This window comes from Pseudomonas sp. SJZ103, from assembly GCF_007828335.1.
Lineage (GTDB): Bacteria > Pseudomonadota > Gammaproteobacteria > Pseudomonadales > Pseudomonadaceae > Aquipseudomonas.
Genome location: NZ_VIUN01000008.1, coordinates 57,672 through 113,666, shown reverse-complemented (window position 1 = coordinate 113,666; position 55,995 = coordinate 57,672). Strand labels below are relative to the sequence as shown.

At 60.9% G+C, this 55,995-nt stretch carries 52 protein-coding genes and 2 pseudogenes (1 of these 54 cut by a window edge); 18 read left to right on the top strand and 36 right to left on the bottom strand.

Going from position 1 to position 55,995, the window contains the following annotated elements:
- Positions 1-113 precede the first annotated feature (113 nt).
- On the top strand, positions 114-605 hold the full coding sequence (locus FBY10_RS18340; RefSeq protein WP_131696616.1) for a GNAT family N-acetyltransferase: 492 nt from the start codon (positions 114-116) through the stop codon (positions 603-605).
- A 103-nt stretch (positions 606-708) separates the two neighbouring features.
- Here FBY10_RS18340 and FBY10_RS18335 read toward each other — a convergent pair whose 3' ends face one another.
- The 4 genes from FBY10_RS18335 to FBY10_RS31520 form a co-directional block, all read right to left on the bottom strand.
- The gene (locus FBY10_RS18335; protein ID WP_131696615.1) at positions 709-918 is read right to left on the bottom strand and encodes a hypothetical protein; all 210 of its coding nucleotides are present in this window, start codon (positions 916-918) and stop codon (positions 709-711) included.
- A 142-nt stretch (positions 919-1,060) separates the two neighbouring features.
- Positions 1,061-3,286, bottom strand: a complete 2,226-nt coding sequence (locus tag FBY10_RS18330; protein ID WP_131696614.1) for a TonB-dependent siderophore receptor — start codon at positions 3,284-3,286, stop codon at positions 1,061-1,063.
- A gap of 129 nt (positions 3,287-3,415) precedes the next feature.
- A complete protein-coding gene (locus FBY10_RS18325) occupies positions 3,416-5,158 on the bottom strand; it encodes a phosphoethanolamine transferase CptA (protein WP_145337286.1) in 1,743 nt (580 codons plus the stop codon).
- A gap of 160 nt (positions 5,159-5,318) precedes the next feature.
- Complete coding sequence (locus tag FBY10_RS31520) at positions 5,319-5,498, bottom strand: DUF6026 family protein (protein ID WP_256663518.1); 180 nt, start codon at positions 5,496-5,498, stop codon at positions 5,319-5,321.
- Between the two features lie 270 nt (positions 5,499-5,768).
- Between FBY10_RS31520 and gnd the strand changes: the two genes are divergently transcribed.
- The 3 genes from gnd to FBY10_RS18310 are packed head-to-tail and all read left to right on the top strand — an operon-like array spanning position 5,769 to position 9,093.
- Complete coding sequence (gene gnd, locus FBY10_RS18320; RefSeq protein WP_131696612.1) at positions 5,769-6,752, top strand: phosphogluconate dehydrogenase (NAD(+)-dependent, decarboxylating); 984 nt, start codon at positions 5,769-5,771, stop codon at positions 6,750-6,752.
- Positions 6,749-8,272 (top strand): glucose-6-phosphate dehydrogenase, encoded by a 1,524-nt coding sequence (gene zwf / locus FBY10_RS18315; protein ID WP_131696611.1) that lies wholly within the window; start codon positions 6,749-6,751, stop codon positions 8,270-8,272. Before gnd ends, zwf begins: the two co-directional genes overlap by 4 nt.
- Positions 8,269-9,093 carry an HAD family hydrolase gene (locus FBY10_RS18310; protein ID WP_145337287.1) on the top strand — a complete coding sequence of 275 codons (825 nt, stop codon included), beginning with the start codon at positions 8,269-8,271 and terminating at the stop codon, positions 9,091-9,093. The genes zwf and FBY10_RS18310 overlap by 4 nt, the downstream gene beginning before the upstream one ends.
- Positions 9,094-9,158: 65 nt before the next feature.
- Here the strand turns inward: FBY10_RS18310 and FBY10_RS18305 are convergent, their stop codons facing one another.
- Entirely contained in the window at positions 9,159-9,419 is a 261-nt protein-coding gene (locus FBY10_RS18305; protein ID WP_032887053.1) for a hypothetical protein, read from the bottom strand.
- A 341-nt stretch (positions 9,420-9,760) separates the two neighbouring features.
- Here FBY10_RS18305 and FBY10_RS18300 point away from each other — a divergent pair, with 341 nt between their 5' ends.
- The gene (locus tag FBY10_RS18300; RefSeq protein WP_131696609.1) at positions 9,761-11,083 is read left to right on the top strand and encodes a sigma-54 dependent transcriptional regulator; all 1,323 of its coding nucleotides are present in this window, start codon (positions 9,761-9,763) and stop codon (positions 11,081-11,083) included.
- Between the two features lie 76 nt (positions 11,084-11,159).
- Here the strand turns inward: FBY10_RS18300 and FBY10_RS18295 are convergent, their stop codons facing one another.
- From FBY10_RS18295 to FBY10_RS18265, 7 genes are all read right to left on the bottom strand, one after another.
- Positions 11,160-12,467: a transporter gene (locus FBY10_RS18295; protein ID WP_145337288.1), complete on the bottom strand. Its 1,308-nt coding sequence runs from the start codon at positions 12,465-12,467 to the stop codon at positions 11,160-11,162.
- Positions 12,468-12,517: 50 nt separating this feature from the next.
- Positions 12,518-13,261 (bottom strand): hypothetical protein, encoded by a 744-nt coding sequence (locus tag FBY10_RS18290; protein WP_053135060.1) that lies wholly within the window; start codon positions 13,259-13,261, stop codon positions 12,518-12,520.
- A 38-nt stretch (positions 13,262-13,299) separates the two neighbouring features.
- Entirely contained in the window at positions 13,300-13,980 is a 681-nt protein-coding gene (locus tag FBY10_RS18285; RefSeq protein ID WP_131696606.1) for a C39 family peptidase, read from the bottom strand.
- A gap of 61 nt (positions 13,981-14,041) precedes the next feature.
- Positions 14,042-14,791 carry a hypothetical protein gene (locus tag FBY10_RS18280; RefSeq protein WP_145337289.1) on the bottom strand — a complete coding sequence of 250 codons (750 nt, stop codon included), beginning with the start codon at positions 14,789-14,791 and terminating at the stop codon, positions 14,042-14,044.
- A 67-nt stretch (positions 14,792-14,858) separates the two neighbouring features.
- Entirely contained in the window at positions 14,859-15,410 is a 552-nt protein-coding gene (locus tag FBY10_RS18275) for an adhesin (protein ID WP_145337290.1), read from the bottom strand.
- On the bottom strand, positions 15,410-15,835 hold the full coding sequence (locus tag FBY10_RS18270; protein WP_145337344.1) for a hypothetical protein: 426 nt from the start codon (positions 15,833-15,835) through the stop codon (positions 15,410-15,412). The genes FBY10_RS18275 and FBY10_RS18270 overlap by 1 nt, the downstream gene beginning before the upstream one ends.
- 351 nt (positions 15,836-16,186) lie before the next feature.
- A complete protein-coding gene (locus FBY10_RS18265) occupies positions 16,187-17,182 on the bottom strand; it encodes a FecR family protein (protein WP_145337291.1) in 996 nt (331 codons plus the stop codon).
- A 142-nt stretch (positions 17,183-17,324) separates the two neighbouring features.
- On the opposite strand from FBY10_RS18265, the gene FBY10_RS18260 reads away from it, so the two are divergent.
- The gene (locus FBY10_RS18260) at positions 17,325-17,594 is read left to right on the top strand and encodes a PepSY domain-containing protein (RefSeq protein WP_025857288.1); all 270 of its coding nucleotides are present in this window, start codon (positions 17,325-17,327) and stop codon (positions 17,592-17,594) included.
- Between the two features lie 20 nt (positions 17,595-17,614).
- On the opposite strand, the gene FBY10_RS18255 is transcribed toward FBY10_RS18260, so the two are convergent.
- Entirely contained in the window at positions 17,615-22,777 is a 5,163-nt protein-coding gene (locus tag FBY10_RS18255; protein ID WP_145337292.1) for a dermonecrotic toxin domain-containing protein, read from the bottom strand.
- Positions 22,778-22,956: 179 nt separating this feature from the next.
- Between FBY10_RS18255 and FBY10_RS18250 the strand changes: the two genes are divergently transcribed.
- Positions 22,957-23,991, top strand: a complete 1,035-nt coding sequence (locus tag FBY10_RS18250) for an Ldh family oxidoreductase (protein ID WP_145337293.1) — start codon at positions 22,957-22,959, stop codon at positions 23,989-23,991.
- Positions 23,992-24,077: 86 nt separating this feature from the next.
- Here the strand turns inward: FBY10_RS18250 and FBY10_RS18245 are convergent, their stop codons facing one another.
- Positions 24,078-24,398: a YqjD family protein gene (locus tag FBY10_RS18245; RefSeq protein ID WP_032887039.1), complete on the bottom strand. Its 321-nt coding sequence runs from the start codon at positions 24,396-24,398 to the stop codon at positions 24,078-24,080.
- A gap of 164 nt (positions 24,399-24,562) precedes the next feature.
- Between FBY10_RS18245 and FBY10_RS18240 the strand changes: the two genes are divergently transcribed.
- Positions 24,563-24,817: a hypothetical protein gene (locus FBY10_RS18240; protein ID WP_053135090.1), complete on the top strand. Its 255-nt coding sequence runs from the start codon at positions 24,563-24,565 to the stop codon at positions 24,815-24,817.
- Here FBY10_RS18240 and FBY10_RS18235 read toward each other — a convergent pair.
- Positions 24,789-25,718: a LysR family transcriptional regulator gene (locus tag FBY10_RS18235; protein WP_131696599.1), complete on the bottom strand. Its 930-nt coding sequence runs from the start codon at positions 25,716-25,718 to the stop codon at positions 24,789-24,791. The two genes, FBY10_RS18240 and FBY10_RS18235, sit on opposite strands and share 29 nt — an antisense overlap.
- Positions 25,719-25,800: 82 nt before the next feature.
- On the opposite strand from FBY10_RS18235, the gene FBY10_RS18230 reads away from it, so the two are divergent.
- Complete coding sequence (locus FBY10_RS18230; protein ID WP_145337294.1) at positions 25,801-26,727, top strand: carbon-nitrogen hydrolase family protein; 927 nt, start codon at positions 25,801-25,803, stop codon at positions 26,725-26,727.
- A gap of 28 nt (positions 26,728-26,755) precedes the next feature.
- Here the strand turns inward: FBY10_RS18230 and FBY10_RS18225 are convergent, their stop codons facing one another.
- Genes FBY10_RS18225 through FBY10_RS18215 form a run of 3 tightly spaced genes read right to left on the bottom strand, consistent with a single transcriptional unit; the run spans position 26,756 to position 29,217 of the window.
- A complete protein-coding gene (locus FBY10_RS18225; RefSeq protein ID WP_145337295.1) occupies positions 26,756-27,307 on the bottom strand; it encodes a GNAT family N-acetyltransferase in 552 nt (183 codons plus the stop codon).
- 7 nt (positions 27,308-27,314) lie between these two features.
- The gene (locus FBY10_RS18220; protein WP_145337296.1) at positions 27,315-27,776 is read right to left on the bottom strand and encodes an LEA type 2 family protein; all 462 of its coding nucleotides are present in this window, start codon (positions 27,774-27,776) and stop codon (positions 27,315-27,317) included.
- Positions 27,777-27,789: 13 nt separating this feature from the next.
- A complete protein-coding gene (locus FBY10_RS18215) occupies positions 27,790-29,217 on the bottom strand; it encodes a nucleobase:cation symporter-2 family protein (RefSeq protein ID WP_145337297.1) in 1,428 nt (475 codons plus the stop codon).
- A 233-nt stretch (positions 29,218-29,450) separates the two neighbouring features.
- On the opposite strand from FBY10_RS18215, the gene FBY10_RS18210 reads away from it, so the two are divergent.
- A complete protein-coding gene (locus FBY10_RS18210) occupies positions 29,451-31,076 on the top strand; it encodes a methyl-accepting chemotaxis protein (protein ID WP_145337298.1) in 1,626 nt (541 codons plus the stop codon).
- A 54-nt stretch (positions 31,077-31,130) separates the two neighbouring features.
- On the opposite strand, the gene FBY10_RS18205 is transcribed toward FBY10_RS18210, so the two are convergent.
- The 11 genes from FBY10_RS18205 to FBY10_RS18155 all read right to left on the bottom strand — a co-directional run bounded on the left by FBY10_RS18205 (position 31,131) and on the right by FBY10_RS18155 (position 43,566).
- A complete protein-coding gene (locus FBY10_RS18205; protein ID WP_145337299.1) occupies positions 31,131-32,108 on the bottom strand; it encodes an NAD(P)-dependent oxidoreductase in 978 nt (325 codons plus the stop codon).
- On the bottom strand, positions 32,105-33,403 hold the full coding sequence (locus FBY10_RS18200; RefSeq protein ID WP_145337300.1) for an MFS transporter: 1,299 nt from the start codon (positions 33,401-33,403) through the stop codon (positions 32,105-32,107). The genes FBY10_RS18205 and FBY10_RS18200 overlap by 4 nt, the downstream gene beginning before the upstream one ends.
- Positions 33,404-33,448: 45 nt before the next feature.
- The gene (locus FBY10_RS18195; protein WP_145337301.1) at positions 33,449-34,390 is read right to left on the bottom strand and encodes a sugar kinase; all 942 of its coding nucleotides are present in this window, start codon (positions 34,388-34,390) and stop codon (positions 33,449-33,451) included.
- Positions 34,383-35,165 carry a sugar phosphate isomerase/epimerase gene (locus FBY10_RS18190; protein ID WP_131696590.1) on the bottom strand — a complete coding sequence of 261 codons (783 nt, stop codon included), beginning with the start codon at positions 35,163-35,165 and terminating at the stop codon, positions 34,383-34,385. The genes FBY10_RS18195 and FBY10_RS18190 overlap by 8 nt, the downstream gene beginning before the upstream one ends.
- Positions 35,166-35,257: 92 nt before the next feature.
- Positions 35,258-36,277 carry a LacI family DNA-binding transcriptional regulator gene (locus FBY10_RS18185; protein WP_145337302.1) on the bottom strand — a complete coding sequence of 340 codons (1,020 nt, stop codon included), beginning with the start codon at positions 36,275-36,277 and terminating at the stop codon, positions 35,258-35,260.
- Positions 36,278-36,386: 109 nt separating this feature from the next.
- Positions 36,387-36,986: a LysE family translocator gene (locus tag FBY10_RS18180; protein WP_145337303.1), complete on the bottom strand. Its 600-nt coding sequence runs from the start codon at positions 36,984-36,986 to the stop codon at positions 36,387-36,389.
- Positions 36,987-37,040: 54 nt separating this feature from the next.
- Positions 37,041-37,880, bottom strand: coding sequence for an AraC family transcriptional regulator (locus FBY10_RS18175; protein ID WP_145337304.1), 840 nt, complete (start codon positions 37,878-37,880; stop codon positions 37,041-37,043).
- 72 nt (positions 37,881-37,952) lie between these two features.
- Positions 37,953-38,594, bottom strand: a complete 642-nt coding sequence (locus FBY10_RS18170; RefSeq protein WP_131696586.1) for a DUF1345 domain-containing protein — start codon at positions 38,592-38,594, stop codon at positions 37,953-37,955.
- A gap of 103 nt (positions 38,595-38,697) precedes the next feature.
- The gene (locus FBY10_RS18165; RefSeq protein ID WP_145337305.1) at positions 38,698-39,129 is read right to left on the bottom strand and encodes a hypothetical protein; all 432 of its coding nucleotides are present in this window, start codon (positions 39,127-39,129) and stop codon (positions 38,698-38,700) included.
- A gap of 162 nt (positions 39,130-39,291) precedes the next feature.
- On the bottom strand, positions 39,292-42,396 hold the full coding sequence (locus tag FBY10_RS18160) for an efflux RND transporter permease subunit (protein WP_145337306.1): 3,105 nt from the start codon (positions 42,394-42,396) through the stop codon (positions 39,292-39,294).
- A gap of 12 nt (positions 42,397-42,408) precedes the next feature.
- Positions 42,409-43,566: an efflux RND transporter periplasmic adaptor subunit gene (locus tag FBY10_RS18155; protein ID WP_145337307.1), complete on the bottom strand. Its 1,158-nt coding sequence runs from the start codon at positions 43,564-43,566 to the stop codon at positions 42,409-42,411.
- A gap of 171 nt (positions 43,567-43,737) precedes the next feature.
- Here FBY10_RS18155 and FBY10_RS18150 point away from each other — a divergent pair, with 171 nt between their 5' ends.
- Both FBY10_RS18150 and FBY10_RS18145 read left to right on the top strand, forming a co-directional pair.
- Complete coding sequence (locus FBY10_RS18150; protein ID WP_131696582.1) at positions 43,738-44,439, top strand: response regulator transcription factor; 702 nt, start codon at positions 43,738-43,740, stop codon at positions 44,437-44,439.
- Positions 44,440-44,442: 3 nt separating this feature from the next.
- Complete coding sequence (locus FBY10_RS18145) at positions 44,443-45,744, top strand: ATP-binding protein (RefSeq protein WP_145337308.1); 1,302 nt, start codon at positions 44,443-44,445, stop codon at positions 45,742-45,744.
- Here the strand turns inward: FBY10_RS18145 and FBY10_RS18140 are convergent, their stop codons facing one another.
- From FBY10_RS18140 to FBY10_RS18130, 3 genes are all read right to left on the bottom strand, one after another.
- Complete coding sequence (locus FBY10_RS18140) at positions 45,745-46,419, bottom strand: anti-sigma factor domain-containing protein (protein ID WP_131696580.1); 675 nt, start codon at positions 46,417-46,419, stop codon at positions 45,745-45,747.
- The gene (locus FBY10_RS18135; protein ID WP_145337309.1) at positions 46,416-46,946 is read right to left on the bottom strand and encodes a sigma-70 family RNA polymerase sigma factor; all 531 of its coding nucleotides are present in this window, start codon (positions 46,944-46,946) and stop codon (positions 46,416-46,418) included. Before FBY10_RS18135 ends, FBY10_RS18140 begins: the two co-directional genes overlap by 4 nt.
- A gap of 84 nt (positions 46,947-47,030) precedes the next feature.
- Positions 47,031-47,552: a DUF3455 domain-containing protein gene (locus FBY10_RS18130; RefSeq protein WP_145337310.1), complete on the bottom strand. Its 522-nt coding sequence runs from the start codon at positions 47,550-47,552 to the stop codon at positions 47,031-47,033.
- Between the two features lie 137 nt (positions 47,553-47,689).
- Between FBY10_RS18130 and FBY10_RS18125 the strand changes: the two genes are divergently transcribed.
- Together FBY10_RS18125 and FBY10_RS18120 are read left to right on the top strand one after the other, a co-directional pair.
- Positions 47,690-48,460 (top strand): class I SAM-dependent methyltransferase, encoded by a 771-nt coding sequence (locus FBY10_RS18125; RefSeq protein WP_131696578.1) that lies wholly within the window; start codon positions 47,690-47,692, stop codon positions 48,458-48,460.
- 91 nt (positions 48,461-48,551) lie between these two features.
- On the top strand, positions 48,552-49,337 hold the full coding sequence (locus tag FBY10_RS18120; protein WP_145337311.1) for a sulfite exporter TauE/SafE family protein: 786 nt from the start codon (positions 48,552-48,554) through the stop codon (positions 49,335-49,337).
- Positions 49,338-49,639: 302 nt separating this feature from the next.
- Here FBY10_RS18120 and FBY10_RS18115 read toward each other — a convergent pair whose 3' ends face one another.
- Positions 49,640-50,878: an acyl-CoA dehydrogenase family protein gene (locus tag FBY10_RS18115; RefSeq protein ID WP_145337312.1), complete on the bottom strand. Its 1,239-nt coding sequence runs from the start codon at positions 50,876-50,878 to the stop codon at positions 49,640-49,642.
- A gap of 268 nt (positions 50,879-51,146) precedes the next feature.
- Here FBY10_RS18115 and sfnG point away from each other — a divergent pair, with 268 nt between their 5' ends.
- Entirely contained in the window at positions 51,147-52,232 is a 1,086-nt protein-coding gene (gene sfnG, locus FBY10_RS18110; RefSeq protein WP_145337313.1) for a dimethylsulfone monooxygenase SfnG, read from the top strand.
- Here sfnG and FBY10_RS18105 read toward each other — a convergent pair.
- Positions 52,228-52,677 (bottom strand): annotated as a pseudogene (locus FBY10_RS18105) (N-acetyltransferase family protein); the annotation flags it as partial. The gene sfnG and the pseudogene FBY10_RS18105 overlap by 5 nt on opposite strands.
- 94 nt (positions 52,678-52,771) lie before the next feature.
- Here FBY10_RS18105 and FBY10_RS18100 point away from each other — a divergent pair.
- Complete coding sequence (locus FBY10_RS18100) at positions 52,772-54,358, top strand: RimK family protein (protein ID WP_131696574.1); 1,587 nt, start codon at positions 52,772-52,774, stop codon at positions 54,356-54,358.
- A gap of 35 nt (positions 54,359-54,393) precedes the next feature.
- Positions 54,394-54,519 (top strand): annotated as a pseudogene (locus FBY10_RS31800) (magnesium transporter CorA family protein); the annotation flags it as partial.
- Between the two features lie 47 nt (positions 54,520-54,566).
- Here FBY10_RS31800 and map read toward each other — a convergent pair.
- Together map and FBY10_RS18085 are read right to left on the bottom strand one after the other, a co-directional pair.
- Positions 54,567-55,328 carry a type I methionyl aminopeptidase gene (map, locus tag FBY10_RS18090; RefSeq protein ID WP_131696572.1) on the bottom strand — a complete coding sequence of 254 codons (762 nt, stop codon included), beginning with the start codon at positions 55,326-55,328 and terminating at the stop codon, positions 54,567-54,569.
- The gene (locus FBY10_RS18085) at positions 55,328-55,528 is read right to left on the bottom strand and encodes a ParD-like family protein (protein ID WP_027606410.1); all 201 of its coding nucleotides are present in this window, start codon (positions 55,526-55,528) and stop codon (positions 55,328-55,330) included. Before FBY10_RS18085 ends, map begins: the two co-directional genes overlap by 1 nt.
- A gap of 269 nt (positions 55,529-55,797) precedes the next feature.
- Here FBY10_RS18085 and ilvA point away from each other — a divergent pair, with 269 nt between their 5' ends.
- Positions 55,798-55,995 carry the beginning of a threonine ammonia-lyase, biosynthetic gene (ilvA, locus tag FBY10_RS18080; RefSeq protein WP_145337314.1) on the top strand. Its footprint extends 825 nt past the window's final position, so only the first 198 of its 1,023 coding nucleotides appear in the window; the start codon lies at positions 55,798-55,800; the stop codon falls past the right edge of the window.

The following is a 55,995-nucleotide window of genomic DNA, read 5'->3' as shown; positions in this document are numbered from 1 at the left end:
CGCTTTCGGGCGCACATTTGTAGTTAATCTCCTTCATCTGGTGCTGACTCCACGCTTACAATCGTGCCCCTCAAAGGGAGCAGATTCCCTTGTAGTCGTGATCGAGGACGGAAATGGACACCCCAGATATCCTGGTGCTGCAAGCCAGCTACACCAATCCTGTGCATGCCGAAGCCATTCGCCGCGTGCTTAACCATTACGCAGAAGACCCGATGGGTGGCGGCCACAGCCTGCCCGCCGATCTACTGGAGCAACTGCCGGCCGAGCTGGCCAAGCGCCCCCATGCCTTCAGTGTATTGGCGTTTGTCGGCGGTGAGCCGGCCGGTCTGGTGAATTGCTTTGAGGGGTTCTCCACCTTTGCAAGCCGACCTTTGGTCAACGTTCACGACGTGGTGGTGATGAATGAGTTTCGCGGCTTGGGGCTGAGCCAGAAAATGCTGCTGAAGGTCGAGGAAATTGCCCGCCAGCGTGGTTGCTGCAAGATCACCCTGGAGGTGCTGGAAGGTAATGCCGTCGCCCAGTCGGCGTATCGAAAGTTTGGTTTTGATGACTCGAAGTTTGATCCGGCCCATGGGCGCATGTTGTTCTGGAACAAACCGCTTTAATAAATAGCGGGCGAAAAAAAGGGCGCCTTTAGAGGGCGCCCAATAAACCGTTTGCCAACGGAGCGGAGTGGCCCCGGGTAGTGCGGATTAGCCAAAGATTAAATTAACTCTTGGGTTGTTCCTGTTCGGCAGTATTGGTTTTCGGTGTCTTGCCGTCGGCGGACGCCGTTTGTTCAGTCGTGCCGTGAAGTGTCTGCTGCGTGAAGGTGAAATCTTTGTAGAACTGCTTCGAACGCTCCGAGCCGCCTTCTGCAAACGCGGCAGCGGAGGTCAGGGTCATCAGGCTGGCAAGCATCAAGGTAGCAAGTTTCATCGCAGTGTTCCCATTAAGAATGATCGGTATCCGGTCGCTCCTTGATCAGAATCATGGAGCGACTATGGCGATATCTTATTAAGTGGGAGTTAACATGACGCTGATCGAAAGTTAACGATTTCGTTAACTTTGCAGACGCTGTTTATAGTCTCCAGTCCAGCGCAAGCGTGACGGCCCGTGGGTCACCCCAATACACGCCGTTATAAAAGCCGACGCGTTCGTAATATTTTTTATCAAATAGATTATTAATGTTAAGCGACGCCGAAAGATGCTCGTCGAATTGATAGCGGGACATCAGGTTGACCACGGTGTAGGCCTGTTGCGTGATCTTCGCCCGTTCGGTCACCCGTGTGTTGCCGACGAGAGCCCCTGTGGGTCGATCGCTCCAATCGTAAATGTCGCTCTGCCAGTTCACCGCGCCGCCGACCGTGAGGTTGCGCCACGCCCCCGGCAATCGGTAGGCGCTGGAGACCTTCAGCAGGTTCAGCGGCTGCCCGGTGTTGTTGCGTTTGCCTGAGCCGTTGACCGAATGGGTGTAGGTGTAGCCGGCCGTCAGGTTCCAATCGGGCATGATTTCCCCGGCAGCTTCCAATTCGAAGCCGTTGACCTTGTTACCTTTGCCGCCGGACTTGTAGTACTCCTCGCCAGTGGTCGGGTTCCGCGCTACCGAGTCGTCCCGCTCTGCGACGTTGTCCTGGGTGCTCCAGAAGTACGCAGCCGCCAGGTTCAAGCGTTCGCCCAGTACGCTCCCTTTAAGGCCGACCTCATAGTTGCTGCCCACCACGGGTTCCAGGTACTTCTTGCTGGCATCCTTGAGGCTTTGTGGCTTGAAGATGTCGGTGTAGCTCGCGTAGACGGTGTACTCCGGCGTCAGGTCGTAGAGTAGGCCGGCGTAGGGCGTCCACATATCATTGTGGGTCTGGCTGGTTTTGCCGGCTGCAGTAAGCTGGTCGTTGGCATCGTATTGTGGGGCCGCGCTTTTCAGTTCCCAACTGCCATAGCGGCTGCCCAGCACCGCATGCAAGCGCTCGGTAAGGCTCAGGCGCGTGGCCAGGTAGCCGGCCTTTTGTTGCTTGCTGCTGTGTTCGCCCTTGAGGTCGGTGACGGTGTCGCCGAACTTGGCGATCCCGCCCATGTATTTCCAGTCTTCGATGGTGTAGTAGCCGGCAGGTATGTTGCTGCGCATCACGGGGGAGACATCCCGCTGCGTGGCCTCGCCATAGCCCATCATCAATGCATGTTCGCGGCCCAGCAGCGCATAGCTGCCGGCGAGGTTGAGGTCGACGGCTTCCATTCTGGAGGTGCCGCGCATATGGCTCGCCCAGGCGGTCATGCCGCTGCGATCATCGTTGGGGAAGCCCGCGCCGCCGTAGTACACCTTGCCATCCGTGTCGCTCTGGCGATGGGTGTAGGCGGCCTTCACGTGCCAGTCGCCGCCCAGCCTATGGTCGAGGGTCGCGAAGGTGGTCTTGTCCGTCAGCGGCCAGGAACTCCAGTGCGCCGCCATATTGGTGGAGCGCGACAGCCCGGCCTTGCCGCCCTGGCTGTTCCAATACGGCACGGTGCCCCATGAGGTGCCTTGGACCTGCTTGTTCTGGTAATCGAAACCTACGGCCAGCACGGTATCGTCTGAAAGATCACCTTCCAGAATGCCGTAGCCGACCGCCCGCTGCAGGCCATAGTTGTCGCGGAACGATTGGCTGTCTCGGTAGGCCAGCACTGTGCGCCCGCGCAGCTTGCCGTCCAACGCCAGCGGGCCGCCCACGTCCAGGTAGCTGTAGTAGTTGTCATGGCTGCCGGCGCTGACGCCGGTTTTCGCCTGCCATTGGGCAGTCGGGCGCTTGCGCACCATATTGATGGTGGCCGAGGGGTCGCCGGCGCCGGTGGTCAATCCCGTGGCACCGCGTACCACCTCGATGTGGTCATAGATGATGGTGTCGGCGTCGGACTTCATGTAGCCGAAGGTATTGAGCATCCCGTCAATCTGGAAGTTGGTGATGCCGTAGCCGCGGGAGGAATAGGACACGCGGTCGGAGTCGTTATGCTGGACGTTGATCCCGGTGGTCTGGCGCAGCACGTCGGTCAATGTATTGAGATTGAAGTCATCCATCTGCTGGCGAGTGATCACCGAGATCGATTGTGGGGTTTCCTTGACCGACAGGTTCAGGCGGGTGGCGGTACTCATCGAGCCCGTGGTGTAGGCGCCGGTGTGTTCGGTGGTGGCACCCAGGCCTTCGGCAGAGATGTTGGTCGCGCCAAGTTCGAGCGGGGCATGTTCGGGGTCGGTTTCAGCCAGCAGGTCCGGGCTTAACGCGGCGCCGCACAGGCCGAGTGTGAGGGTCATGGAACGGGTAAAAGGCGCGAACATCGCGGAAGACTCCTTGTCGTCTTTGTGGCCACCCCGGAAAGGGAAGGCCTTGGCTCAAAGACGAAAGGAGCGGGGAAACTTTAGGCTTAAACGAGAATGATTGTTATCTATCTGGTGCAAAGCCTATTTTTACTGAAGGACCACATCGGCCGGATTAACCTTTTTTGGCTTGATCAGGCTGAAGTCAATCAAGGCCTTTTGCGGGCGCATGTAGGGGTTGCCGATCATCAGCGGGCGCGACGTGAAGCTGTCGCTCACGACGCTCTTGCTGCGGTCCAGTTCGTTGAAACTCAGCCCGGCTAGGTCGGCCCAGGTATGGATCAATTGCGAGCTGCTGTAAGGGCGTTGCAAGTCGCCTGCAAACTTCCAGTCGTGGGTTTCGCGCCATTTCGGCGAGGCATAGGCCATGAACGGAATGGTGTACATCGGCGCCGTCGGCTTGCCTTCGTTACGTCCCAGGGTGGCGTGGCCAGCCGAGTCGAATACATCCTCACCGTGGTCAGACAGGTATAGCAGGAAGCCGTTGGGATCGGTCTTGGCGTAGTCCTTGATCAGGCTCGACACCACGAAATCGTTGTACAGCACCGCATTGTCGTAGCTGTTGTAGGTGGGCAGTTGATCGTCACTGATCCCGGCAGGTACACCCTGGCGGTCGGTGAATTTGTCGAAGGTCGGCGGGTAGCGGTACTGGTAGCTCATGTGGGTACCGAGCAGGTGCACCACGATGAACTTGCGCTCGGCCGGATCGGCCAGGGCCTTGGAGAACGGTGCAAGGACGTCGCCGTCGTATTGGCGTGCGTTCTGGTTGCGGTTGTTGTTCAGGTACACCTGCTCGTCGGCCTGTTCGGAAAAGGTCGTGAGCATGGTGTTGCGCTTGGTCATGGTCTGCTGGTTGGTAATCCAGTAGGTCTTGTACCCGGCTTGTTTCATCACGCTGACGATCGACGGTGTCTTGAGGTAAAGATCGGGGTTCTCCTCGTCGGCGAACGTCAGTACCTGTTGCAGGGCTTCGATGGTATAGGGGCGCGGGGTGATGACGTTGTCGAACACCGCCAGTTGGTCGCGCAGCTTGTCCAGCTCCGGCGTGGTGTTGCGCGGATAGCCGTAGAGGCTCATGCGCTGACGGTTGGTGGACTCACCGATCACCAGCACCAGGGTCGAAGGCTGGCCGGCCATGGTGTCCTTGAGGTTGGTCAAGGGTGGGATCTGGCTGGCGCTGTCGAGCATGCCTTGCATGTTGTCCAGCTGTTCGGTGTAGCGGCGGTAGGCAACGATCATCTGCCAGGGCACAGCCGGTTCGATGCGCGATTCGAAGCGGTCGATGGCGTCGTCCAGGGTGTCGCTGCGGGCAATCTGCTTGACCAGCGGGTAACCGATAATGGCCACCAGGATCGCCGTCGCCGCCACCAGGGCCTGGCCGCGCGGCAAATACACCGGGCGTACCCGGGTCCACAGGAAAATAGCCACGGCGGTGTGGGCAATAAACGCCAGCACGATCCACCAGGCGAAGTATTGGGTGGCGTACTCGCCGGCTTCAGAGATGTTCGACTCGAACATGATGAAGATGACGCTTTGGGAAAATTCCTGCTGGTAGATGAAGAAGTAACCCAGGCTGGCCATGGAACAGGCCCACAACACCACGCCGATCAGGGCGGCAAGCACGCGCGTACGACGGGGGAATACCAGCAGTGGCGCGAGCCATATCGCGCTCATGAAGAAGGCTTGGCGAAAACCACTGAAGCCGGAAGTGCCGCTGAGTTGGATCAGCAGTTGGGTAATGCCGGAGAAGTACCAGAAAAACAGGAATAACCAGCCAAGGCCGGCCCAATCAAAGCCTTTCGCAGACTTGGTGCTGCGTTCGAACATCGCCATCCAGTGCTCCAACCCGGTAATTTTTCAGTTGGCGCGCAGGGCTGCGCGCAACAGAGGCCACCCTTGCATGGGGTGGCCCTTGGGGGCGGGAGTATCGGGAAGGGCATGTGAAAACTTTGTGAGATTTATGTAGCCGTAATCTTACAAATTAATGACGGGCTCAGCAGAGTGCAGGCTGCACACCGGAAGGCTGATCAAGCTGGGCTTGAATGATATGAGCACGCAGGCGCATGACTTCCTGCTGCAGCTGTTCGCGTTCGTCTTTCAGCTGGCGCAACTCATCACGACGGATAGTGACGTAGAGGGTCTGTGGAGGACGGGTCATCTGTGCTGTGCTCATTGCTTACCTCGCAAATAGCCGGTGTGTCGCGGTGTGCCAGAACGCTTGAGTCGAGGTTCTCGGCAACAGTCGGAAGCAATTCTGAATTCTTTTTCACTTCAATGGAACTTTTTTATTTTTGGTGGTCGTGTGACTTTCGGGGGCGTGATGGTGAAACGATGGCAATTTTTTCCCATGAAACTACACGGTTCTGCCCTGGACTAACCCTCATTAGCCTCATTGCGCTATAAACTATGTCACACATTTTTTAGCAGTTAGGAGCATCAGCACATGCAACTGGGGATTATCGGACTAGGCCGCATGGGCGGGAATATTGCACGGCGCCTGATGCTCAATGGGCATACCACCGTTGTTTACGACCGTAACGAAGCATTTGTCAAAGGTTTGAGCGAAGAGGGCGCCACCGGCGTTGCCGACCTGAAGGCCCTGGTGGCCGGGCTGCAGAAACCGCGTGCTGTCTGGGTGATGTTGCCGGCAGGTGACCCCACCGAAAACACCATCAATGAACTCAGTGAGCTGCTGGAAGACGGTGACGTGATCATCGACGGCGGCAACACCAACTATAAGGATGACGTGCGTCGCGGCAAGGCCCTGGCGCAAAAAGGCCTGCACTATGTCGATGTCGGTACCTCCGGCGGCGTCTGGGGCCTGGAACGTGGCTACTGCATGATGATCGGCGGCGACACCGAGACTGTGCAGCGCCTCGACCCGATCTTCGCCAGCCTGGCACCGGGCCTGGGCAATATCCCGCGCACCAAGGACCGTTCCGCTGCGGCTGACAAACGTGCCGAGCAGGGCTACATCCACGCCGGCCCGGCGGGCTCCGGGCATTTCGTCAAGATGATCCACAACGGCATCGAGTACGGAATGATGCAGGCGTTTGCCGAAGGTTTTGACATCCTCAAGACCAAGAACTCGGAAAACCTGCCCGAAGACCAGCGCTTCGATCTCAACGTTGCCGATATCGCCGAAGTCTGGCGCCGTGGCAGCGTGGTCTCGTCCTGGTTGCTGGACCTGACCGCCGACGCCCTGGCCACCGACCCCAAGCTGGACGGTTACTCCGGTTCCGTGGCCGACAGTGGCGAAGGCCGCTGGACCATCGAAGCCGCCATGGAACAAGCCGTGCCGGTGCCGGTATTGTCCACTTCGTTGTTCGCGCGGTTCCGCTCGCGCCAGCAGAGCACCTACGGTGACAAGATGCTGTCTGCCATGCGCTTTGGCTTTGGCGGCCACGTGGAGACTTCCAAAAAATGACCGCCAACGGCAAGAAACTCAAGGCCGAACCTGCTCCACCCACCACCCTGTTTCTGTTTGGCGCCCATGGCGACCTGGTCAAACGTCTGCTCATGCCGGCGCTGTACAACCTCCGTCGTGATGGCTTGCTGGGGGATGGCTTGCGCATCGTTGGCGTTGATCACAACGCCATCAGTGATGCCGACTTCGCCAAGAAACTCGAGGACTTTATCCGCACCGAGGCGGCGAGCAAGATCAAGGGCAATGCGGATAACGCCCTCGATCCGACATTGTGGGCGCAACTGGCCAAAGGCATCAGCTACGTCGAGGGCGATTTCCTCGATGACAGCACCTACGCCGACATCGGCAAGAAGATCGCTGACAGCGGCACCGGCAACGCGGTGTTCTACCTGGCCACCGCACCGCGCTTCTTCAGTGACGTGGTGCAGCGCCTGGGCAGTGCCGGCCTGCTGACGGAAACCGATGACAGTTTCCGTCGCGTGGTGATCGAGAAGCCCTTCGGCTCCGACCTGGCCACCGCCGAAGCGTTGAACGCCAGCCTGCTCAAGGTGATGAGCGAGAAGCAGATCTATCGCATCGACCATTACCTGGGGAAGGAAACGGTGCAGAACATCCTCATCAGCCGTTTCTCCAACGTGCTGTTCGAAGCGTTCTGGAACAACCATTACATCGACCACGTGCAAATCACCGCCGCCGAAACCGTCGGCGTGGAGACGCGAGGCAATTTCTTCGAAAAAACCGGCACCCTGCGCGACATGGTGCCCAACCACCTGTTCCAGCTGCTGGCGATGGTGGCCATGGAGCCCCCGGCCGCCTTTGGTGCCGATGCGGTGCGCGGTGAAAAGGCCAAGGTCATCGGTGCGGTACGCCCGTGGTCCCTGGAAGACGCGCGGGCCAACTCGGTGCGCGGGCAATACACCGCTGGCGAAATTGCCGGCAAGTCACTGCCCGGCTACCGCGAAGAAGCCAACGTCGCTCCCGACAGCAGCACCGAGACCTTCGTCGCCCTCAAGGTGATGATCGACAACTGGCGCTGGGTCGGGGTGCCGTTCTACCTGCGCACCGGCAAGCGCATGAGCGTGCGCGACACCGAGATCGTGATCTGCTTCAAGCCGGCGCCCTATGCGCAGTTCCGCGACACCGAGGTGGATGAAGTCAAGCCCACCTACCTGAAAATCCAGATCCAGCCCAATGAAGGCATGTGGTTCGACCTGCTGGCGAAAAAGCCCGGGCCAACCCTCGACATGGCTAGCATCCAGCTGGGTTTTGCCTACAAGGACTTCTTCGAGATGCAACCGTCGACCGGGTACGAAACCCTGATCTACGACTGCATGACCGGTGACCAGACCTTGTTCCAGCGTGCCGACAACATCGAGAACGGCTGGCGTGCAGTGCAACCGTTTCTGGATGCGTGGAAGGAGGACGACGGGATCCAGACCTATAAGGCCGGTGAAGACGGGCCGGCAGCGGCTGATGTGTTGCTGGCGCGCGATGGCCGCACCTGGCACTCGCTAGGATGAGTGATGCAGCGATTCATCCCATCCGTTTTATCCTCAGCGACGTGGACGGCACCTTGCTGCATCCGGATCACAGCCTGAGCCAGCGCACCGCCGATGCGGTGAGCGCCCTGCGCGAGGCCGGGGTGTTTTTCAGCCTGGCCAGCGGGCGACCGCCGAAGGCCATGCTGCATCTGATCGAGACATTCGGGATCGATATGCCGGTGGCGGGCTTCAACGGCGGCACCTTGATCAACCCGGATGGCAGCATCCTGGTTGCCCACCACCTGCCGGCGGAGGCGGCGCTGGTGACCCTGGCGCTATTCTCGGCCGAGCCGGATGTGGAGGCGTGGGTGTTTGCCGACGGTGACTGGCTGCGCCGCGGCCCGCCAGGGCCGGTGGAACCGCGCGAAGCCCATGGCCTGGGATATGGACCGGTGGTGGTGGAGAGTTTCGAGCCCTACCTGGATCGTATCGACAAGATCGTTGCAGCGAGCAACAACGCCCAATTGCTGGTGGCGTTGGAAGCGCAATTGCAGCCCAAGGTCCAGGGCTTGGCCCAAGTGTCGCGTTCGCAGCCGATTTATCTGGATGTGACGGCCATGTTGGCCAACAAGGGCGAGGCTTTGAAGACGCTGGCGGCGCACCTTGGGGTGCAGCTGGAACAGACGGCGGCCATCGGTGACGGGGGCAATGATCCGGCGATGTTTCAGGTGGCCGGGTTGTCGATTGCCATGGGGCAGGCGGAAGAGGTCGTCAAGCGCCAGGCCAGTGTCGTTACCGGCAGCAATGTCGAGGATGGCGCTGCCGAAGCAATCGAACGGTTTATTCTCGCGGCGCGATAAGCGTCTTAAGTTGTATTGCGCAACTTGCGATCACTGTTTTGCAGTGATCGCAAGTTGGTCGCGATTTACTTCGGCATGGCCCAGGACTGCAACTGGTAGCCATCCTTGTCGAGCTCGGCGCGGGCTTGCAACAGCAAGTCTTCCAATTGCGCCGGGTCGCTATAAGTGTTCGACGACAGTTGTTTGCTGCCGATACGGGTATTGGTGCGGTCGATGACACTCAGGCTCAGGGCGCCGTTGCCATCGTGCCAGGCCACGCATTGAAAGGGCTGGAAAGCACGGTCTGCGATCAAAAGAGCTTCGTTGATGCGGAGCGGGGCGTTCATGTGGGTCTCTCTCTAAATGCCCATTCAAGTGAGTACCGGCGGTTGGGCTGACCGTGCGGCGGGTTACTTGTACTGATGCGCGATGGCGGGGTACGGGTCACATGTTAGAGCAACAATTTTCAACTTTTCCTGACTAACGTCATGTAAGCGGCTGTTTTGAAAGCGGATTGAAAGCTTTGCGATGGCGCAACTTTCTGCCCTCTAACCCGAGCAGTGGCTTTTTGCCCGCTCTTATAGCAAAACGATACAAGCGGGCGTCAAGATCTTGCTAGGGTTATCGACAGCCAATACAAACTATTGTTTCTAAATAACTTTAATAATATTGACGCCAAGGATCAGTCATGGGTGTGCCCCTCGTCCAACGTCGTTTGCTCGTGGTTGACCCCTGTGACGACTGTCACGGCTTGCTGCCCGGTTTGCGTACGGCGGGGTGGGATGTGGACAGCTGTGCACTGCAATCGGTGGGAGAGCGCTCCTGCGATGTCGGCCTGTTGCGCCTGCAGCCCTATCACCTGGAGCGGCCCGAAGCCGTCAAGGAACTGATCAGCCGCAGTGGCACCGAGTGGATCGCCGTACTCAGCCAGGATGTGCTGCGCCTGCAAAATGTGGGCGACTTCGTCTGCGAGTGGTTTTTCGACTTCCATACCTTGCCATTCGACGTAGCGCGGGTGCAGGTGACTCTGGGCCGCGCGTTTGGCATGGCGCGCCTGCGCGGCAAGGGTCACACGCCGGTTGATGAAGGGCATGAACTGCTGGGTGACAGCCGACCCATTCGTGAGCTGCGCAAATTATTGTCGAAGCTGGCGCCCACGGAGTCCCCGGTGTTGATCCGTGGCGACAGCGGCACCGGCAAGGAGCTGGTGGCCAAGACCCTGCACCGTCAATCCCAGCGCCATGCCAAGCCCTTTGTCGCGATCAACTGCGGCGCCATTCCCGAACACCTGATCCAATCCGAACTGTTCGGCCATGAGAAGGGCGCGTTTACCGGTGCCCATCAGCGCAAGGTCGGGCGCATTGAAGCGGCCCATGGCGGCACACTGTTCCTCGATGAAATCGGCGATTTGCCCATGGAGCTGCAGGCCAACCTGCTGCGCTTTCTCCAGGAAAAGCAGGTCGAGCGGGTCGGCGGCAGCCAGCCCATTCCGGTCGATGTGCGAGTGCTGGCGGCCACCCACGTCGACCTCGAAGCGGCTGTCGCCAAGGGCTCTTTTCGTGAAGACTTGTACTACCGGCTCAATGTGCTGCAGGTGGTCACCGCGCCTTTGCGCGATCGCCATGGTGATGTGGCGATGTTGGCCAACCACTTTTCGCGCTTCTACAGCCAGGAAACCGGTCGACGCCCCCGCAGTTTCAGCGAAGACGCCTTGGTGGCCATGGGGCAGCACCTGTGGCCGGGCAATGTCCGCGAGTTGGCCAACCGCGTGCGCCGCGGCCTGGTACTCGCCGAAGGGCGCCAGATCGAAGCCGCCGATCTGGGATTGGTGGGCGAACAGGCAATTTCGCCCCCCATGGCTACACTGGAAGACTACAAGCACCGCGCCGAACGCCAGGCGCTGTGCGATGTGCTTAACCGGCACAGCGACAACCTGAGTGTCGCGGCCCGCGTGCTGGGCATTTCCCGGCCGACATTTTACCGGTTGTTGCACAAGCACCAGATCCGCTAGGGCGGGTAAACCGAAAAGCCCCGCAACGACCCTTATCGTTGCGGGGCTTTTCCTTATGGATGTTGCGTCAAGTTAATCAGAAGTAATACGGGAATTTCAGGCTGAACGTAAAGTCCGGCGCATCATCCGTCATGCCGATTGCAAGGTTCGGCACGATCGTCAGGTTATCCGACGCCGCAATGGTCATCCCCACGTTGAAATAGCCGGCGTTGGCATCGCTGGACACCACCGATTGCCAGTCGCCGCCGTTGGGCTTGAGCCTGCTCTTGCGCTGCACCAGGTCGGACACCGAGAAAGACATACTCATCTTCTCGTTGAGGGCGAAGGCCACGCCGACACCGAACTGGAAACTGTCGCCCAGGCTGACCTTGCCGCCGACCTTCTGGTTGACGTCACTGCTGATGTCATCAAACGATTCTTCGAAGTTATGGGTGTAGGACAACGAGCCAAACAACACGGCAGGGTCGAAGGTCTTGACCAGGGAAATCCCCGGTGTGACCGACCAGACCCCGTTGCCCGTAGGCAGGCTTTCCGGCACGAACAGGTTGTCGTTGCCGGGGGTATTGACCAGCTTGATACCAAACGGTTCTTTACCCGTCGGAGCCTTGACCCGCACCGACACCACGGCATCCGGCAGGGTGGGAGTTTCGTCGAGGAACTTGTAGGCCACGCCGAAGTTGACGTCGCCAATGGTCGGGTCGCGGGTGACCGACTGTTCCGACGTCGCGGTGCCGTTGTTGCCGGCGCCGGCAGACTGGTAAGTCGACTCGCGGTACACCACCGGCACGTTCACGTCGAACTGCCAGCGGTTATCGAGGTTGTAGCGCCCGGTCAGGTCCAGGGTCCAGTTATCGGACTTGATCCGGTCCAGGTTGATGTTGCCGAGGAAAATCGAGTCCAGCGCCAGGAACCCGTTGAGGGTCAACTGGCGGGCGTCGTAACGGGCATAGGTGACGCCGGTTTCGAAGCTGAACTTGCCATTGCCGAAAAAGCCGCTGGCTTCGTTATAGAGGTTACTGACGCTTTGCGCCGGCGCGGAGTCATCCTTGAGGGACTGGCCGTAGGAACTGCCGCCACCCCCTCCTGCGCCACCGGATGCTGCTGTGGCACCCGTGCCCGCGACGGTGGTGCCTTTGGCTTTTTGAAAGTCTGCCGGGGACTTGGCCAGGCGTTTGGGAGCCGGGGTGGCCGGTTGGTCTTCGACCTGACGCACACGCTGCTCCAGGACGGCCAGGGCTTTTTGCTGCACTTCGTATCGCTGCTTGAGTTCCAGAAGTTCCTGTTTGAGGGTTTCGATGTCGCTATCTGGCGCTGCATACAGAACAGATGCGGGCAAGAGCGTACTTAAACAGATCACAGCACGGAGCGATAACGATCGATGCATGAAATAAGCCGTCCTTTATCTAATGCGTAAGTGTCGACGGTCAGCGTAGTTCAATAACCGAGCGTGCGTAGGGCTTTGAGTTGATCCAAGTTGCAATTTAAGGCGCCGTTGTTCAAACCGTTGTTGTTCATCACTACGTTGAGTTGGGTCATGTTGTTGACGAAGTTAGTGTTGCCGGTCAGGACCGTGCCTTGCAGCACATTCCCGCCACCGATCTGCTGCAGGCTGTTGCCTTGGTTGTGGTTGGCCTGGATCGCCATCTGCAAGCCACCGTTGTTGGCCGACACGCTCACGCGGCCTGCCGCGCTGTCACCGGTCACCGTACCTCCGGCGACCAGCACTTGCCCCGATTGCACGATGTTGGAGGGTGCAAAACCGTTTTCGACGGTGATGCCCACATTGTTATAAGCGGTGTTGCCATCGCCGGCGGTACGCACGCTCTGCGTCACGCCCTGGCCGCTGCCCAGGCCGGCGCCACCGGTTACCGTGCCGGTGCCGGTGTTCGGGTTCGTGCCGTTGCCGGTTGAGCCAGTGGTTTGTACGTAGAATTGCGGGGTAATGGTCGACGAGTCGACCTGCATACTGGCCTTGCCGGTGATGCTGTCACCCACGGCATTGGTCCAGGTGCTGCTCATGACAATGCCGAAGCTGATGATTCGCCCGGGCATCACGTAACGGCCGCGCAGGTCGGCCATTTCCGAGTCCTTGAGTTCGATGGGTTTGAACCCCGACGAAGCATAAGCGGGCATTGAGGCTGCCAGACACAAGACCGTCAGCCAACGGGAAGTGTTCATCTGCTGCTCCTGGAGCGTCCTGCCCCTTATTGCGCTTCTTAGAAGAAGTCGCTCTGGATAAAACCGAAATCCATCAGCTCGGCATCGCCTACGGGCCTGAATTCATTCATCTGGTTTTTGGCGGTCAGCGGTGTGGGCGGGTCGAGCAGGGCATTGGCCTTGTCATAACCTTCACCCAGCACGGCGAAGACGATGCCGTTCCAGCCCTTGACGAAGTCGTCATGCGAATAGCGCTTATGGCCCAGTACAGGGTCGCCGATATAGACCCAGTCCTTGTCGGCGCGCTGCATCACCACGAAGTGCTTGTAGCCACGAATTTCCAGCAGGACCACCACGGGGATCTTTACGGTGACCAGTGTTTCTGGCGCGATTTTGTAGCCCCGGGCACGCATGCCGATGCTTTCGAGGTAGCGCTTCATGTCCAGCATGGAAAACCCCTGGGTACGTACCAGGTCCTGGTCTGCATTGACCAGCATGCCTTTGATGACGTGATCTTCGTCTACGTCCAGCCAATAACCCTGGCGCAGGATGGTGGCGAGTGCCGCAGCACCGCAGCTGAAATCGGTTTTCTGTTCCACCAGGTTGGCGAACCGGCGCTCACGAATACTCTCGACCTTCTTGTAGATTACTGTACCGCCAGGCAGGGCGGAGATCGCCATGGTGCCTGCCCAGGTCGGGCCGGTGAGCAGCATCAGGAGGGTGAGGGTCGCGAGGCGCATGATCATGTGACCTGCTGGACACTGGAATAAAAAAGGGCCTTGTTGCCAAGGCCCCGTTGGATCAGAAGCGCACGCCGCTGGCGCAGACGCTGCAACCTTGACCGATCGACAGGCTGTTGCTGCCTTGGTTGCCCGAGCCGGACTGCAGGTTCACACCTACGTTGCCGGAGTTGCGGTTAACCGAGTTGTCGAGGCTGGAGTTGTTGGACACGTATTGGGCTTTGCTGCCATGACCATACCCGTAGCTGGTAGCGGCAGCGTTCAGGTAGCTGTTGGCGAGCGAGTTTTGCTCGGTGTTCGCGGCCGCTGCGATGTTTTTGCCATCAGCCGTGGTGATTGCCAGGTTGTTTTTACCCTGGTTGCCTTGACCGGCCTGGCCGTTGTAACCCAGGTTGCCGGAGTTACCGTTAGCCGAGCCATCCAACGAGGCGTTGTTTTGGGTGCCTTTGTTGACGAAGTTGTTCAGCCCGCTGTTTTGATTGACATCGACGACAGCGAATACGGTTGCAAAGTCACCTTTGGCGCTGGAGATGGCGCCGGAGTTGTCTGCCTGGTTACCGCTGCCCGACTGGACGTTAACACCGGTGTTGCCGCTGTTGCCGTTTACCGAGTCATCGGCAGAGGCATTGTTTTCGGTCTTGGTGTCGTCAAACTTGTTGCCGATGCTGTTTTGTACATCGGTCACGACAGAGGCAACAACCCCGGTTGGTTGAGGCGCAGGGTGCCAGCCACCACCATTTGCTTGAGCAGCAGCAGCCATGAGTGCAGCCAGAGCGAAAACCAGTGGTTTCAGAGCCATTTGAGGTTTCATGGTGTTTCTCCTTGCTTCTAATTAGTTGGTTAAGTGTTGGTACGGTCTAACGAGTGCTACCAAGCGTTTACTTGATAGTGATGCCCAGGGTGTTAGCCACTCGGTTCCCCACCCCTGCACTCTGGTTCACCTGAATCACTCCTCGGCTGCCTGTGAAGGCCTGGTCGCTTGTAACGACAAGGCGGCTGCCAGTGGTGGGGGTGAGCCCTGAGTCGGTTGCCAGCGTCGTGGTGTTCTGTTGCAACAGGACGCTGTCATCAATGCTTTGCGGGCCAGGGTTGATGCTGATCCGCACGGCATTGATTGTTTGGTTATTGGCGCCGGCCGACTGGTTGATGCCCAGTACACCGTTGCCATTGGTAAAAGAGCTGCCCTGGATCGCCGCCTTGGCATTCAGGGACGGGTCGACACTGCCGTCGAGGCGCTGGATGTTGACGTTGGTGGCCTGGCCACCGAGCGCGATGGCGCGGCTGTTGGACATTTGTTGCTGGTTGCCGGCCGCCTGGTTGATCGACACGACACCCTCGTATTGTTGGCCGCTGTTGTTGATCACTGCCGTGTCGTCGGCAAATACCGGGGCGCTGGCCAACAGGGCGAGAACGAGCAGGGAGCGATTCATTATTTGCCCCCCAGCATGCTGCCGATGTTGTTCAGTGGCGCCATGCCGCGCTGGATCGAGTCGCTGATCTGCCCGCCCATGCTGCTGCCCGCACCGTGGCCGGCGGCAGAGCCGGCCCCCAGGGTGGACATGCTGCTTTGTGTGGCATGCAGGCCGGTCAAGGTGCCGTTGGTCTGAACTGCGCGGACGATGCTTGAGCCGCTGCTGACGCCGCCGATATCCATGTCACTGAGCTCGCCAGTGGCACCGATGATTTCTCGGCTGGGATTGGCGTTGGCAGTCGAGGGGTAGGGGTCTTTACCGAAGGCGGCGCGGCCGTACATATGAGCCTGTACATTGCGCCCCGTCACGATCACGCCGTCACCTGCAAAGCTTGGAACACTGATGCCGACGCTGAGTACACAGCTGATCAGCAGTACGTTCATTGGACCTTGAGTGAGTGTAATCACGGCGGCATTCCCTGTTCTTCGCGCTGACCCTAAACAGCGCTGTAAGGGATAGAGCAGAAGCCGTGCCGCTTTTTATTTTTTATTGTTATTCAATGAGTTGGAATTATTTGTGGGCAAAGTGATGTCAGTGCTGTTTCATCGCTGATACAGCTTGTGTTCGGCCATGTGCACACCGCCATACCACAAACGATTCACCCCGCTGTATCAGCGCTGTAACACTGTGCATGACAAAACGATGACTCCGCCCAGTGCGGGCGGTCCAGAGGAGTCGAGTGTTTCAAAAATGGACACTTCGGGCGCAAACGCGCCCAGGCTTGTGGCCAGCGTTCAGCCTTTGGGGGATTTACGCGGGATGGAATTGATGACGGGGTTGCCATCCTGGTTTTGGGTCAGGTAGACCGGCAGAACCTTGGGCAACGAGGGGATGAGGTTGTTGACCTCGGTGATGTTGTAGATGCCGCCGATACGAATCGTCCCGGTGTTGGCGTCGGCCAGCATGACCGGTTTGCTCAGGTAGCGGTTGATCAACGGCAACGCGTCGACCAAGGCCAGGTTGTCGAGCACCAACTTGCCCTGGCGCCAGGCCAGGGCGTTGTCATTGGGGCTCATTGCGCGTACGCGCGGCGTTGCATCGCCTTGTTGATAGCTGGCCTGCATGCCCGGCGTCAGGGGCACGCTGCCGTGTACCTGGTCGCTGGCAATCTGCACCGAGCCTTCGAGCAACATCACTCGCACCTGGTCTTCATACTTCCAGACGTTGAACCGGGTGCCCGTGACGCGCACCTGGCCTGAGCCTGCGTGCACGATAAACGGATGCGCGCTGTCATGGCTGACCTTGAAGAAGGCCTCGCCCTTTTTCAACGTGACCCGGCGCTGATCCTTGTAGTTGCTGTAGACCAGCTCGGTGCCCAGGTTGAGCTCCACCTCGCTGCCGTCGCCCAGGGTGACCTGGCGCAAGCCATTGGCAGCCTGGAAACGCTCATAGGAACTCGGCAACCAGCCGGCTTCCCAGCCTGTAAACGCGACCAGGGGCAAGGCGGTCAGGCAGATCGCCGCCGCGACTGCGTAGCTGCGCAACCGGCTGCGCGGTTTGAAGGGCACCACCAACGCCGGGGTTTCGTGGCGGGGCAGGTGGTCGGCGACGTCCCAGATTTCCAGCATCGCTGCGTATTCAAAGGCGTGCAGCGGGTGGGAATCATGCCATTGCGCAAAAGCCTGACGCTCACCTGGGGTGCAATCACTTGCGTGCAGGCGCATGCACCAATGCGCGGCGGCGTCGGTGATGGCGTCATATTCGGCTTCTGAAAGGGACTTTTCGCTCATTAACTCATCCTGATTTCGCACATTCTAACCTCCTGAGGTGGACCGCGAGAACAGGCGTCATGGCGATTGCACATCAATTGGAACTTATTCTTGTTTGGCGCGACCTAAAAAATTCAGGACATTCCCACAATGGAGTACGAATATGCTGAAGAAAACCTTAGTCGCCCTGTGTGCAACCACCGCGCTGCTCAGTGCAGGCGCCGCTCTGGCCGATAAGCCCGGTGCGGGCTGGATCACCATTGAAAAGGCGATTGAAGTGGCGAAGACCAAGGCCGGCTACATCGAAGTCTATGCAGCCGAAGCCGATGACAACGGCTATTGGGAAGTCAAAGGCCGCAAGTCTGACGGCACCGTGTATGAAGCGCGCATCGATGGGGCTTCGGGCAATATCCTGCGTGACCAGAAAGACTGATAGACCCGCCGGGAGCCTGTTCAGGCTCCCGCATCCAGTTCCCGGCCGAGTTGACTGATCAGGTAAGTGACGGAATCGGCATTGGCCAGAATCGTGTCGATACGCTTGTCGGCGTTGCTCATGAACATTGACCGTGCGTCATCGAGGGTCCGGCAGCCGGTGGTGCTGAGGACTTTATCCTTCAGATCCGACGTCACGCGGCTGCTGCCGAAGTCCTCCCATTCCTGGGTGAACTCGTCCCATGTCTTGAACAACAGGGTGGCGGGCGTCAGGGTCGACAGTGCGGTATCACGCAAGTTGCCAAGGTCGGTCTGCATCAGCTGGGCGCCGTGAATCTTTACGTTAATCAGGTCATGGAACGGTCGCATGGTGTCCAGATACGCCAGGTCTTCGGTCAAGGACTTGATGTGCGTGATTTCATGAATCAACACCGTTGCCCGTGCATGGGCCGAGAGGTTGAATGGGGTGTTCAATCGGTTTTGGTAGATATCCATGTGCGGATCAAAAAAACGGTCCAGCAAGTAGATCTTCTGCTCCGCATCATCGGGCAGCACAAAGGCAAATGTATCCTGTTGGCTGTAGCGGCGCGTGCCGCTGACAAACCGCCGAGAGTCCGGGCTGATCAGGGTGTGATTGGTCAATTCATCGAGCACCTCGTCGACGCGCCGCTCGACTCGTTGCACCTGATCGGACGTCAGTGTGACAACCCCGAACAACTCACTGAAAAACCGCCCCGGCCGGCTGTTGGGCTTCAGGTGTGTGGCAAAGTGCAGGAGGTTGCGCTTGCAGGTGACCGCATAGTACGTCGCAACATTGAGTGCTTCATCAATGCACTGGGCTTTCCAACTGGATAACGCGGCAATTTCCCGCATGCCTACGGCTTCGATATTGATGGTGTCCCGTTCGCCTGCCCGGGTTTTGGCCCTGCCTGCGTAGCGACTCAAGGTTTTGCCGTAGCGCGGGTGGTGCCGGCCGAGGTCCAGCGTCCATGCGCCTTGGGCATTGCGTTGCACATAAGGGCCATGCAGTTCGTCATTGCTCACGCGCCAGTGTTCACCGGCTTTTTTCACCGGGTACACCTTGCCTGCCAACGGCACGAAATGACCGCTGCCAGTCTTGTCGCTGTACAGGCGGCTCTGTGCGTCTTGCTCCAGATCCTTCAAGGCAATTGCGTGGTTTTCAAAGGCTTGCAATCGGGTGCGGGCAGGGGCGGTCAGGTCCAGGTCGGCCAGTGTGGCGGCGGCCGGCGCAGGGGCTTGCAGCCATTGCTCCAGCGGAACTTGCTCCTCGGTTGAGGCGGTCTGCGGCAGGAGTTTGTCCAGCTCCTTGCGCAAGGAGGCCAGCTCGGCCACACCGCCGATAAAGGTTTTGAGCGCGTGTTGCCAGCGGTGTCGCTGCAGGTCTTCAGCCGAGGCCAGGAACAGTTTGTGGCTGCGCCACACGGCCAGCGGGTACGCCAGTTTGCCGGCCATGAACTGCAATCCTTTAGGGATATCTTCGGTGAACAGGCTGGTGGCTGCGTTCCACTGCACCTTGCCCGACGGAGAGAACTGACTGGCCAACATCTGAAGCAGCATCTCGAGGTTGTCCTCAAACAGCTGGCTCAACAGGTTGCCGGTAATGGGCGAGGCGCCGAGTTGGATTTCCGAGTGCCCCTGGCTCCAGCGTTGGCCCAGCAAATTGCGGTAAGTGGCCTGATGAGGGGCTGGCATCCGGCCGATTACCCAGTCCTGCAGCGCACCGGCGGTGGTGAACTCATTGAGTAGCGCCGCCTCATTGGCGTACTCCTTTAATAAATGCTTGGGACTGTAGGGCGCATACAGGATCAGGGGGGCGGACGCGCCCGCTTTGGGACCGATCAGGTAGCAGCCCAGTGCCTTGACCTGGGCTGCGCCCGCAGTGGCGATCAGTTCAAGGGGCCGTATGATCGCCGTTGCGCCAGCCACGGCGGCACGCGCCACGGCATCTGGCATGTCGAATACTTGCTGGACGAAGCTCCAGGCTGATGCGGATAGCCGCTCCTGCAGTGTTTGTTCATGAGCGTATTGCAGCAATTGCCAGGGCAACTGCCGGCAGAACAATTGGCGGCGCTCACGGGCGTCTTCGGTCTGACCTTTGAGGCGCGTGGTCAGCCGTGTCTGGTAAAGGCTTTTCAAGTCCAGTTGGCGAACCAGTTGCACCACCGCATTGCCGTCCAGTGCGGCAGGCAACGGCGTCGCTGTGCGCGATTGTGGCTGGATGTCTTCGGCGCGTAGATCAGGCAGGTGTCGCAGGGCGAAATCCGTCAGGGTTTCAGCGTGCCCCTCCAGATCGATACGGCCGGGAATCAGAACCGTGTCCGGGTTGACGATTTGCCCGGCAAAACGCGCATCGAGCAGGGTCGAAAGGGTGCTTTTGGCCAGTTCGCGCATGGGCGTGATGCCGTGCAGGTAGTCACGCTCGTCTGCGCTGTTGACGCGATACTGCTCGAGCAATTCGGCCTGCAGGATCTGTTCATGGGGCAGTGCCATGCCCAGCCACACAGGCAGTGCTTGCTGCTGGACCATGGCGCGCGCGATGGCAATGGCCCTGGGCAGGTTGGTCGGTGGTGACCGACGGATAAAGCTGTCCATGCAGTCCTGAAAGCGCCGGGCGCTCAACTTCATCGAAAGTAGATGGTCAATCGCGTCACGCATGAAGTCGCTGTAGGACTGTTGGCGGTTGTGCAGCAGGTGGTCGTCGATCCGTCGCAGCGGGCCGAGCTGACAGGCCTGATGGGGCGCGCGCCTGGAAACCGGCAAATTCTCCATCAGGGGCAACCGCCTGAAGGGGTCGTGTAAACGTTGTTTCAGGGCTTCGCACAGCACCTTGATCGACGCAAATGCCTCATAGCCGCAACGGGGTGTCCACAACAGTGCCGCCCCTGAATGGTCCGGGTCTGTGCCGCCGCGTTCAGTCAGCACAAAGCAGTTGGCCAGGGCCTGGGGGGTGGTGTCAGTGCCGATCTTGAGGGTCAGGCCAAACGCATCCGGGATGAAGCCGTTGAGGCCTCGGCGGGTCAGGCGGGTCAGGCTGTCGGCATGCAGGACGCTGTCCAGCAGTGCGAGACCGGGGTGCGACAAGCTTTTGTCCAGCCGCCTCAGTCGCGCTTCGCCGCTCAGCCCCTGCAGCATCCCATCGCTGAGGTGGGCCCGGTTATTGTCCAGAAACAGATGTGGCAGCCCACGCAAGTCGCGTTCTGCAAAGGTGGTCAGGACCTGCTCGATAACCGCATTGAAGCCAGCAGTTGTCAGGTTTTGCAGCTTGTTGGCGACGCCCGCGCTGCGCCTGCCATAAAACCCGCTCAGGGACGAGTCCGTCAGCGCAATGGCTTGCTTGGCCAGGCGCGCAATAAAGTGCTCGACCATGCTGGAAGACCGTTGGGGCAAGCGCTCTTCGCGATCGCTGGCGTGTGTGGCATAGGTATTGATATAGACATCGTCGGCGTTAAGGTCCAGCCGGCGCTTGGCCAGTTCGGCGTCCAGCGCATGGGCCGCCAGGTCGCGCAAGGTCGGCTGTTTGCTGCGTTCCAGCGCCATGGCCGCCTCGACGGCTTGCAGGCGCTGCAGGTGTGCCTTGGCCTTTTCGGCATGCACCGTGGACGGGCGGCCATTGCCAAGGGTAATGGGGTGGACGCTCCAGCGGCCGCCCGTTTCCAACGCCATCAAGCGGCTGTCGAGCATGGTGCGTACGTCCAGGGCACTGTCGAGCAGCGCGTCCAGGTCGATCTCCCCCGCGCTGCGCCGAAAAAGCCCCAGCGCGTACTCCAGGTTGTCGAACTGCTTGGCGAGAATGTCCTCAACCATTTCGAGAAATAGATCGCCAGCGACAGGGTTCCCGGTCACCTCAATGTGATCCATGCCGATAAACACACTGCGCTCGTCCAGCGACAGGAAATTGAGCAGCTCATCTTCATGCCCGGCGGTTTTGAGCATGGTCAGTAGGATGTCCTTGAGGTCATTCAGGTTCTCGAGCACCTGCAAGCCACGCGATTGGGTATACAGATACGCCTGGGCATTGCTGATCATCAGGGTGCCGCCCAGTTCGACGTAGTGTTGAAAAGGTGCGTGAACCCGCACTTTTTCTATATTCAACGGGCCGGCGAAGGCCATACGCGAAGCGTGGTCCGGAAGGAACAACGCCCGCAGTTTTTGACTTTCATCGGTGGACAGGACCCTGTCCTGGTGCTTGAGCAGCAGGTCGGTGCGGCACTTGTCACTCATGACCCGGGCGCAAAACTGCCGACGTGACTGACCTGCGTTGAAGTCTTCATTCCAGTAGGTTTGCAACAGGCTGTTCAACAGCGTTGAAAGAATCCCGCTGGTTTGCTCCACCACGCTGTCCCAGCGTTGCAGGTCGTCGGCCAGTTGCGCCTGGGTAAAGGCGCGGGTGTCATGGCCGATGTTGAAAAAGGAGTGGGTCTGGCCCGCGGGCCAGGCATGGGAGACGTAAAACCGTAACAGCGCGTCGCGCAACGGTAGCGAGTCGACCCAGCGGCTGTGTTCTCCCACGGACGCGCGGCTGAAGAAATTCACCCGAGTGTCGGCCTGGTTCAGGCCGGGGAAATAGGTGCGGGCCATGATGCTGAGCAAGGTGTCGAGCATCCCATTGAGGCTGGGGAATTTGCGCAGCTCATCAAGCAGGGCCACTGCATTTTTTTGCTGACAGGCCAGGACGGTGTTCTTCTGGTCTTCCATCACGGCGCCTTCGATGACGCTCGCCGTCACCGTCAGGTGCACCGTCACCGGCAATGCGTCACGCTCGGCAATCGACAGAAATTGCAGCAGGTCGGTGCGCGAGCTCGGTTGCTTCAAACGCTCCTGCACTTCACTTAGCAGGTCGGTGCGGCTCTCGAATAACTCCAGCCCGCCATACGGGGTGTACAGCACGGCTTTGTTGTCGTCCGGGGTCGGGCTCATCATGAAGGCGCCGCCCATCGGGAGGGCGGCTTGGCCCGGTGCGTTGATCAACAGTCTTTCCACCCGCATCGGGTAGCGCTGTAGGGTCAGGTCCGTACGTGCCGTATGAGTGGCGTAGTACAGCGTATGCAGCCAATCGAGGTCCTTGACTGTGAACCCCAGTGCATGTTCCCGTGGCGTGGGTTGCTTGCGTCGGGTTGGTAGTAGGAACTCATCGAAAAAATACGGCGGGGTGATGGTCGCCAAGGTGTGCTCTCCGTTCAACAAAGGGGAATGGAGACCAGGGTAGGCGGCGCCGCGGCGTGTGTGGCGGTAGATAACTGGACCCGGCTTCAAGCGTCCGTTGACAGCAGGCACATGGGCCGTTGTTTAATCAACGGTCTGGATTCTTGTTGTCTCTTCCAATTATAAAATCGGAGCTACAGATGTCTGCCCAGTCCCCGATAGTTGAAAACGCTACAGCGCTCATCGGTTTCAACGACCTGGTGGGCTTGCTCCACGCCGTGTTTGTGAAGCACTGCACGTCGCCGGAAGTTGCCGCGATCCTGGCACGCAATTGCGCCAGTGCACAGCGCGACGGTGCCCATAGCCATGGCATTTTTCGTATCCCCGGTTACCTCAGCACACTGGCCAGTGGCTGGGTCGACGGCAAGGCTACACCGGTGGTCACGGATGTCGCGTCGGGTTTCGTGCGGGTGGATGCCGGCAATGGCTTCGCCCAGCCGGCCCTTGAGGCCGCGCGTCCGTTGCTGGTGGCCAAGGCACGCAGTGCCGGCATCGCGTTGCTGGCGATCCACAATTCCCATCACTTCGCCGCGTTGTGGCCCGATGTCGAACCTTTCGCCGAGGAGGGGTTGGTGGCGCTGAGCGTGGTCAATAGCATGACCTGCGTCGTGCCCCATGGCGCCGACCGCCCGTTGTTCGGTACCAACCCCATTGCCTTCGCGGCGCCGCGTGCCGATGGCGCCCCTATTGTTTTCGACCTGGCCACCAGCGCCATTGCCCACGGAGACGTGCAAATCGCTGCGCGCAAAGGCGAGCGCCTGCCGCCGGGCATGGGTGTCGACAGCCTCGGCCAACCCACCACCGACCCCAAGGCCGTGCTGGAGGGCGGTGCGTTGCTGCCGTTTGGCGGGCACAAGGGTTCGGCGTTGTCGATGATGGTCGAGTTGCTGGCGGCGGCCCTGACGGGCGGCAACTTCTCTTTCGAGTTCAACTGGGCCGACCATCCTGGCGCGCGCACGCCCTGGACCGGCCAACTGCTGATTGTGATCGACCCGAGCAAAACCGCCGGGCAAAGCTTCGCCGAGCGCAGCCAGGAGTTGGTGCGGCAGATGCATGCGGCAGGGTTGCGGCGCTTGCCGGGGGATCGACGTCATCGCACGCGGGCGAAGTCGTTGGAGGCGGGGGTGGAGGTGGATCTGGAAGCATTGAACCAGCTGCGAGACTGGGCTACGTAGATGCTGTCTTATCCCGCTCCGCGCAAATACGCAGCTGCCTCGCTTGCACTCGGCAGCTGCGTACGCATGGAGCTATACGGAAGGCGTCAGTTACGGCGACCCAGCAGCAGGCCAACCACCAGGCCAAAGCCCGCGGAGATAGCCACGGTCTGCCATGGATGGCCGCCGATGTAGGTTTCGGTGGCATCGACCACCGGCTTGCTGCGCTCGCGAACGTTGGATACCGAATCCAATGCCTGCTTGAGTTTGATGGCGACCTGTTCGCGCAGGGTTTCGCCTTCTTCGCCCACCAGGGCAGCGCTGCTTTTGAGCAGCTTGTCCGATTCTTCGATCAGGGCCGTCAGTTCACTGAATGCTTGATCCTTGATTTGATCTTCAACAGCTTGGGCGGCAGTTTTGCGGGCCATGGGTGTGACTCCTTGCAGGTGAATGTGACAGTGAACAATGGAGTGCCGGGCGGCGGCAAAAGTTGCAGTTTTTTGTCGGGTCAGCACTGGCGAGCGAAATCCAAATCTGGAAAATTCGACCTACAGTGTAAGATGTCGTCTATTTGTGCAGCAGGAATTTTGACATGAGCTTCAATCTCGCCAACAAGACCCTCGCCGAACGCGCCGAGCTAGAAGATGAAAAGTCCCGCCTCTACGACCTGTGGCAAACCAACCTGGGTAAGGCCAAGGGCGAAGCCGCGCGTTTGTTCGGTGAGCGCGCCAAGCGCAAGGGCAAGTGGTCCGAATGGGTCCGCGCCGAACTCGACGGCATGTCGCCACCGGAGTTTTCCAACATGGTGCGCAGTGAAGTCAACAAACTGATGGCGGCGGCGAAGTAAAGCTGGCGGCAATCGCCTCGCGGACTTTAAGTAGCATCGGGTCAAGCTGGGCCTGGGTTCGCCAACCCAGCTCCACGGGGTAGCGCGGCAGCGCCAGCGGGCAGGGCAGTACCCGCAGTCCGGTCATCTCGGCGATGGCCTGCGCCGCATGCCCGGGAATGGTCGCCACCGCCTGGCTGCCCTTGAGCAGAAACGGCAGCGCGGCAAAATGACTGGTCGAGGCGCACACCTGGCGGCTCAGCCCCTGCGCCGCCAACCCTTCGTCTGTAATGCCGATAAAACCGCCCGACGACACCAGCACATGCTCGCGGGTGACAAACTCATCCAGGCTGAGGCTTTCCTGGCCCGACGCCAAGCTGCGAGGGTCCACGACGCAGCGATAATCCCCCTCTCCCAATACCTGCCGACTCAACCGGCTTTGCGCAAAACCGCCCGCCGTAATCGCCAGGTCCAGGGTGCGGTCGAGCAGAGCGCCGGCAACGATCTGGCTGTGGGTCTGGCGGAAAATCACCCGCAGCTTCGGCAGACGTTGTGCGATGGCGTCCATCAGTCGGCGGCCATAGGCAATCTCGAAGTCGTCGGATAGGCCCACCACCACCGAGCGGCCTTGATAGTTCGGGTTGTCTGGATTGACCATCGCCAGGCTTTGCCGACAGCGCTCCAGCGCCTCGCTGATCACCGGTTTCAACTGGTTGGCCCGCAGCGTGGGCGCCAGGCCACGGCCGGTGCGCACAAACAGTTGGTCGCCATAGACGTCGCGTAAACGGCGCAAGCCTGCACTGATGGCCGACTGTGTAACACCCAGGCGCAACGCCGCGCGGCTGGCGCTGGACTCATCGTGCAGGGCTTCGAAGGTTTTCAGCAGGTTCAGGTCAACCTGGGCGATATTCCTTTGGCTCATATCATTCAGCACTGAGGTGGGCTTTATTCATGATCGAGCCTGGCGAGAGAATGGGCAACCCCCTTTATTTGGAGTGATCGTGATGCCAGTTTCCACTGTGGCGGCCCTGCAAATCGGTTCCCTGCCTGGCGGCAAGGCCGACACCCTGGCGAAAATTCTCGCCTATGAACACGAGATCCTGCGCAGCTGCGCGCAATTGGTGGTGATGCCCGAAGCGCTGCTAGGCGGCTATCCCAAGGGTGAAGGTTTTGGCACCCAATTGGGCTATCGCCTGCCCGAAGGCCGCGAAGCCTTTGCCCGCTATTTTGCCAACGCCATCGATGTGCCGGGCGCCGAGACCGAAGCCCTGGCCGGCTTGTCGGCACGTACCGGCGCCAGCCTGGTGCTGGGCGTGATCGAGCGCAGTGGCAGCAGCCTGTATTGCACCGTGCTGTATTTCGAACCGTCGGGCGGCCTGGTGGCCAAGCACCGCAAACTGATGCCCACCGGCACCGAACGGCTGATCTGGGGCAAGGGTGACGGCTCGACCTTGCCGGTGATCGACGCGGCGGTAGGGCGTATCGGCGGCGCGGTGTGCTGGGAAAACATGATGCCGCTGCTGCGCACTGCGATGTACGCCAAGGGCGTCGAGGTGTGGTGCGCGCCGACGGTGGATGAGCGCGAGATGTGGCAGGTGAGCATGCGCCATGTGGCGCATGAGGGGCGCTGCTTTGTGGTCAGTGCCTGCCAGGTGCAGGCCTCGCCTCAGGCGCTGGGCATCGAGGTCGCCAACTGGCCTTCGGAACGCCCGTTGATCGCCGGCGGCAGCGTGATTGTCGGCCCCATGGGCGACATCCTGGCTGGGCCGTTGCTGGGTGAGGTGGGGTTGTTGACCGCGCAGATCAACACCGATGACCTGGTGCGCGCGCGGTACGACTATGACGTGGTGGGGCATTACGCCCGGCCGGATGTGTTCGAACTGGTGGTGGATGAGCGCGCCAAGCCAGGCGTGCGCTATATCACCGACTGAACCACGATCGAACTGTGGGAGGTGGCCCTCAGCGTTTGAGGGATTGGTTTTCCAGCCATTCCTCGCGGGTCATTTCCCAGATATCCCGCAGGAAAGTCCCTGCCACAAACTCACCTTCATCCGTCCTGATCAAACGCATGCCCGTACGCTCGGAAATCCGCCGTGAGCCCAGGTTGGGTGCGGCCTTGGGCACTCGCAGCACGGGGCGCTTGAGCACGCCGAACCAGTAGTCGGTCACCGCCGCGCTGGCTTCGGACATCAAACCTTGCCCCTGCCATTGCGGCCCTAGCCAGAACCCGCGGTTGTTATCCTGCTCGTCCATCAGGCTGACGTTACCAATCAATCGGCCGGGCGCGCTTTTCAGGCGCAGCGACCAGTGCCATTCCTCGCCACGTGCCATGGCGGGTAGGGCGATGTGCTCCAGATAGGAACGGGCGCCATCGGCCGGGTAGGGCCACGGCACCAGGGCGTTGAGGTAACGCACCACGTCCCAATGCGGGAATTGCTGCTGGATCCCTTCGGCATCGTCCAGGGTCAGCGGGCGCAGGATCAGGCGTTCGGTAAAGAGTGTCGGTTGCATGGTGTCATTACCAGGTCGCGGTATTCGGCAAGTCCAGCGTGCCACGGTCCACAAAGCGCATCGTACCGAACAGCCCACCCGCCAGTTTGCCCCGTAGCACATAGGGCAGGTTGTTCAAGCTCTGGGTCTGGCTCAGGCCCAAGGTCTGGCGCAGCACGGAAAACGCCGAAACACTCACCGGCACCACCAGCACGGTCTCGGAAAAGCGTGGGATGCTTCCGCTCTGGTCACTCACCCCAGAGGCCAGCGGCCGGCCGTTGACCTCCAGGTCGAGGGCCACGCCGTTGTAGTCGATGGCTGTTTCATTGGGGTTCTGCACCCGCAGCTTCACCGCGAAGCGCACTTCCAGGTCCTGGCTTTGCAGCGGCTCGATGCCCACCACATTGATATTCACCGGGTCGCGGTTGGGGAACAGCGCGCAGGCGCTCAAGCTCAGCAGCAACAGCGATAGAACCATGAGCTTGCGCATACAACGGGTGCTCCTATTTCGTGATGTCCGGGTCCTGCATCACTTTGAGGGTAGAGGACTCCGGATCAAATTCATCTTCTTCCAGCTCTATGAACTCTTCCGGCAGGAAAATGTTCAGCAGGATTGCACAGAACGCACCCACGGTGATCGGCGATTCGAAGATGTTGTGCAGCGCCTTGGGCAGCTCGCGCAACACTTCCGGCACGGCGGCAACGCCCAGGCCCATGCCGAGGGAGATCGCCACGATCAGCACATTGCGGCGATGCAGCCCGGCTTCGGCGAGGATCTTGATGCCGGCCACGGCGACGGTCCCGAACATGATCAGGGTCGCGCCGCCCAGCACCGGCTTGGGCATCAGTTGCAGCACCGCGCCGATCATCGGGAACAGGCCCAGCAGTACCAGCAGGCCGGCAATGAAGTACGCCACGTAGCGGCTGGCCACGCCGGTCAACTGGATCACGCCGTTGTTCTGGGCGAACGTCACCATCGGCAGGCTGTTGAAGGTCGCGGCCATTGCCGAATTGAGGCCGTCGGCCAGCAGGCCCGACTTGATGCGCTTGATGTAAAGCGGCCCCTTGACTGGCTGTTGGGAAATCATCGAGTTGGCCGTCAGGTCACCGGCTGCTTCCAAGGGCGAAATCAGGAAGATCACCGCCACCGGGATAAATGCCACCCAGTCGAACGAGAAACCGTACTTGAACGGCACCGGCACGCTGATCAGCGGCACCTGGGGCAATGCCGCCATATCGACGCGCCCCAGGCACCAGGCCACCACAAAGCCCAGGGTCAGGCCGATTACAATCGAGCCCAGGCGCAGGAACGGGTTATTGAAGCGGTTGAGCACCACGATGGTCAGCAGCACCAGGGCCGCCAGGCCCATGTTGCTCGCCGCGCCCAGGTCGCTGGCGCCAAAGCCGCCGGCCATGTCGGTGACGGCCACTTTGATCAGTGACAGGCCCATCAGGGTAATGATGGTGCCGGTCACCACCGGGGTGATCAGCTTGCGCAGCTTGCCGATGAACTGGCTGAACACCACTTCGATAAACGCTGCAAAAAAGCAGATGCCAAAGATCGTCGAGAGGATCTCATCGGTGCCGCCGCCCCGGGCCTTGACCATGAACCCCGCGCTGAGAATCACGCTGATAAACGAGAAACTGGTGCCTTGCAGGCACAGCAGCCCCGAACCAATGGGGCCGAACGTGCGCGCCTGGACGAAGGTGCCGAGCCCCGACACAAACAGCGCCATGCTCACCAGGTAGGGCACTTCGCTTTCCAGGCCGAGCACGCCACCGACGATCAGGGTGGGGGTGATGATGCCAACAAAACTGGCCAGCACATGCTGCAACGCGGCGAAGATCGCTGCGCTGAAATGCGGGCGATCTTCCAGGCCGTAGATCAGGTCGGATTTATAGCGGGGGCGGGGGGCATGAGCGTCAGACAAAATGATGGCTCGGGTCAGAAAAGGGAGGCGCAGGATGCCAGAAACTGCTCAGCGTCAGAAGTGTAAAAAAATATTTATAAAGACCCTGCATAAAACCTCGATTCCTGCCGATACTGCTTATAGGCCCACCTATCAAAAACAACAGTGATGGCCGAGGTCAGACAGTGCGTTGACGCTGGCTGGTCGTTTTGTGGCATGGGCGCGAGCCGCCACTCCATTTCGAGATCACCCCTATGTCACTCCGTCACTTGAACATCGCCCCTCGAGCTTCTCTCGGCTTCGCTTTCATCGCCCTGTTAGTGGTGGTGTTGGGCGGCTTCGCGGCCAACCGCATGACGTTGATGCGCCAAGCCTCGGTGGACATGAGCGCGAACCAACTGCCCAGCGTGACGTACCTGGGCCAGATGACGGAGAACGTCCTGCGCATGCGTATTCTGTCATTTAGAGTACTGGTCAACCGCGAGCCCGCCGCCCTGCAGGAAGCCGAAACGCGCATCGGCGTGCTGGTCGACAAGGTGAAGAAGGCCCAGGCCGGCTACGCGGCGTTACCTGCCGGTACCGAGGAAGCGGCGCTGTACAAGACATTTGTCAGCACCCTGGATAACTACTTCAAGGCCCAGGCGGACATGCTGACGTTGTCCAGGCAAGGTAACGTCGAGGAGATGCGCGCCCTGATCAATACCCGTGTCAAGGAAGGTACTGACCAGATGGGCGAGCAGTTGAACAAGCTGATCGCTATCAATGCCGCCAACGCCAAGCAAGCCGACGACCACGCAGGGCAGAGCTACACCAGCGCCATCACCGGGATTATCGTGGTGTCGGTCACCGCTGCGCTGCTCACGGTGCTGCTGGCCTGGTTGCTGACCCGCAGCATTGTGACGCCTTTGCGTAAAGCTGTTCAGGTGGCTGAAACCATCGCAGGTGGCAACCTGACCAGCGTCATTGAAGATAATGGCAACGATGAACCCGCGCGCCTGATCAACGCCTTGTCGAGCATGCAAACCAACCTGCGCCAGACCATCCAGCACATTGCCGGTTCGGCCACGCAGCTGGCCTCGGCGGCTGAAGAGTTGAGCAACGTGACCGAGGAAGCGTCCCGGGGCCTGCAACAGCAGAACAATGAAATCGACCAGGCCGCCACGGCGGTCAACGAGATGACCGCTGCGGTGGAAGAAGTGGCGCGCAACGCGGTGTCCACCTCCGAGGCTTCCAACCAGTCCAACCAGGCCGCGCGCGAAGGCCGCGACCGGGTGGTGGAAACCGTCGGGGCGATCCAGACCATGACCCAGGACGTCCAAAACACCGCAGCGATGATCGAAGGCCTGGCCACCCAGGGCCGTGACATCGGCAAGGTGCTGGACGTGATCCGCGCGATTGCCGAACAAACCAACCTGTTGGCGCTCAACGCCGCCATCGAAGCGGCGCGCGCCGGTGAAGCCGGTCGCGGGTTCGCGGTGGTGGCTGACGAAGTGCGGGCCCTGGCCCATCGCACGGCGCAGTCGACCCAGGAAATCGAGAAAATGGTTGCCGGCATCCAGAACGGTACCGGTGAAGCCGTGCAGTCGATGCAACAGAGCAACCAGCGCACCCAAAACACCCTGGAATTGGCCCGTGCCGCCGGTGTGGCCCTGGAGCAGATCACCCAGTCCATCAGCCTGATCAACGAACGCAATCTGGTGATTGCCAGCGCGTCGGAAGAACAGGCCCAGGTCTCCCGCGAAGTGGACCGCAACCTGGTCAACATCCGCGACCTGGCGACTCAGTCGGCGGCGGGCGCCAACCAGACCACTGCAGCCAGCCATGAACTGTCGCGCCTGGCGGTGGATTTGAATGGGATGGTGGCCAGGTTCGTTATCTAAGTCTCTGGAATACTGGCAAAAATGTGGGAGGGGCTTGCCCCCTCCCACATGTGTTTATTGCTTCCAAGCGCCTGGGTTGACCAGGTTCTTCGGTTTTTCACCCGCCAATGCCAGCAACAGATTATCCACCGCGCACTTGGCCATCGCCTCACGCGTCTCATGGGTCGCGGAGCCGATATGCGGGGTCGCCACCACGTTGTTCAGACGCAGCAACGGTGAGCCGTGATCAAGCGGTTCCTTTTCGAACACGTCCAACCCCGCCGCCCGAATCGTACGTTGCTGCAAGGCGTCGACCAGCGCCGCCTCGTCCACCACTTTGCCCCGCGAGATATTGATAAAGATCGTCTCCGGGCCCATCAGCGCAAACTGCTCGGCGCCGATCAGCTTCTCGGTTTCGGCGGTCAGCGGCAGGGTCAGGCAGACAAAATCGGCCTGTTGCAGCAAGTCGTTAAGGCTGCGGTACTGCGCACCAAAGCGCTGTTCCACCGCCGGCTTGGGCGAGTGGCTGTGGTAGAGCACCGGCATGCCAAAGCCGAAATGCCCGCGCTGGGCCAAGGCTTCGCCGATGCGGCCCATGCCGATGATGCCCAGGGTCTTGCCATGCACGTCGCTGCCGAAGTGTGACGGGCCGATATTCTTGTTCCATTGGCCGGCGCGCACCATGTCCGCCAGCTCCACCACACGCCGGGCAGTGGCCAGGATCAGCGCGAAGCCGGTGTCGGCGGTGGTTTCGGTGAGCACGTCCGGGGTGTTGCTGAGCAGGATGCCGCGTTGGGTCAGGTAGTCGATATCGTAGTTGTCGACCCCCACGGACACGCTGGCCACGGCTTCAAGTTGCGGCGCGAGATCCAGCAGCCTGGCATCCAGGCGCAGGCTGGCACCGAGCAAGCCGTGGGCGGTGGGCAGGGCGTCGCGCAGCTTGGCCAGGCCGGACTCGTCCAGCGCTTCGATCAGCGTGACCTCGGCGTGTTCATGCAGGCGCGCCATCAGCGGTGCGGAGAGTTTCTTGTATAAAACCACAGATTTTTTCATTGAGTTTTTACCTTCAATTCGAGGGTAGGCAGCGGCGCGCGCTCACGGTCACTGGCGCCGGGCTTGAGGAAAATCGTCAGCACCACCGACAGCATCAGCGCGCCGCTCATCAGCAGGTACGAGGCGCCGGGCGAGCCGGTGCTGCTATTGAGGTAACCCACCAGATACGAGCCGCCGAACGAGCCGAGGGCGCCCATGCTGTTGATCAGCGCCATGGCGCCACCGGCGACGTTGGCGGGGAGGATTTCCGGGACGATGGCAAAAAACGGCCCGTACGGCGCATACATGCAAGCCCCGGCAATCACCAGCAGGGTGTAGGACCACCAGAAGTGTTCGGCGCCCAACACGTAGGAGGCGTAGAAGGCGATGGAAGCAATCAGCAGTGGCGGCCACACGAAGCGCTTGCGCTTTTGCAGTTTGTCCGAGCCCCAGGACACCGCCAGCATGGCGATCACGGCGGCGAGATAGGGCAGGGCCGAGAGCCAGCCGGCTTCGACCATGTCCATCTGCAGGCCTTTCCTGAGGATTGACGGCAGCCACAAGACGAAGCCGTACACGCCGATGCTCCAGCAGAAAAACTGCAGCGCCAGGATGATCACCTTGGGCGAACGGAACGCTTCGGCGTAGTTCTTCACCGCCTTGATACCGACCTGTTCGGCGGCCAGCGCGCTTTCCAGGTCTTTTTTGTGCTGTTCGCTCAGCCATTTGGCGTCTGCGGGTTTTTCATCCGCCAGCTTCCACCAGATAAACGCCCAGAACACCGCCGGCAGGCCTTCGATGATAAACATCCAGCGCCAGCTGAAATGCTGCACGAGGTAGCCGGACACCACCGACATCCACAGCATGGTCACCGGGTTGCCGAGGATCAGGAAGGTATTGGCCCGCGAGCGCTCGGCACGGGTGAACCAGTGGCACAGGTACACCAGCATGGCCGGCATCACGGCGGCCTCGACCACGCCGAGCATGAAGCGAATGACGATCAGCATGTAGGCGTTGGACACCACGCCGGTCAGGGTGGCCAGCCCACCCCAGAGGATCAGGCTGACGAAAATCAGCTTCTTGACGCTGCGCTTTTGCGCATAGATGGCGCCCGGCACCTGGAAGAAGAAGTAGCCAAGGAAAAACAGTGCACCCAGCAATGACGACATGCCGGGGGTGATCATCAGGTCTTCGGCCATCCCGGAGGCGGCGGCGAAGCCGTAGTTGGCGCGGTCCAGGTAGGCCAGGCTGTAGGTGATAAAGACGATGGGCATGATGTACCACCAACGGCGGGTGGCGAGTTTCACGGTTTCCATAAGGTTGCTCCTGAGCTTGTTGTAGTTGTGGCAACAGGGTGTGGGTCAAGCGACGGATCGGGTGGGTAATTCAGAGCGGGTGGGCAAACCTTCCATATCGCCGCGACTTTGCACGGCGCGGCTGCCGATCCAGTTGCCGCGTTGCACCGCCTCGGGGAAGCTGAGGTTTTCCAGTAGGGCGCTGATCATGCCCACGGCAAAGCCATCGCCGGCGCCAACGGTGTCCACCACCTTGTCCACGGGCACGGCAGCGACAAAGCCCTGGTTCAGCTGGGTGCGGAAGTAGGCGCCGTCAGGGCCGAGCTTGATCGCCACGGCTTCGGCGCCCTGGTCGAGGTAGAACGCGGCAATATCCGCCGGGTCGTCGAAACCGGTGAGCAGACGGCCTTCGCCCAGGCCCGGCAAGACCCAGTCGGCGAGGCTGGCGAGGGCGTTGATTTCGTCGATCATCTGCGCCTGGCTGGTCCATAGCGACGGACGCAGGTTAGGGTCGAACGACACGCTGCGCCCGGCTTTGCGCATCTGTGTCATCAACTCGCGGGACAACTCGCGGGTGGCCTCGGACAAGGCCGGCGGAATACCGGTGGCATGCAGATGGCGGGCCTGCAGCAGCGCAGGGCTGATGGCGGCCACGGACAACTGGCTGGCGGCCGAGCCCTTGCGGAAGTACTCCACCTGCGGGTCATCGCCGGCTTCTTCGCGGGACTTGAGTTGAAAACCGGTGGGGTGCAGCGGATCGACCGCCACATGCCGGCAATCCAGGCCTTCTTTTTTCAGCGTGTCGACCACAAAGCGCCCGAGGGAATCATCGCCCACCCGGCTCAGCCAGGCGACGTTGAAGCCCAGGCGCGACAGGCCGATGGCGACATTACTGTCGGCGCCGGCAATGCGTTTGTGAAACTGCGCCACCTGGGCCAGGTCGCCGGTCTGCTCGGCGACAAACATCGCCATGGTTTCGCCAAACGACAGAATATCGATCTCAGACATGGGCATTCTCCCCACGAGGTTGGCCAAGGAGGGCGAGGGCCGCCACTTGTTGCGCAGTGACGTCGACCAGGTCATCGCCCTGCAGCGGAAATTCCACCGCCCGTGTAATGCCTTGAGTCATGTGCTTGAGCAGTTGTTCCCACAGATGCAGGTCGGTGGCGCCGGGCGGCAGCGCTACCAGCTTGCCGTCTGCGCGGCGCGCCACAGCCTTGCAGTGCAGGTAGTCGACGTGTCGGCCCAGCAGGCGTGCGGCGGTCAACGCGGATTGGTCCTGCCACTGCCAGTTGCCGATATCGAAGGTCATCTTCACCGGCAGGCCCAGGCGCTCGACTTCAGTGAAGAAACGCTGCATCGGCTCAATGCGCCCGCCGTGCAGGGTCTGGTCGTTTTCCACCAAGAGCTTGACCGGGTGGCGAGCGAGCAGGGCGTGCAGGCTTTCCAGGTCATTGGTGTCGGTGAAATAACCGAGGGAGACTTTCAGCCAGCGCGCACCAAAGGCCTGGGCACGGTCGAGGGTGGCGTTCAGTTCGGCATTCGGCTGGGCGCGGCCGGCGATCCACAATTCAAGCGGCGATGAAAATACGCACTCCAGGCCCTGTGCGGCGGCGGCCTGGGCCAATTCGGCGGGTTGCTCAACGGTCAGCAGTTCTTCGCGCCACTCGATGCGCTGGGCACCGGCGGCGGCCAGCAATTCGACAAAACTCAATTGGCCTTGCTGGCGGACCAGGTCGGCGCCGTAGCTGGAAAGGCTGATGGAAACGGGGTATTTGTGCATTGTTGTTTACCTCTGAAACCGGTTTCATTTTTTGACGTTGAATGTCCAGTCGACTCTGCCGTAACCGCAGCCTCGCCAAGGCTCGACAGCGGCTACGTGTAGGGGCGCTGGGTTGAGCCTCGGATGATCAACTGGGGCAAAAAGTCCAGGGTGCGGGTCGGTTCAGTGTCACCGCGCAACCGCTTGAGCAGGCAATCGAACGCACTGGCGCCAATCGCTTCGGTGGGTTGGGCGAGGGCGGTGATGCCGTTGCCCACCAGCGGGTACCAGTCCAGGTCATCCAGGGCGATCAAACCCACGTCGTCGAACAGGTTGCAGTCCAGCGCCTTGAGCGCACGGGTGCAGGCCAGCGCGGCGATGCCGTTGGCGCAGAACAGGGCCTTGGGGCCGGGTTTGGCGAGAAAGGCTTGCAGGCGTTGTTCCAGCGCATCATCGAGCTCCAGCACCGCGCCGGTCAGCGCCGGGTGCCGGGCAATTTCGCTCTTGAAGCTGTCCAGGCGTTCCTGCCGTGAACTGGTGCCATCGCAGGCCTCACTCACCAGCAACACCTCGCGGTAACCCTGCTGTTCCAGGTGCTCCACCGCCATGCGCACCGCCGCCGGGTTATCCAGCCCCACCAGGTCGCTGTGCAGCGGCTCGACCTTGCGGTCCACCAGCACCAGAGGCATTTCCCGTTGCAGTTCCAGCAATTGGTCGAGGTGATGGCCGAGGGTGTTCACGATCAGCCCTTCGATGTTGTAGGAGCGCAGCGCCGCCAGGTGTTGGCGCTCCTGTTCGTCATCGCGGTCGGTGTTGCACACCACCAGGCTGTAGCCGTGCCGGCGGCAGGCGGTTTCGACGCCGTGCATCACGGCAATGGAGTAGGGGTTGCGGATATCGGCCACCAGCATGCCGATCAAGCGCGTGCGGCCACGTTTCAACCCGCGGGCCATCTGGTTGGGGCGGTAGCCGAGTTGTTCGATGGCTTGTTCGATGCGCAGGGCGATGGCATCGGAGAGCAGGGCGCGGTCTTCGCCGATAAAGCGCGACACGCTGGCCTTGGATACGCCGGCGTGCTCGGCGACGTCGAGCATGGTCACGCGGCTGCGCTGGGCGGCAGAAAAGTTGTTCACGGTCATCGACCTTCTATTTTTATTGGAATGACTGAAACCGGTTTCAGGAAACCACTAAAGTAGGAAAGTCGTCAAGAAGCTGTAGGACAAAGATAGATGATCGGTGTGCTCAGACGAGCATGCCCAACCACGCCGCCGCCAACAGCAGCAGGGCCATGCTTCGGTTAACACGCTGCATGGCCTTGGGCGAACGAAACACCCGCGCAGACCCCACCCCCAACAGCGCCCAGGTGCCCAGGCAGGGCATCGATATCAGGAAAAACACCAGGGACAGGTACACCACCTGGCTTTGGCGCTGCTCACCATTACCGGCAAATACGCTGACCACCGCCAACGCCATCATCCACGTCTTGGGGTTGATCAATTGCAGGCTGGCAGCGCCGATCAGCCCCAGGGGCTTTTGGCCTGCATCCACTTCGATGGCCTGAGGGGGGGCACGGAAGATCTGCCAGGCCAGGTAACTCAACCAGGCGACGCCGGCCCACTGCATGGCGCTTTGCACCTTGGGCAGGTGTACCAGCGACTGGCCAAACCCGGCCCCCACCAGGAGCACGAGCCCGGCCGCCCCGGTGCAGGCTCCGAGGATGATTGGCAGGGCGGCTTTGAACCCGTAGCGGGCGCTGTTGCTCAGCACCAGAATGTTAGTGGGGCCGGGTGTGATGGAGGCGACGAAGGCGAACAGCATGAACGGCAGCAAGGTGGACAGCATGGCGGGGGACTCCGGTAAACCAATCGATGGAGTCGATCTTCACAAGCCGGCGCCTTACCTGTCTGGAAGATTTGAGCAGCGCTTGCGGTACGCGGCGGGCGTGAGGCCGTAAGCGCGGATGAACCAGCGGCCCAGATGGCTCTGGTCGGCAAAGCCCAGGGCAATCGCCACGTCTGCCGGTTGTTCACCCTTAGCCAGTAAATGCCGGGCGCGGGCCAGGCGCAGTTGCACCAGGTAGGCATGGGGCGGCAGGCCGAAGGCGCTCTTGAAGGCGCGGGTCAGGCGAAAGCGGTCGACGCCGCACGTCAAGGCCAGTTCGTCCATGCCCACGTCTTGCTGCAGGTGGGCATGCAGGTAGTCCCGCGCCTTATAGGCCACCAGCGGCAAGCGCGGGTCTTCACGGTAGCGGGTGCGCCATTGGAGTTGGGCGGTAAGGCGCTCCAGCAATTGGTCCATGGCGCGCTGGCGCACGATGCGCAGTTCGCCGCTGTGCAGGGTCTGGAACGCACGGCTGGTGGCCAGGGCCAGGCGCGGGTCGCTGGTCACGGTGCTGGCAAACCCCAGTTGACTGTTGAGGGGCGCCTCTTCGAATACCGCACTCACTTCCCGCGCCAGCCACTGCGGGTCGAGGTACAGCATGTGATAGGTAAAGCCGTCCGCAGTGGGCGCGTCGCCGTCATGCAGTTCGCCAGGCTCTACCAGGAACACCTGGCCCCGTACGCTGTTGTGCCGGGTGCGGCGGCAGTTGAATTGCTGCACCCCTTGTTCGGTGACGCCGACCAGATAGCTGTCATGCCAGTGGGGGTCGTAGGCGTGACCCTCGAAATGCGCGCGCAGGGTCTCGATGCCGGTGTCGGCGTCCTGGGACAAGTCGATCCAATTGTGCGCGGCCATAAAACACCAGCATGCTATGTGTAAGGGTATTAGCGTCTGCCGGCGCCATTGCGTCTAGAAGGTTTGTGCAGCCTAGCTGAACAGCCCGGCGGCGATGTTGATCGAGAACCCCAGGATCGCTGTATTGAACAAAAAGCCGATTAGTGACTGCCCCAGCACCACCTTGCGCATGCCGCGCGTGGCGACGCCGACGTCAGAGGTTTGCACCGCCACGCCGATGGTGAAGGAGAAATACAGGAAGTCCCAGTAGTTCGGCGTCAACAGCCCTTCGGCGAAACGCAGCGCCGGTTCCTTGCCGTTCCAGGTGTAATACAGGCGGGCGTAATGCACGCTGAAAATCACCCCGATCAACAGCCATGAACCGATCACCGTCAGCCCGGTGAACCCGTAGTGCAGCAGGCGCTCGGAAGTGGCCAGGTCTTTGCTGCCCACCAGTTCGAAGGTGATGGTGGCGAGGCTCGCGATGGCGGCGATGCACACGGTGAACAGTACCAGCCCGGCGTTCTCGTCCTCGATTTCGGCGATGCGCTTTACATCGTCGGCCCTGGCACGGCTGGTCAGCCACAGCATCAGCACCAGGTAAGTCCAGACTCCGGCGTTCCAGCCAATGAGGATTTTGCTGGCGAGGGTGTCGGCGGGTGCCAGGATGCCTATGACAAGGCCGAGCACGGCGGCGGCGGAGAGGCGAGGGTGGGTGCGGGCAAGGAAAGGCATAGAGGCTCCCCGAAAGACAGGGGAGCCACTATAGCGTATTCACACAAAAACAGAGGGAGCTCCATGATAGTGTGTGATTGTGGCAGGTGACGCACCGAAGCGGTTATTTGACGGGCTGAACTGAGAACTCCAGCTTTTCAAATGTGTACTCGTGGCCCAAGTCATCAGATCGAACCTTGAAGTGGCCAGTGCCGCTCACGGTATTGCCTTGCTGATCATATTCAAATGTGATTTTCCCGCTCTGCGCATATCCACGGACAGGCTCTTCTCCACCCAAAAAACGATTGAAGTGAATGCGAGCTTTGTTGCGCTCATAAGATTCGGATACCTCAAGTGATCCTGAAGTCTGATTTTGGACTGGTATTAAAAGAACGAGAAAATTTCCATCCCAGTCAGCGTCATCGCCCCTCACCGCCAACACAGCACCATCGGTTGATGAGTACCGCGACATCATGACTTCCGTCGCGCTGAAATTTTTAGTTAGCGTGGTATCGGCGGTAATACTGCCCTTATATTGTTTGTTGTCAGTCGTCATTTTAAAACCCTCTACTTGGTTTTGAATGAGTGACGTAACTGGACCCGCATGGCACTGGGTTATTACGCGCCAGAGCAGCTTAGAGCAATGTTGAACATTTCAAAACTGTCAAATATGACAGTCTTGATATGTGCTTCTTCAGACCTAAAAGATATAAGTGATTCAGGACTTGTTGATCGCAACCTTACGCTTTGTCAACTTCATCACCACTACAAAGAACACCGGCACAAACACCACCGCCAGGGTCGCGGTGATCATCCCGCCGATCACCCCGGTACCAATCGCCTGCTGGCTCGCCGAACTGGCACCGGTGGCAATCGCCAATGGCACCACGCCGAGGATAAACGCCAGCGAGGTCATGATGATCGGCCGCAACCTGAGTCGTGCGGCTTTCAGGGTGGCGTCGATCAGGTCTTCGCCCTGGTCATACAAGTCCTTGGCGAACTCGATGATCAGGATCGCGTTCTTCGCCGACAAACCGATGATGGTGATCAGGCCGACCTTGAAAAACACATCGTTGGGCATGCCCCGCAAGGTCACCGCCAGCACCGCGCCGAGCACGCCCAGCGGCACCACCAGCAGCACTGAAGTCGGGATCGACCAGCTTTCATACAGCGCCGCCAGGCACAGGAACACGATCAGCAGCGACAGGCCCAGCAGTATCGGCGCCTGCGAGCCGGACAGTCGTTCCTGCAATGACAATCCCGTCCACTCCTGGCCCAGGCCCGCCGGCAGTTGGCTGACCAGGCGCTGGATTTCTTCCATCGCCTCGCCGGTGCTATGCCCCGGTGCCGCCTCGCCGGAAATGGCGATGGCGGGGTAGCCGTTGTAGCGCGTCAGTTGTGCCGGGCCCTGGGTCCATTTGGCGACAACGAATGCCGACAGCGGCACCATCTCCCCGGCCTTGTTGCGCACGTGGATCTTCATCAAATCCGCCACCTGGCTGCGCTGGTCACCTTCGGCCTGCACCACCACCCGCTGCATGCGGCCCTGGTTGGGGAAGTCGTTGACATAGGCCGAACCGATGGCGGAAGACAGCACATTGCCCACATCCGCAAACGAGACACCCAGCGCGTTGGCCTGCTTGCGGTCGACCTCAAGCTGCACTTGCGGCGCCTCGGCCAGGGCACTTTCGCGCACGTTGGTCAGGATCGGGCTTTTCTCGGCAGCGGCGAGCAATTCGGTGCGTGCCGCCATCAGCGCCGCATGGCCAACACCGCCGCGGTCCTGCAGGCGGAACTCGAAACCGCTGGAGGTGCCCAGGCCATCCACGGGAGGCGGCAGGACCGTATAGGCGATCGCGTCCTTGAGCTCGCTGAAGGCCATGTTGGCGCGGTCGGCAATCGAGGCGGCGGAGTCATCGCTGCCGCGTTCCGACCAGTCCTTGAGCGTAGTAAACGCCAGCGCGGCGTTTTGCCCGGAGCCGGAGAAGCTGAAACCCATGATCATGGTGGTGTCACCCACCCCAGGCTCACCGGCGTTGTGCGCTTCGATCTGCTCGGCCACCTGCACCGTGCGGTTCTTGCTCGCACCCGGCGGCAGCTGGATGTCGGTGATGGTGTAGCCCTGGTCTTCCACCGGCAGGAACGAGGCGGGCAGGCGGCTGAACATCAGCCCCAGGCCCACCAGCAATACCAGGTAGATCAGCAGGTAACGGCCGCTGCGCTTGAGCGCATAGGCGACCCAGCCTTCGTAACGCTCGGTGAGCTGCTCGAAGCGCTTGTTGAACCAGCCGAAGAACCCGCCCTTGGCATGGTGCTCCCCCTTGGCAATCGGCTTGAGCAGGGTGGCGCACAGGGCCGGGGTCAAGGTCAGGGCAAGGAACGCCGAGAACAGGATCGAGGTGGCCATCGACAGCGAGAACTGCTGGTAGATCACCCCCACCGACCCCGCCATGAACGCCATCGGCAGGAACACCGCGACCAGCACCAGGGTAATGCCGACGATGGCGCCGGTGATCTGGCCCATGGCTTTTTTCGTCGCGTCCTTGGGCGACAGGCCCTCGGTGACCATGATCCGCTCGACGTTCTCCACCACCACAATTGCATCGTCCACCAGGATGCCGATGGCCAGCACCATGCCGAACATGGTCAGCACGTTGATCGAGAAGCCCAGCAACAGCATGGTGGCGAAGGTGCCCATCAGCGCGATCGGCACCACCAGCGTCGGGATCAGCGTGTAGCGCACGTTCTGCAGGAACAGGAACATCACCGCAAACACCAGCGCCATCGCTTCGAGCAGGGTGTAGACCACCTTGGTGATCGAGACCTTGACGAACGGCGAGGTGTCGTACGGGATCTTGTATTCCACATTGGCCGGGAAATAGCGCGACAGCTCGTCCATCTTCGCCCGCACCAGGGTCGCGGTGTTGAGCGCATTGGCCCCCGGCGCCAGTTGCACGCTGACGGCGGTGGACGGTTTACCGTTCAGGCGCGTGGAAAACTGGTATTCCTGGCTGCCCACTTCTACCCGCGCCACATCGCCGATGCGCACGGTGGAGCCGTCCGGGTTGGCCTTGAGCACGATATCGGCGAATTCCGCCGGCGTGGACAACTGGCCCTTGACCAGGATCGCGGCGGTAATTTCCTGGGTCCTGGTGCCCGGCAAGTCGCCGATGCTGCCGGCCGAGACCTGGGCGTTCTGTGCGCTGATCGCGGCGTTCACGTCGGCCGGTGTGAGGTTGAAGCCGATCAGCTTCTGCGGGTCGATCCAGATGCGCATGGCGCGTTCGGCGCCATACAACTGCGCCTTGCCCACCCCGTCCAGGCGCTTGAGCTCGTTCATCACGTTGCGCGCCAGGTAATCGCTGAGCGCCACGTCGTCGAGCTTGCCGTCGCTGGAGGTAAGGGTGACCAGCAGCAGGAAGCCGGCGGAGACTTTCTCCACCTGCAAACCCTGCTGGGTCACGGCCTGGGGCAGGCGCGGCTCCACCGCCTTGAGGCGGTTTTGCACATCCACCTGGGCCATTTCCGGGTTGGTGCCGGGCTGGAACGTGGCGGTAATCGTCGCCGAGCCGAGACTGCTCTGGGATTCGAAATACAGCAGGTGATCGGCGCCGTTGAGCTCCTGCTCGATCAGGCTGACCACGCTTTCATCCAGGGTCTGGGCCGAGGCGCCCGGGTACACTGCGTAGATTTCCACCTTCGGCGGCGCGACGTTGGGGTACTGGGCCACCGGCAATTGCGGGATGGCCAGCAAGCCGGCCAGCAGGATAAACAGGGCGACCACCCAGGCGAAGATCGGGCGGTCAATAAAGAACTGCGGCATTGTCAATGATCCTTATTGGCCGGAAGCCTGGGCAACGGGTGTGGGGCTGTCATCGACCTGGACTTTTTCACCGGGGCGCGCGTGCTGCAGGCCTTCGACGACGATACGGTCGCCGGGCTTGAGGCCGTGGCTGACCACCCAGCGGTCATTGATCACCGCACCCAGTTCTACCGGCTGCTGGCTGACGGTCTGCTCGGCGTCGAGCAGCAGCACCATGGGGATGCCGGCGCTGTCGCGGGTGATGGCGCGTTGCGGCACGCTGATGCCTTGTTTGTCGACGGCTTGCTCCAGGCGTACCCGCACGAAGCTGCCGGGCAGCAGGTCGAGGTCCGGGTTGGGAAACTCGCTGCGCAGGATGATCTGCCCGGTGCCCGGGTCGACGCTGATCTCGGCGAACAGCAACTTGCCCGGCAGCGGGTAGAGGCTGCCATCGTCCTGGATCAACGTGGCCTTGGCCTGGTCCTGGCCCACCTGCTTCAAGCTGCCGGCGCGGAAAGCGCGACGCAGGTCGTTCAGCTCGCGGGTGGACTGGGTAAGGTCGGCGTGGATCGGGTCCAGTTGCTGGATGATCGCCAGGGGCGTGGCTTCGTTCTGACCCACCAGTGCGCCTTCGGTCACCAGGGCACGGCCGATGCGCCCGGAAATCGGCGCGGTCACGGTGGCGTAGCCCAGGTTCAACCTGGCGCGCTCGACGGCGGCCTTATTGGCGGCAACTTCGGCGTTGGTCTGGCGCACGGCGGCGCGGGCGTTGTCGTAGTCCTGGCCGCTGATGGCGTTGCCTTCCACCAATTGGCTGTAGCGCTGCTCCTGCAGGCGCGCCTGGAACGCATTGGCCTCGGCCTTGCTCAGGTTGGCCTGGGCGCTGTCCAGGTCAGCCTTGAACGGTGCCGGGTCGATGCGAAACAGCACGTCGCCCTGTTTGACGTCATGGCCTTCCTTGAAGACCCGTTGCATCACCACGCCAGCGACCCGTGCGCGCACTTCGGCGATGCGCGGCGCGGCGATGCGGCCGCTCAATTCGCTAGTGATGGAGAGGGGCTTGGCCTCAAGGCTTTCGATGCGCACTTTGGCCAGGGGCATTTCTGGCGCTTCGGCGGCCGATTTGTCACAGGCACTCAGGGCCAGCGTCAGGGCCAACAGGCAAAATGGCGCAAACAGATTCTTCGACATGCTCTTATCCCAATATTGACTGGCGCATCCTAAGGTCACCTGCGCCGTGGTGCTGTGAAGCTGTGTAGGTCGTCTGTGAAGAAATGTAAGGTGCGGCGCGCGGGGCGTCGAGGGCGTATATCCTTGCACAATCCTGCAACACACCAACAAACCGCATTATTTGGAAACACCATGCCCAACATCCTCCTGGTGGAAGACGACGCCGCACTTTCCGAGCTGATTGCCAGCTACCTGGAACGCAATGGCTACCACGTCAGTGTGCTCAGTCGTGGCGACCACGTTCGCGACCGCGCGCGCCTCAACCCGCCGGACCTGGTGATCCTCGACCTGATGCTGCCCGGCCTCGACGGCCTGCAAGTGTGCCGCCTGTTGCGCGCCGATTCGGCGGGCCTGCCGATCCTGATGCTCACCGCCCGCGACGACAGCCACGACCAGGTGCTGGGCCTGGAAATGGGCGCCGACGACTATGTCACCAAACCCTGCGAGCCGCGGGTGCTGCTGGCGCGGGTGCGCACCTTGCTGCGGCGCAGCAGTTTGTCCGAGCCGCAGGTGGCCAGCGACCAGATCCTGATGGGCAACCTGTGCATCGACCTGTCGGAGCGCACCGTGACCTGGCGCGAGCAGGCGGTGGAGTTGTCCAGTGGCGAATACAACCTGCTGGTGGTGCTGGCCCGGCACGCCGGCGAAGTGCTCAGCCGCGACCAGATCCTGCAACGCCTGCGCGGTATCGAGTTCAACGGCACCGACCGTTCGGTGGACGTGGCCATTTCCAAGCTGCGCCGCAAGTTCGACGACCATGCCGGTGAAGCGCGCAAGATCAAGACCGTGTGGGGCAAGGGCTACCTGTTCAGCCGTTCCGAGTGGGAATGCTGACCGATGTTTCGTGTACTGGTACGCCTCTACCTGATCACCATCATCACCTACAGCGCGGCGATCTTCCTGATTCCCAAGCTGGTGATCCAACTCTTCGAACACCGCTACCTGGACTACAACGTCGAGCAATCCCGGGGCATGCAGAAGCTGATCGTCAAGCAGTACCTGCGCGCGCCGGTGGAGCGCTGGTCCCAGGTGACCGAGCAACTGGGCCGTGACTTCGCGCCACTCAAAGTGCAATTGCTGTTACGCCAGGACGCCCGCTACACCGCGCAGGAAGCGAAACTGCTGGAGCAGGGCAAACCCGTGATTCACCTGGGGGAGTGGGGCTGGATGGAGGACATCAGTTCGCCGCTCAACGAGCAGTTCGTGGTCAAGCTCACCGTCCCGCCGGACCCGCTGGACATGAACCTGTTGTACTGGTCGATGAACGTGCTGATCGGTGCGGCGTTGCTGGCCTGCCTGCTGTTCTGGCTGCGCCCGCACTGGCGCGACCTCGAACGCCTGAAAAGCACCGCCACGCAACTGGGCAAAGGCAACCTGGCCGAGCGCACACACATCCCGCCCAGCTCCAACATCGGCAGCCTGGCGGCGGTGTTCGATACCATGGCCGACGACATCGAACACCTGCTCAACCAGCAGCGCGACCTGCTCAACGCGGTCTCCCATGAACTGCGCACACCGCTCACACGCCTGGATTTCGGCCTGGCCCTGGCGCTGTCGGAGGATTTACCAGAGGCCAGTCGCGCACGCCTGCATGGCCTGGTGGCGCATATTCGTGAGTTGGATGAACTGGTGCTGGAGTTGCTGTCCTACAGCCGCCTGCAAAACCCGGCGCAACTGCCGGAGCGGGTTGAGGTGGTGCTCGATGAATTTATCGACAGTGTGCTGGGCAGCGTCGATGACGAACTGGAAAACCCCGAGATCGTCATCGATGTGGTACTCGATTGCGCCGTGGAACGCTTCAGCCTCGACCCACGCCTCACTGCCCGCGCGCTGCAGAACCTGCTGCGCAACGCCACACGTTACTGCGACAAGCGCATTCAGGTGGGGGTCAAGGTCTGCGCCAAAGGTTGTGAAATCCGGGTGGATGACGATGGCATCGGCATTCCGCTGGACCAGCGCGAGCGTATCTTCGAGCCGTTCTACCGCCTCGACCGCAGCCGCGACCGTTCCACCGGCGGCTTTGGCCTGGGCCTGGCCATCAGCCGGCGCGCCATGGAAGCCCAGGGCGGCACCCTGACCGCATTGGCCTCGCCGTTGGGTGGCGCACGCTTTCGGGTGTGGCTGCCCAATGTCGCCTGATCAGAGCACCTTGACCGCACGGCCGATTGCCTGGATCGGTCCTGTGGGTTTACCGGTGGGCGAGCCACGCGGGTCTTCCAGGGTCAGTTCGAACAACTGGTTGGGCGCCAGCGGCGGCAGTTTGTCCAGCGGCACCGACAGGGTTTGCCCCGGCTTGACCAGCCCCAGGGACACCGGGCCTTGCCAGCCATCGCCCTTGGTCCAGAACTGCAAGGCCTTGTCCGCCGGCACTTCCATCACGCCCAACGGAATCAACTGGATCTGCTGATTATTGCTGGCCTGGATCACCCAGCCCGGTGCCTGGCTTTGCGGCGCCACCAGTACCACCACAAAGCTGGGGGACAGCGCAGGAGGGCGCGTCAGCAACAAGGCCGCGAGCACCAGCGTCGTCACCAGCCCCGCACCCGCCAGGCTCCGCCACAACGCCAGAAGGTTCCACCACCCTGCGCGGGTTTGCGCAGGGGCGATGTTGCGCTGGATACGCCGCCACAGTTCAGCGGAGGGCGGCACCGGTTCTGCCAGCGCGGTCAGGGGCAACAGGCGCTGTTCCCAGGCGTCCACCGCCGCACGCAATTGCGCATCGTGCGGGAGGCGTTGTTCCACCTCGGCGCGTTGTTCGGCCGGCAGGGTGCCCAGTACGTATTCGCTGGCCAGTTCGTCGAGTGTTTCGTTCATGCCATGCACTCCCGCAGCGCGGCGAGGCTACGTTTTATCCAGGCCTTGACGGTCCCCAGCGGGGTGCCCAGTCTTGAAGCGATTTCGCTGTGGGAATAACCGTCGACATAGGCATGCAGGATGCAGGTGCGACGGGCCGGGTCGAGTTGTTGCAGGCAGGTGTGCATCAAGCCTGCGCGTGCGGGGAATTCAAAGGTGTCGTGAGGCGCGGCGAGCTGTTCATGTTCCTCGCCCAGTGCCACCTCGCGATGGTGGTTGCGCACGTAGTTGAGGGCTAGGTGACGGGTCACACTGAACACCCAACCCCGTGCCGAACCGCGTTCGGGGTCGAAACTGCCGGCGCCGTGCCAGATCTTCATAAATGCGTCATGCACAACGTCTTCGGCCAGGGCTTTGTCCCGGACGATGCGCAACGCCACGCCGAGCAAACGGCTGCTGTCCTGCTCATACAGTTGACGCAGGGCACGTTGCTCGCCACGGGCACAGGCCAATAGGCAGGCTTCATAATCAAAATGGGTGTCAGGCAAGGCCACGTACTTCCACCGCTGTAATAACGATAACCACCCCCCTGTAGGAGCAGGCTCCTACAGGGGCAGCGTAGCGCAGTTTGCTCAGTTGGCCGCCCAGAAAATGTAGTCGGCCTGGTACTTCACCACTTCCTGCTTGCCCTTGTTGGCAGTGGTGCACTCGGTGCTCGGTGCCACGCCACCTTTGAGCGCGACCCGCTGGATGTAACTCACGCCGCTCATCGCGCCCTTGCCTTCGGCCGGGTTGGCCTTGACCAATTGGTAGGGCAGGTTACCCGCACCCGAGGGGGCTACGGCGAGCTGGGTGCCGGTGATTTTCGAGCCGTCCTTGGCCTGCCAGGTAGCCGGTGGGCCGAAGTAGGTGCCCACTTGCTTGCCGCTGCTGTCATTCAGCACGGCCTTGGGGCCGACGAAGGTCCATTCGGTCTGGCCGGCGGCATTGGCCTTGTCGCGGCACTCGTAGGTGATTTCGCCGATGCCGGTGGTTTCCAGTGCCACCTTGTGGCCATCCGGCACCTTGATACTGTCGGGCAAGCCGGTCTGGGCAAAGGCCGCTGGGGTGGCGATGAGCAAACCGGTGAAGCAGAGCAGGGCTTTAGCGTTCATAGGTAGTTCTCCATTCAGTCAAACAGCGGGGTTACTGAAAGGACTACCCATGACGCGCACGATTGGATGCAGCGATTAGAAAATAAATGATTGAAGGCGCACACTGTGCCCCCGCTTTACCCGAGGAGAGATTGGCAATGACTGGTGTTCACGCGTCTGCTCAACAAGGTTTCTCTACCCAGGCCGTCACCTACGCCCAAGGTCGGCCGAATTATCCCAGGCAGCTCACCGGCTGGCTCACGGATGTACTCGGCGTCGATGCACATTCATTAGTCGTCGACCTGGGCGCCGGCACCGGCAAGTTCACGCGCCTGCTCAGTACCCTGGCGCCTACGTTGATCGCCGTCGAGCCGGTGCAGGCCATGGGTGCGCAGTTGACCCGTCTGCTGCCGGACGTGCGCTTGGTCAATGGCACCGCCGAAGCCATCCCCCTGGAGACTGCCAGCGCCGACGCGGTGGTCTGCGCGCAGGCCTTCCACTGGTTCTCCACCCAGGCCGCGCTGGCGGAAATCCATCGCGTACTCAAGCCCGCAGGGCGCCTTGGGCTGGTGTGGAATGTGCGCGATGAATCGGTGGATTGGGTGGCGGCCATCACCGCGATCATTACCCCCTACGAAGGTGACACCCCGCGCTTTCACTCCGGGCGCTGGCGCGAAGCGTTCAACGGCGAGTACTTTTCCGACCCCGAAATGACGTGTTTCCCGTATAGCCATGTAGGCAGCCCACAGGAAGTGATCATGGATCGCGTCCTCTCCGTGAGCTTTATTGCCGCGTTGCCCGAGGCTGAAAAAGCCCTCGTGACCGAGCAGTTGCGTGGCTTGATCGCCACCCATCCGGCATTGAAAGGCCGTGACACAGTGGCGTTTCCCTATCAAACCCAGGCGTATGTCTGCCGCCGACTGCCATAAAAGGCATAAAGTCAGATCATATTGATATAAGTCGTTATAAGAAAAATCGCTATCCTGCGGCCAGAATTTTATAAGGCCGCAGGTAGCTTTGATGGAAGTGGGTAACTTTGGTTTTGTAATTGCGGGCCTGATCGTTGGTTTTATCGTGGGCATGACCGGTGTAGGCGGGGGCTCGTTGATGACCCCGATCCTCTTGTGGTTCGGCATCAACCCGGCCACTGCCGTGGGCACTGACCTGCTGTACGCGGCCATCACCAAGTCCGGTGGCGTGCTGGTACACAGCAAGAACAAGAACATCGACTGGACCATCACCGGCTGGCTGACCCTGGGCAGTGTGCCTGCGGTGTTGCTGACCCTGTGGTTCCTCGCCACCCTGCACACCGACCCCAGCGCCATGAACGCGGTGATCAAGCAGGCCCTCGGCGTGGTCCTGCTGCTGACCGCCCTGGCGATCCTGTTCAAGCAGCGCCTGTTGGCGTTCGCCCAGCGCCATGCGGGCGATCACTACCATATGAACCCGCGCAACCTGAATGCGTTGACCGTGGTGACCGGTGCGGTGCTGGGTACCATGGTTGCACTGACCTCCATCGGCGCCGGCGCCCTCGGCACGGTCGCGTTATTTATCCTCTATCCGTTCCTGGCCACGCGCCGCCTGGTCGGCACCGAGATCGCCCACGCCGTGCCCCTGACCCTGGTGGCGGGCTTGGGCCATGCCGGCATGGGCAATATGGACTGGCACCTGCTGGGCTTTTTGCTGATGGGGTCGCTGCCGGGCATTTATTTCGGCAGCCACATGACCGGCAAAGTCCCGGACGGCGTATTGCGCCCGTGCCTGGCGATCATGTTGATGACCATCGGCTACAAATTGGCCTTTTGAGGCGTACACAGGATTCAAATATACAAGGGCCAAATGTGTGAGGGGGCTTGCCCCCGATGAGGGAGTGTCAGTCACTTATTGGTTAACTGACCCGGCGCTATCGGGGGCAAGCCCCCTCCCACATTTGGATCTTTATCCAGCAGGTAGGCCTCGGTCTGTTTTTGCTCTGGCTTTTGATCTTGATCCTAGGCGCCCCATTAAACACACTGGCCGAACGCAGGCTTGAATCCGTGGGTAACCCGGCAGGACGCCGGGTTAGCCGTCCTGGGCCAGGGCCGCCACAGTTTTGACCCCGCTCAGCCTCAGGCTTTCGCCGGACCATTGCCGATCTGCCACACAAACGGCGGCTCGGTGCCATTGATCACCCAGTCCCCCACGATCCGCGCCTTGTAGATCACCGGGTTGTGCGACGACACGGTCCGCGCATTGCGCCAATGGCGGTCGAGGGACTTGCCCTGGCGCACATCCGACGCCCCCAGTGCGTTGAACAACTCACTGGTGGCGCGCTGGATCAGCTCCGACACCACCACCTGCGCTGTGGCCGACTCGATTTCGGCCGCTACGTTGGCTTCGCGCTCGACACCCTCATCCCCCCCGAAACGCGCCAGGTACGCCCGTTGTGCCGGCACGGCGGCCTTCAACGCGCTGGCTTCGGCGGCGTAGACCAAGGCTGCGACTTCGCCCACCACCTGCTGGATCTGGGCGTCCTGGCTGACATGCTGGGCATTGCCATGGCTGTAGATGCGCTTGCGGCTGCGCACCTGGTGGGCCACATCGCGCAACGCGGCACGGCCGATACCGGCGAGGCTCGCTAACAGTACGAGCTGGTAGAACGCGGTCTGGTATTTGAAGCGGGTCGCAAAGTCGATGACGTTTTCCGCCTCCACCACTGCATCGGTAAAGCGCGAGGTGCCGCTGCCCGTGGTGCGCTGGCCAAAACCGTCCCAGTCATCGCTGTGTTCCACGCCGGGTTGGCGCGCGCGGGTGGCGGCGATCACATCGCCGCCGGTGTCGCTGCGCTGGGCGTACACGTCGATCCAGTCAGAGAAAATGCTGCCGGTGCTGTAGAACTTTTCACCGTTGAGTTTCCACTTATCGCCGTCCGGGCTGACCTGGGTGACAACGTCACCGATGGCCACGGCGCCGATTTCAGTCCAGGCGCAGCCGACGATATCGCCGTCCACAAAGCGCTTGAACCACAGGTCGCGGCCGGCACTGGGCGGCGCATTCAGGCGGTCTTCGGCAAAGGCGAAATGCCCGCGCAGGGCCTGGGGCACATTGGAGTCGGCCTCGGCCAGTTCGATCAGCAGTTCGAACAGTTGCGGCAGCGAAGCACCGCCACCGCCGTATTCCACCGGCACCCGCACCGCGCCGAAGCCGGCCTCCTTGAGCCATTGGATCGGCTCATGGGGTAGGGCGCGGGTTTGTTCGCGTGCCACCGCGCCATCGGCGATGCGCTGGAAAATCGGACGAAAGCGTGCAGCCAACGTGGGGTAGTCGACGCCGACAGACAGCGGGTTGATAACGTGGTGTTTGGTCATGAGCAGGGCTCCGGGGCAGTGATCGGTACCGGGAGTGATTGCACAGTCCGTGCCGGGTGCCAGGGCCAATGTTTACGGGGGGATGCACGCTGTTTGCTGTTGCTCCAGCAACAGCAAACCGACAAACCGTTGCAATCCCTGACATTGGCATTCCAAGCCTCCCAGCCCCGAATTCGCGTCGCAACCCTTGTGGCGCGGGCGTTTGCCCGCGCCTGGCACGCTTGCTGCTCAACCCCTCAGTACATTCCTTTGTGCGAGGTACCGTTCGATGAGTCAGCAAGCCGTGAAATTTGCCTATTGGGTGCCCAACGTCAGCGGTGGGCTGGTGGTCAGCAAGATCGAACAACGCACCCACTGGGGCATCGACTACAACCGCAAACTGGCGCAATTGGCCGAAGAAGCCGGCTTCGAGTATGGCCTGACCCAGATCCGCTTCACCGCCGGCTATGGCGCCGAGAACCAGCATGAATCCGTGGCGTTCAGCCATGCGTTGCTGGCCGCGACCACCAAGCTCAAAGTCATCGCGGCGATCCTGCCCGGCCCGTGGCAACCGGCGTTGGCGGCCAAGCAACTGGCGACCATCGACCAGCTCACCAACGGCCGCATTGCGGTGAATATCGTCAGTGGCTGGTTCAAGGGTGAGTTCCAGGCCATCGGTGAACACTGGCTGGAGCACGACGAGCGCTATCGCCGTTCCGAGGAATTCATCCGCGCCCTCAAAGGCATCTGGACCCAGGACGACTTTACCTTCAAGGGTGACTTCTACCGTTTCAACAACTACACCCTCAAACCCAAGCCGCTGGGCCAGCCGGAAGTGTTCCAGGGCGGCAGTTCACGGGCCGCGCGGGACATGGCGGCGCGCGTGTCGGACTGGTATTTCACCAACGGCAACACCCCGGAAGGCATCAAGGCCCAGGTCGATGACATTCGCACCAAGGCTGCCGCCAACAACCATGCGGTCAAAGTCGGCGTGAATGCATTCATCATCGCCCGCGACACCGAGGAAGAAGCCCGCGCCGTGCTCGCAGAGATCATCGACAAGGCCGACCCGGAAGCCGTGAATGCCTTTGGCGACGCGGCCAAGCAGGCCGGCAAGGCATCACCCGAAGGCGAGGGCAACTGGGCCAAGTCCAGCTTTGAAGACCTGGTGCAGTACAACGATGGCTTCAAGACCAACCTGATCGGCACCCCGCAGCAAATTGCCGAGCGCATCGTCGCACTCAAGGCGGTGGGGGTGGACCTGGTGCTGGCGGGCTTCCTGCACTTCCAGGAAGAAGTGGAGTACTTCGGCAAGCGCGTGTTGCCGCTGGTGCGCGAGCTGGAAGCCAAGGCCGGGATCAAGCAGGTGGCCTGACCAAGGTTTTTTCCAGGCGCAGGGCAGGGGTGTGGTCTGCGTAGTAGTCGTTGACCTGGGCGAAGCGCCGGTAGCCGTTGCGTTCATACAGCGCCAAGGCGCCGGGGTTGTCGGTGCGCACCTCCAGGCGCAGGTGCGCGCACCCGTGCGTCACCCCGCAGGCCTCGACATGGCTGAGCAACTGCTTGCCCAGCCCGAGGCCACGCGCGTGCTCGGCAATGGCGATGGAATACAGGCGCGCGAACGCGCTGCGACGACGAAACAGCACCAGCGCATAGCCGAGCAACTGCCCGTCCTGTTCCGCCACCAGCAACTGGCCGTGGGCGCGGCTGATCATCCAGTGAAAACTGCGCGATGAAAGCCGGTCGGTGGTGAAACACTGGTGCTCCAATGCGACTAATGCCGGTACATCGTTGGGTAATGCAACGCGAGAGAAAAGAGCCATATAACCGCCGTAAAAGTTGCGTAACGAAACGGGACTTCCCTAAGAGATCGTGCTTAATAGAAAAGGTCGAGTTCTCTAAAGCGGATCAAATATTATGTCGGCGGTACAAGGTCATTGGCGTGAAGTATCCGAGCAAATCGTCGCGGCGACAATAACATCGAAGGGCTTTTTTTCTGCGCCGCCTCGAAGTAACAGTCAAGTGGTGATCATTGTTGAGCGCAAGGAAGATTGGGCCTCCTACTTTCCCAGCGAAGACATCGTCACCGCCCAGGAATACCTGGAGCAAACCTGGCAGAACGACACAGGCAAGCGTGTGCAGGTGATTAATCTGTGCCGCAGCTACAAGTACCTGGGGCACGGCTACTACTGCTCGTTGCTGGCCGAAGCGCGCGGGCACAAGGTGATTCCCTCGGTGCGCACCATCAGCGAACTGACTAAGAAGTCGCTGTACGGCCTGGCGCTGGATGACTTGGATAAAACCCTTGATAAAGCCTTGAGTCATCACCTCTACAGTAATACCGAAGGGTTTACCCTGACTCTCTACTTCGGCAGGACCAATATAGAACCGTTGCAGGAATTGGCCCGTCAGTTGTTTGAAACATTTCCAAGTCCGATTCTCTTAGTTGAATTCAGAAAGAACAACGGTTGGCATATCGAAGGGGTGAAGTCCGGCGTACTGCACAAGTTGCGCGACGACCAGGAAGATCAATTCGCCCATGCCCTCGATAACTTCAGCCGCAAGATCTGGCGCCAACCCCGTTCACGCCGCCTGGCCCGTTATGACCTGGCGATCCTGCACGATCCACAGGAGCAACTGCCACCGTCCAACGCCCGTGCCTTGGAGAACTTCATCCGCGTGGGCAAGGGCCTGGGCATTGATGTGGAGCTGATCGAGCGCAAGGACTACGCGCGCTTGGCCGAATACGACGCCTTGCTGATCCGCGAGACCACCAGCGTCGACAACCATACCTACCGCTTCGCGAAGAAAGCCGAAAGCGAAGGCCTGGTGGTGATGGACGACCCTGCCTCGATCCTGCGCTGCACCAACAAGGTTTACCTCACCGACCTGCTCAACAGCCATCACCTGGGCATGCCCGCCACCGAGATTCTCTACAAGGAGCGACCGGAAGATTTCGAACGGGTCGGCGAGCGCCTCGGGTTTCCGCTGGTGTTGAAGATTCCCGACGGGTGTTTCTCCCGTGGCGTGATCAAGGTCGAAAGCCAGGAAGCCTTGCTCAAGGCCACCGCCGAGTTGTTCGAGCATTCGGTGCTGCTGCTGGCCCAGGAATTCTTCTACACCGAGTACGACTGGCGCATCGGCGTACTCAACCGCAAACCGATCTTCGCTTGCCAGTACTTCATGTCCAAGGGCCACTGGCAGATCTATAACCACAAGGCCATCGGCCAGGCCATCAACGGCGAATGCCGCACCCTGGCCGTCCATGAAGCGCCCAAGGCGGTGGTGGAACTGGCGGTGAAAACCGCCAACCTGATCGGCGACGGCCTGTACGGTGTGGACCTCAAGCAGTCCGGCGACAAGGTGGTAGTGATCGAGGTCAACGACAACCCCAACCTCGATGCCGGCATCGAAGATGCCTACTTGCAGGACGACCTGTACAGCCTGGTGCTGGAAGAGTTCGTGCGGCGCCTGGAGTTGAAACGCCAGGGCCAGGTCTGGTGACGCGCGATGATTCAGCGCTTTGAACTGACCGATGGATAGTTGCATGGAAGTTGCAGCAGCAGTTCAACGCGTCCATGAGCAACCATCACCTGATGCAGATGTTCAGCCTAAGCGAAAGCCTGATCTATTACATCAACGCGCTGCACAGCAACGGCGCCGTTTGGGGCTGCTGCGCAGCCCAACGCGGGACAAGCCCGCTCGCCATAGGTTATTCGCCTGGCTGTGTTTGCAGGGTCAGCACTTCAAAGCCATCCGCCGTCACCGCCACGGTATGTTCCCACTGCGCCGACAAGCTGTTGTCCTTGGTCACCACCGTCCAGCCATCTTTCAGGCTGCGCACCTTGGAACTGCCCTGGTTGAGCATCGGTTCGATGGTAAACACCATGCCTTCGCGCAGTTCCAGCCCGGTACCGGGACGGCCGAAGTGCAGGATTTGCGGCTCTTCATGCATCTGCTTGCCGATGCCATGGCCGCAGTATTCACGCACCACGCTGTAGCCATTGGCTTGTGCATGGCTCTGGATCGCATGGCCGATATCGCCCAGGCGCGCGCCGGGCTTGACCTGGCGGATCCCGGCCCACATCGCCTCAAAGGTCATCTCCACCAGACGCCGCGCTTTGGGGGCGACGGTGCCGATCATGTACATCTTGCTGGAGTCGGCGATAAAGCCGCCTTTTTCCAGGGTGATGTCGATGTTGATGATGTCGCCGTCCTTGAGGATCTCCTTGGCGCTGGGCATGCCATGGCACACCACCTCGTTGATCGAGGTGTTGATGGAGAACGGGTAGTCGTACTGCCCGAGGCTGGCGGGGCGGGCTTTGAGCTCGTTACGGATGAAGGCTTCGACGGCGCTGTCCAGCTCCAGGGTGGAACGGCCGGCGGCGACAAACCCGTCGAGCATGTCGAACACTTTGGCCAGCAGGCGCCCGGATTCGCGCATCACAGCCAGTTGGGCGGCGGTCTTGATCATCAGCTGCGCCCCCGGATCAGGTCGGGCTTGTCCAGCAGCAGTTTGTTGATCAACTCGTGGTAGGGCAGGCTGGGGTTCAGTTCGGCGAGCAGGCCGACCTTGATCCAGAACTCGGCCTGGGCGTTGATGGAACGGTCCATGGCCGCGCTGGCCAGACGGAGTTGTTCGTGCAGTTGGTCGCTGATCTTGACGATGCCCATAGTGTTCACTGTGAAGGATGGATATACAAAGCGTATATGTTTCGTATATCCATCGTAAACCCCCCGAGGCTAAATGGCGCATGGCCATTGACTTGCCTGCTCACCGCCGGTTAGTTTCGTGACATGACATTTCAAACCTTCCGCAGCCAGCCAAGCATTATTACCGCCATTCCTCATCTGGCGGGATAGCACACGGCTGCACCCAAACCCGCCTTAGAGGCGGGTTTTGTTTTTCCGTCTCCAGGGCCCTTAAAAACCAGGAGACACCCATGAGCACGTGCCCCGTCCCCCACACCGCTGATACGGCATTGCTTGAACACTATGTGAAGAAGATCCTCGCCGCGCCGGTTTATGACCTGGCGGTGCGTACGCCCCTGCAAGCCGCGCCGGCGTTGTCGGCATTGCTGGGCAACCAGGTGCTGCTCAAGCGCGAAGACCTGCAACCGACCTTTTCCTTCAAGATTCGC

Coding starts and splice junctions, on each gene's coding strand:
- FBY10_RS18230 (WP_145337294.1), top strand. CDS start 25,801: ATGCCAGTTTCCACTGTGGCGGCCCTGCAAATCGGTTCCCTGCCTGGC.
- FBY10_RS18245 (WP_032887039.1), bottom strand. CDS start 24,398: ATGGCCCGCAAAACTGCCGCCCAAGCTGTTGAAGATCAAATCAAGGAT.
- FBY10_RS18265 (WP_145337291.1), bottom strand. CDS start 17,182: ATGAGCGAAAAGTCCCTTTCAGAAGCCGAATATGACGCCATCACCGAC.
- FBY10_RS18305 (WP_032887053.1), bottom strand. CDS start 9,419: ATGAACGCCCCGCTCCGCATCAACGAAGCTCTTTTGATCGCAGACCGT.
- gnd (WP_131696612.1), top strand. CDS start 5,769: ATGCAACTGGGGATTATCGGACTAGGCCGCATGGGCGGGAATATTGCA.
- FBY10_RS18200 (WP_145337300.1), bottom strand. CDS start 33,403: ATGGAAACCGTGAAACTCGCCACCCGCCGTTGGTGGTACATCATGCCC.
- FBY10_RS18100 (WP_131696574.1), top strand. CDS start 52,772: ATGTCGGCGGTACAAGGTCATTGGCGTGAAGTATCCGAGCAAATCGTC.
- FBY10_RS18275 (WP_145337290.1), bottom strand. CDS start 15,410: ATGAATCGCTCCCTGCTCGTTCTCGCCCTGTTGGCCAGCGCCCCGGTA.
- FBY10_RS18335 (WP_131696615.1), bottom strand. CDS start 918: ATGAAACTTGCTACCTTGATGCTTGCCAGCCTGATGACCCTGACCTCC.
- FBY10_RS18195 (WP_145337301.1), bottom strand. CDS start 34,390: ATGTCTGAGATCGATATTCTGTCGTTTGGCGAAACCATGGCGATGTTT.
- FBY10_RS18085 (WP_027606410.1), bottom strand. CDS start 55,528: ATGGGCATCGTCAAGATCAGCGACCAACTGCACGAACAACTCCGTCTG.
- FBY10_RS18155 (WP_145337307.1), bottom strand. CDS start 43,566: ATGTCGAAGAATCTGTTTGCGCCATTTTGCCTGTTGGCCCTGACGCTG.
- FBY10_RS18330 (WP_131696614.1), bottom strand. CDS start 3,286: ATGTTCGCGCCTTTTACCCGTTCCATGACCCTCACACTCGGCCTGTGC.
- FBY10_RS18235 (WP_131696599.1), bottom strand. CDS start 25,718: ATGAGCCAAAGGAATATCGCCCAGGTTGACCTGAACCTGCTGAAAACC.
- FBY10_RS18340 (WP_131696616.1), top strand. CDS start 114: ATGGACACCCCAGATATCCTGGTGCTGCAAGCCAGCTACACCAATCCT.
- FBY10_RS18240 (WP_053135090.1), top strand. CDS start 24,563: ATGAGCTTCAATCTCGCCAACAAGACCCTCGCCGAACGCGCCGAGCTA.
- FBY10_RS18190 (WP_131696590.1), bottom strand. CDS start 35,165: ATGCACAAATACCCCGTTTCCATCAGCCTTTCCAGCTACGGCGCCGAC.
- FBY10_RS18125 (WP_131696578.1), top strand. CDS start 47,690: ATGACTGGTGTTCACGCGTCTGCTCAACAAGGTTTCTCTACCCAGGCC.
- FBY10_RS18145 (WP_145337308.1), top strand. CDS start 44,443: ATGTTTCGTGTACTGGTACGCCTCTACCTGATCACCATCATCACCTAC.
- FBY10_RS18290 (WP_053135060.1), bottom strand. CDS start 13,261: ATGAACACTTCCCGTTGGCTGACGGTCTTGTGTCTGGCAGCCTCAATG.
- FBY10_RS18180 (WP_145337303.1), bottom strand. CDS start 36,986: ATGCTGTCCACCTTGCTGCCGTTCATGCTGTTCGCCTTCGTCGCCTCC.
- FBY10_RS18205 (WP_145337299.1), bottom strand. CDS start 32,108: ATGAAAAAATCTGTGGTTTTATACAAGAAACTCTCCGCACCGCTGATG.
- FBY10_RS18115 (WP_145337312.1), bottom strand. CDS start 50,878: ATGACCAAACACCACGTTATCAACCCGCTGTCTGTCGGCGTCGACTAC.
- FBY10_RS18300 (WP_131696609.1), top strand. CDS start 9,761: ATGGGTGTGCCCCTCGTCCAACGTCGTTTGCTCGTGGTTGACCCCTGT.
- FBY10_RS18160 (WP_145337306.1), bottom strand. CDS start 42,396: ATGCCGCAGTTCTTTATTGACCGCCCGATCTTCGCCTGGGTGGTCGCC.
- FBY10_RS18225 (WP_145337295.1), bottom strand. CDS start 27,307: ATGCAACCGACACTCTTTACCGAACGCCTGATCCTGCGCCCGCTGACC.
- FBY10_RS18170 (WP_131696586.1), bottom strand. CDS start 38,594: ATGCCTTTCCTTGCCCGCACCCACCCTCGCCTCTCCGCCGCCGCCGTG.
- FBY10_RS18140 (WP_131696580.1), bottom strand. CDS start 46,419: ATGAACGAAACACTCGACGAACTGGCCAGCGAATACGTACTGGGCACC.
- FBY10_RS18310 (WP_145337287.1), top strand. CDS start 8,269: ATGAGTGATGCAGCGATTCATCCCATCCGTTTTATCCTCAGCGACGTG.
- FBY10_RS18285 (WP_131696606.1), bottom strand. CDS start 13,980: ATGCGCCTCGCGACCCTCACCCTCCTGATGCTGCTCACCGGCCCGACC.
- FBY10_RS18220 (WP_145337296.1), bottom strand. CDS start 27,776: ATGCGCAAGCTCATGGTTCTATCGCTGTTGCTGCTGAGCTTGAGCGCC.
- FBY10_RS18120 (WP_145337311.1), top strand. CDS start 48,552: ATGGAAGTGGGTAACTTTGGTTTTGTAATTGCGGGCCTGATCGTTGGT.
- zwf (WP_131696611.1), top strand. CDS start 6,749: ATGACCGCCAACGGCAAGAAACTCAAGGCCGAACCTGCTCCACCCACC.
- FBY10_RS18250 (WP_145337293.1), top strand. CDS start 22,957: ATGTCTGCCCAGTCCCCGATAGTTGAAAACGCTACAGCGCTCATCGGT.
- FBY10_RS31520 (WP_256663518.1), bottom strand. CDS start 5,498: ATGAGCACAGCACAGATGACCCGTCCTCCACAGACCCTCTACGTCACT.
- FBY10_RS18270 (WP_145337344.1), bottom strand. CDS start 15,835: ATGAACGTACTGCTGATCAGCTGTGTACTCAGCGTCGGCATCAGTGTT.
- FBY10_RS18130 (WP_145337310.1), bottom strand. CDS start 47,552: ATGAACGCTAAAGCCCTGCTCTGCTTCACCGGTTTGCTCATCGCCACC.
- FBY10_RS18165 (WP_145337305.1), bottom strand. CDS start 39,129: ATGACGACTGACAACAAACAATATAAGGGCAGTATTACCGCCGATACC.
- sfnG (WP_145337313.1), top strand. CDS start 51,147: ATGAGTCAGCAAGCCGTGAAATTTGCCTATTGGGTGCCCAACGTCAGC.
- FBY10_RS18260 (WP_025857288.1), top strand. CDS start 17,325: ATGCTGAAGAAAACCTTAGTCGCCCTGTGTGCAACCACCGCGCTGCTC.
- FBY10_RS18280 (WP_145337289.1), bottom strand. CDS start 14,791: ATGAAACCTCAAATGGCTCTGAAACCACTGGTTTTCGCTCTGGCTGCA.
- FBY10_RS18295 (WP_145337288.1), bottom strand. CDS start 12,467: ATGCATCGATCGTTATCGCTCCGTGCTGTGATCTGTTTAAGTACGCTC.
- FBY10_RS18325 (WP_145337286.1), bottom strand. CDS start 5,158: ATGGCGATGTTCGAACGCAGCACCAAGTCTGCGAAAGGCTTTGATTGG.
- FBY10_RS18175 (WP_145337304.1), bottom strand. CDS start 37,880: ATGGCCGCGCACAATTGGATCGACTTGTCCCAGGACGCCGACACCGGC.
- FBY10_RS18210 (WP_145337298.1), top strand. CDS start 29,451: ATGTCACTCCGTCACTTGAACATCGCCCCTCGAGCTTCTCTCGGCTTC.
- map (WP_131696572.1), bottom strand. CDS start 55,328: ATGATCAAGACCGCCGCCCAACTGGCTGTGATGCGCGAATCCGGGCGC.
- FBY10_RS18150 (WP_131696582.1), top strand. CDS start 43,738: ATGCCCAACATCCTCCTGGTGGAAGACGACGCCGCACTTTCCGAGCTG.